Here is a 57,671-nt window from a genome sequence, read left to right as displayed (position 1 = left end):
AGCCGGCGGCGGTTACGCGCTCGGTAGCGCGGCTGACTTCGAGCTGACGGCGCTGTCCAAAATCAAACGCCCAGAAGCCCGTCAGTCCAACAAGAAAAAGTGCCAGAACGGTAACGGCGGCCCATCCCGCCGTACGAGGTTTAAGGTGCATCGATCCCTGTCGCTCCTTATTGGGTACGCCCCCTCTGTCCGACAGAAGGGCCAGGTGCCATCCGATGCTGCAATTAAAAGATCCAGCCGATGACCCTCAAAGTCTAGACGCAGCAACCGGGTGTCACAAGAAATCTACCCCCCATCGTCCAGTACATCGAAACCGGAAAACGGCTCATAAGGCCTAGGATCAGCAGCCACATGGGTTACATTAGCCAGCTCCGGACCCCGGTTCAGCCAGGCCTCGACATGGCGCACTGAACGCTCGTCTCCGCACAGCAACGCCTCTACCCGACCGTCGCTTAAGTTACGCACCCAGCCACTCACATTATTCGCCTGAGCTTGTTCCTGCGTGAACCGTCGAAACCAGACCCCCTGTACACGGCCGGATATAACCAGGTGCATGCAAATATCGGCCATCTAAACCTCCTCTTTCGGATCACTCGCAAACAGTGCCGCTAACGTTATATCCAGCGTATCGCGCCGGTTGCGCTGCAACGCATCGAGTTTCCGGCTAACCGCTTTCTTCCAGGCGCTATCGGGGCTGTTGTGCGCCGCGGGCAGTGGCCAGGGTAAAATTTCCTGCAGCTGTGCCAACGTAAAACTGCCCAGATCTCGACTTAAAACGTAATGCCCCTGCTCCGTCCGCCGCACCAGGCTTGCGCTAATCAGTAGTTGAACATAGTCATCCCAGCGTCCCTGATCCAGCCCCGGCACCGACTGCAACAGGGTGCTATCGGACAGCGGAACCCCTTTCTGCTGCGCCTGCCACAACCGATCCAGTACCGTGAGCAGTGTATAGAAATGAGGTTCGCGCCGGGCACGCCTGTCTGCATGGTATATCGTCAAGGCCCGGGACAGCTCCGCCCCCAGCAGGATGATGGTCCAGCAGATAAAAATCCAGACCAGAAACATGGGCACGGCCGCGAAGGCGCCATAAATCAATTCGTAGGATGGAAACTGGGTCACAAAGAAAGCAAACCCCCGTTTTGCCACCTCGAACATGATGGCAGCCGCCAGTCCGCCGAGCGCTGCGTTTTTAAGCGGTACGCGACAGTTCGGTACCGCCGCATAAAGCAGTGTAAACGCAGCGGTTGAGAGCAGCGTCGGAAAGATCGCCAGTAAACGCGCCCGGCCCACAACCTCGGTGGCACTGTAAAAAAACGGCAGCGAAGCCACATAAGAGGTCAGCAACAGCCCAAAGCCGATCAGGATTGGACCCAGGCTGAGGACTGCCCAATAGAGAAGAAAGCTGGATAGGCCACTGCGCGGCTCACTGACCCGCCAAATCCGATTCAGCGCCGCCTCGATGTTTTTCATCATCATGATTGAGGTAATCAGCAGAAAAACGATACCCACCGCGGTCAGTTTCCTGGCCTGAGAGCTGAATGTCTGCAGATACTCCTGCACCACCTCCCCGGTAGCCGGCACGAAGTTCTGAAAAATCCAGCCCTGTAACTGCTCACCAACACCCTGAAAGGAGGGAACCGCCGCCAACATGGAATAGGAGACCGTCATCAACGGGACCACGGCAAACAGCGTGGTATAGGTCAGTGCTGAAGCATTAAGAATGCCCTGGTTGGCCATGTACTGGCGAAACAGGTCCCGCATGAAAAGTACCGCCGTGGGTAACGGGCGTTTTATCATTACCACTCCTTAAGCCAGAGCCTCCACGCTCCGGCTTTGTAACCGTCTGATGAACCTATACAATAGGCCGCCGTATACAGCAATGAAAGCGTCCCAGGGAGCTCTTGATGGCGATCAGCATCTATCATAACCCACGTTGTTCCAAATCCCGTGAAACCCTCAAACTGCTGCAGGACAAGGGAATCGAACCCGAAATCCGAGAGTATCTGAAAGATGTACCCAGCGCAGACGAACTGAAAGCGGTTCTGAAGAAACTGGGGGTTTCCGCCCGCGACTTATTGCGCAAAAAGGAAGCGGAGTACAAGGAGGCCGGGCTCGATGACGAATCGCTGAGTGATGATGCCGTGATCGACTCCATGACACGTTATCCCAAGCTGATTGAGCGCCCGATTGTGATTAACGGTGACCAGGCGCGCATCGGGCGTCCCCCGGAGTCGGTGCTGGAGATCCTTGAGTGACCGATCCATTCGTACTAGTCCTCTACTATAGCCGTCACGGCGCCACACGAACCCTGGCCCGTCATATTGCCCGCGGTGTAGAAGAAGCGGGTATCGCTGCGCGCCTGCGCACGGTTCCCCCCGTCTCCACCACCTGTGAAGCAATAGATCCGGCGGTTCCTGATGACGGCGCACCCTACGTCAGCGAGGCCGATCTGTCCCAGTGCTGTGGTCTGGCGCTGGGCAGTCCAACCCGCTTCGGCAATATGGCGGCACCGATGAAGTACTTCATCGACGGCACCTCCAGCCTCTGGGTATCCGGGGCCTTGATCGACAAGCCCGCCTGTGTATTTTCCTCCAGTGCCTCTCTGCACGGAGGCCAGGAAACCACCCTGCTGAGCATGATGCTGCCACTGCTTCACCACGGCTGTGTGATCGCCGGCCTGCCTTACAGTGAGCAGGGACTGCATACCACCTCCAAGGGCGGTACCCCCTACGGAGCGACCCATGTCAGTGGCCGTGACGGTGAACACCCGGTCGATAAAATTGAGCTGGAGCTCTGTCACGCCCAAGGCCGTCGTCTGGGTGAGCTGGCACTACGTCTGAGGAGAGAGAGATGACACTTAACAGCAAGGCTCGGGCCAGCCGGTGGCTGACGCTGGCAAGTTACACCGGACTGCTTATATTGTTCACCCTGTGGTATCTGTTGATCGCGCCGGCGAAAAGTGAACACCCCTGGGTTATATGGCTGATTCATATCGTACCACTGTTGGCATTCCTGCCGGTGGTCTGGCGCGGCTACCCCCGGGGCCACGCCTGGCTCTGTTTTGTGCTACTGCTCTATTTCATGGAGGCCGTCCTGGCCGCATTTAACCCCATGACCCGATGGCTCGGGCTTGTCGAGTCGGCGTTGCTGGTGATTTTGTTCACCGGAGCGATGATGTTTGCTCGCTGGCAGAGCAAAGTTAATCGCGGACTGGCATGAGCACCCCGTTCGACCTGAAGCGACTGCGGGGGGAGTTCCCGATTCTCTCCACGCGGGTCAACGGACAGCCTCTGGCCTACCTGGATAATGCGGCCACAACACAAAAGCCCCGGCTGGTTATCGATGCCATCAGCCAGTACTACAAACGCTACAACGCCAATGTTCATCGGGCCGCACATACGCTCTCCGGTCAGGCTACTGAAGCGTTTGAGCAGGTCCGTCACACACTGGCCGCGTTTATCGGCGCGCCCCATGCCCGCGAAATCATCTGGACCCGCGGCACCACCGAATCCCTGAACCTGGTGGCTTACAGCTTCCTGGAACCGCGCCTGCAGACAGGGGACCGGGTCCTGCTGATGGACGTAAATCACCACGCCAATATCGTTCCCTGGCAACAGACCTGCCTCCGACGTGGCGCTCATATCGATGTACTCGACGCTGCCAATGGCGAGATTGACTGGCAGCAATACCGCGAGCTGCTTGCCCGCAAACCGGTTCTGGTCGCATTGACTCAGGTCTCCAATGCGACCGGCGCGCGCTACCCGATCCATCAGCTGTGCCGCGAAGCCAAATCCGCCGGCGCTGTAGTCGTCGTCGATGGGGCCCAGGCGGTACCTCACGACGAGCTGGATCTTTCCACGCTGGCCTGTGACTTTTACGCGTTCTCCGGTCACAAGCTGTTTGGTCCCACCGGCATCGGCGCGCTCTGGGGCCGGCAGTCGCTGTTATCTGAGATGGCTCCCTGGCAGACCGGGGGCGAGATGATTGAATCAGTCAGCTTCGAGACGACCCGGTTCGCCGGACTACCTTTTAAGTTCGAGGCCGGCACACCCGATATCGCCGGTGTCATCGGCTTGGGCGCGGCAATCGACTTTTTAACCGGCAAAAACCGGCAGGCACTTGCAACCCATGAAGCGGCGCTACGACAGCAAGCTATGGAGCGCTGCCAATCCATTAAAGGGTGGCGCGCGGTGGCAGCCGGTGACAACCCAGCCAGCCTGATATCCTTTGTGATCGATGGCCATCACCCCCAGGACATAGGCCTTTGGCTGGATCAGCAGGGTATCGCGGTTCGTGCAGGCCACCACTGCGCCATGCCGCTGATGAGCCGCCTTGGGCTTAACGGAACAGTCCGCGCTTCTCTGGCTTTCTATAACACAGCGGAAGAGGTTGAACGTTTCGCCCGGGCGCTTGAGACATTGGTTAGCACCGAGACAACCGCGCCGGTGGCGCTGGAGCTCACATCCCAGAACATCGCGCTTATTCATGCCGTGGAGCAGGCATCGGACTGGCATCAGCGCTATGGAGCGCTGATGAAGCTCGGCAGCATGACTCCGCGATTACCCGCAACATTGCAACAGGACAAGTTCCGCGTTCATGGCTGTGAATCAAAGGTGTGGCTCATTATGAAGCTGGACAGTGAGGGCCGCCTGGACTGCCACGCCGATGCAGATGCGCGTATACTCAGGGCCCTTCTCGCGCTTCTGTTGCATTGGTGCAACGGCCTGATGCCGCAGGAAGTACTATTGCTTGACCTGCGCGCACGGATCGCCGAGCTGGATTTGAGCCGTCACCTCAGCCCATCCAGAGGCAACGGCGTAATCGCCCTGATAGAAGCGCTGGAGCAGTTTGCACAGACCCGTGCCGAAGACTGCTGAATCCCGGCCTATCCTTGGGCCAGTAACCCACATTGCTCAAGGAGCAGCAACAGGAGTCGACCATCGATGAACCTGAATGATCTGAGCCTGTTTATTCGCGTGGTGGAGACCGGCAGTTTCACGGCCGCCGCCGACACTTTGAACGTGCAGAAATCCACCATCAGTCGACGAATCGCCCAGCTCGAGGACAGTCTCGGCGTGCGCCTGATCCAGCGAACGACGCGCAAACTCAAGCTGACCTCTGAGGGTCGAGAGTTATTCGATCGCAGCCACGAACTCATCGAGCAGCTGGAACTGGTGCGCGACGAGGTCGCTGCCGACTCCAGCGAACTGCGCGGACGCCTGCGCATGACCATGCCAACAGAGCTGGGCATCATGATGATGAGCGATGTGGTGGCCAGCTTCATCCATAATCACCCGCAACTGGAAGTGGATGTGGAGCTGAGCACCCGGACCGTGGACCTGGTTGAAGAGGGGATGGATCTGGCGCTGCGGATCGGCCCCCTGCCCGACTCGTCGATGATCGCCCGTAAAGTCGCCCGGCTTGAACGGCACCTGTACGCGAGCCCCGAATATCTGCAACGGTACGGCGAGCCGAAAACCCCTGATGAACTCTCTCAGCATCAGTGCATTACGTTGGTAAAACCCTTTGATACCTGGCGTTTTTTGGACTGGCACGGTGGAGAGCCGGCCAGTTATGGCGGGCAACTCAGAACGAACAGCATCAGCTTCGCCCGGGAAATGGCGGTTCAGGGTGTAGGGATCGCCCGAATGCCGGATGTCTTTGCCAACCCAATGGTGGACGAGGGCCGGCTGGTCAGAGTAATGGAGGCGTTTCCCATGTCCCCAACTGAAATAAACGCGATCTACACAAGCCGGCGCAATCTAACGCCGCGGGTCCGTGCTTTTATCGATCATATGATGGAAAAACTGGCCACCCACCCCTGGGTATCCGACTGCACACCTTAGGTAGTGGCCCGCTCGCTTTTTCGTTTACGTGATGTTCGGCGTTTGCCGCCCCCTTTTGCGGCAGAGCGCCGTCCACGACGGCCAGGCTCCACCTTCACACCTCTGAGCGCCTCCGGTGGCTTTGCTGCCACCTGTTCCACCAGCGCAGTAAGGCGCTCAGACAGCTGCCCCATGAACGCATCGTAGCGCCCTTCCCGACGCGCCATTGCATCCAGCGCCGACTCCCAGTGGGCAGTCATATCGGGCAGGGTGACCTGCGCCGGCAACGCATCAATCAAGCCTCGCCCAGCTTCACTCGAAGAAAGTACCTTCCCCTGTCGCCGCAAGTACCCGCGCCGAATCAATAATTCAATAATCCCAGCCCGGGTCGCTTCGGTCCCCAGCCCATCAGTCTCTCGCAACACTTTGCGCAGGGCTGTATCAGTCACAAAGCGCGCGATACCGGTCATAGCCGCTAACAAAGAGGCATCGGTGAACGCCTTGGGCGGCTGGGTCATTTTGGACAGCACCTCGCCCTCCCGACACAGCAAAGCGTCATTGACCTGAACCCTTGGTAGCCGGGCATCCTCTTCCTTTTTACCCAGTAATACCTTCCAGCCCGGCTCTAAGGTCTGCCGCGCTTTCGCCATAAACAGGCCACCTTCAATCCGGATCTCCAGTTTTACATCGGCAAACGCCCAGCGCGGGTAAAACTGCATCAGATATTGCCGGGCGATCAGTTCATAGACCTGTGCCTCCGACTTGGAGAGACCGCTGGCCGAGGCTTTCCGTGTCGGAATGATCGCGTGATGCGCACCCACTTTACTGTCGTTCCATGCGCTGCTGCGCAATCGCAGATCGGCCCCATCACAGGCGGGTTTCAATTCATCGGCACATCGTCGGATAGCAGAGACCACCTGCGTCGCCTCGCTGTGATGCTCAGCCGGCAGGTAACGGCAATCCGAGCGCGGGTAGGTAATCACGCGGTGTTTTTCATACAGTGCCTGACAGGCATCCAAAACCTGCTGTGCGCTCAGGCCAAAGCGTTTTGAGGCATCCATCTGAAGCGAAGAAAGGTTGTAGGGTAACGGCGGAGGCTGGCTACCCTCTTTGCGCTGCGCGCTCTCAACCAAACCCGTGCGCCCGCTGATACGCTGTGCCACATTCTTCGCCAATGCTTCGCTGAGCACCCGCCCTTCCTCGTCCTGCCAGTTGGCGCAGGCTTCGCTGGGCTGCCATAGCGCCGTAAAGCGCTCGCCCTGCGGAGTCTCCAGGTGAGCGGCCACCTCGTAATAGGGCTTGGGCGTGAATGCTTCGATCTCCCGGTCCCGTGCCACCACCAGACCCAACACCGGCGTCTGAACCCGGCCCACCGACAACAACCCGTCAAAACCGACACGGCGTCCCTGCAAAGTCAACGCGCGCGTCAGGTTGATGCCGAATAGCCAATCAGCACGAGACCGGGCCAGCGCTGATACAGACAGCGGCAGGAATTCGCGATTCTCCCTTAAGCGGGCAAGAGACTGGCGCACGGCAGACGGATTCAGGTCGGCAATTAAAAGCCGCTTCATGGTTTGGCGCTTTTCGACACCGACCCCGAGATAGTCAATGACCTCATCAACCAGCAGTTGACCTTCGCGGTCAGGGTCACCGGCATGAACCAGCTCCGTCGCCTGCTTGCTTAATCGACGCAGGACCCCGAGCTGGGTCTTCATTTTAGGACGGGGAACAAGCTGCCACTGTTCAGGGATAATAGGCAGATGCTCCAAGCGCCACTGCTTATAACGTGGATCATAAGCCTCGGGCTCCGCCTGCTCGAGCAGATGGCCGACACACCAACTGATCACATCGCCATTGGCACAGCGGATGAAGCCGTCATCTCGCGAGCTCTGCCCCGGCATGGCGGCGGCAATAGCCCGGGCCAGGCTCGGCTTTTCAGCGATATACAGCTTCATGAATAGCGCGCAGTCCCTGTTCGCAGCCATCCAGATAACTGCTGCCAAAGAGGTTGTAGTGGTTCAGGTAATGATAACAGTTGTAGATCTGGCACTTAAGCGGGTCGTGCCCGGGCAGAGGATTTCGCTTGATGAAGGCTGTACGCATACTATCCGTCGTGAGAGCCCACAGCGGCACTACGCGCTTTCAGCAACGGTTCAAGTGACTCAGGTGCACCCGGTCGTCCATACAGGTACCCTTGCGCATTGTGGCAACCCAGCTCGATCAGCAACGCCTTCTGACTTTCGGTCTCGACCCCCTCGGCAATCAGATCCAGCTCAAGCTTATTGGCCAGCGCCGTGATAACTTCGATAATTGAAACATCCTCCGGATCGATAACAGCGTTGCGTACGAAGGATTGATCGATCTTCAAACGGGTGACCGGCAACCGCTTCAGGTAGGCCAGAGATGAATATCCTGTCCCAAAATCATCAATCGCCAAGCTGATTCCCTGCTCTCTCAACCGTTTAAGCGTCGGTATCGCCGCGGCAGGGTCGTGCATGATGAAGCTTTCAGTAACCTCCAGTTCGAGCCAGTGGGGCTGACAGCCGGTCTCATCGAGGATCGCCCTGACCTGGTCCGGTAGCGCCGGATTGAGAATCTGAGCGCCAGCCAAGTTAACGGACACCCGCCCCGGATCCCACCCCTGGCGGAACCAGCGCGCTTGCTGCTGGCAGGCCTCTCGAAGTACGTAATCACCGATATCGACAATCAGCCGGGTTTCCTCGGCGATCGGAATAAACGCGCCGGGCGGAATCATGCCTTTGCCCGGGTGCTGCCAACGTACCAGCGCCTCGCTACCGATCACCGCGCCGCTGAGCATATCAACCTGGGGCTGGTAGTGAACCACCAGCTCACGCCGCTCGATCGCCCGGCGCAATCCGGTCTCGACCTCCAGCCGGTCATAAGCCTGCTCGCTCATACCGGCCTCGTAGACACGATAACAGCCGCCACCGGCGCTTTTTGCGCGATACATGGCAGTATCGGCATTTCTGATCAGGGTTTCTGTCTTTTCGCCGTGTGTGGGGAAGAAAGTCACGCCAATGCTGGCACTGACATCCAGATCATGCTCGCCCATACGCACCGGCTTGGATAGCGCTTTGACAATCTGGCCCAGCAGGTGATGTACCTTTTCTTCGCCTTCTTTAAGCGAGCTGAGCAACATAAATTCGTCACCGCCATGGCGAAACAGGCGATCGCCGGTACTCTGCAGCTGCAGTTGAAGACGCTGAGAGACTGTCTTCAAAACCTGGTCTCCGACCGGGTGACCCAGGCTGTCATTAATCAGCTTGAACCGGTCCAGGTCGATATAGATCAACGCCAACGGCTCACGCTGAGTCGTACGATGAGCAACGGACTCCATCAACTGGCGTTCACAGTTAAGTCGATTGGGCAGACCCGTGAGCGCATCGTGGGTCGCTTCGTAGCGGAAGCGATCTCGCTCCGATTCCAGCTCCTGCTGAGCCTGCTGCAGATCGCGCGTGCGTTGATCAAAAGCGACGGCCAGGGACTCAAGCTCATCACCCGTACCCAACGGACTGCATTCACGCACCGGAATCGCCCGCACCCGCCGGTACAGTTCCAATACAGGTTTTGCGATCCCCTGACCGATAGCCGCAGCCAGCAGCGCCGATGCCAGCGTCAAAATCAGTCCGATGCCGATAAACCGGGATAACGTGTTACCGATCACCGCGTCAAACTGTTCCTGAGGAATACCCGATTCGATATACAGATCCAGCTGTTGCAGAAACGGGGTTCTTTCGAAGGGATGGAGTTCAGTGTTGATATAACTGAGTTGTCTGTCGTAGTTGAAGGACAGCAAAGGCTCACCCCCCTCCCTGACTATATTCAGGTAAGCATTGGAGTCCCGTGCCGCATGCGTACTGACCAGCGTCTGCATATCAAAGCCCGCCACCAACGCGCCCTGAGTCGTCTGGTAATAGGTAATCGGTGTAATGATGAATAGCTGTGCGCTACTCGCATCGGTGTAGATTGCCGTATTGCCCATGGCAAGGGCCGCGCGCAGCTCGGTGGACTCATTAAATCGCGGAAGCCACTGCTGGGCCTGAAACACCGCTTCGCCATCATAGTCCAGCAACGCCACCGCATTGAGCGAGGTCCCTTTGGCGAAGTTATCGATCAATTTGGGCAGGTCACGCCGTCTGGCGTTCTCGTCGATCAGCCCATTAATCATAAATGGGTTGTCAGCCAGACGCCCTGTCGCCTCAATCAAGTAGGCGATCCGGTTTTCGAGCTGGATGGCAGAGGACCGTGCCGACTCCTCAAGCAACTGGCGTGCCTGATAACTAAGCTCCTGGCGCATCACCGTCACCACTGCAAGCGTGGTAACTGCCATCGCCAAAGCAACGAAGCCCGCAACTTTCAATATCAAGCGGCGCTTCAGGCTATGCGTCTGATGTTCCACAGTACCCACCGTTCCTTGTTATCAATCCTGATCACCGGGTACGACACAACGTTTTGAAGACCAGTAGTAATCTTCGCTTGTTAGCGCCTGACGCTGCGAGGTGCTAAAAGGCGACCTGTATCTCTTTATTACTCCATTAAAGCTCAAAGCCCGGAGCATTGCCCGTGTAATCTGCTCACGGTCAAAACCCGGTTCCAATGAGGACAGCGCGTTAATGAGCAATCCTGCCCCATCATACCCCTGCGCAACGGCCGAGGGTACACGGGGTTCCTCATCATAGCGGGCCCGGTACTGCTGCATTAATAATCGGAATGCACTGTTGTCGGACCAGCTATGTAAACACTGAATATCCAGTGGCGACTCGATGTTCCCCTCGCGTATGGAATACACCTGCCGGCCGGGGTAGCGTGCTGCCAACGCCTGAATCGCGACATTTCTCTCACGTCCTCGCACGGCCAGCACCAGGGCCCCGCTTCCCGACAGTTGCGAAACTTGCTGCTGAATGGTCGCCGGCGTTTGTCCCATCGCAACTCTGACAACCTGACCCAGCAACCGCCCCTGCTTGGCCAACTGCCCGCGTAGGGCTTGCTCAAAATCCAGCCCCCAGGCACCCGCCTCAATGATTAAATGCGGATCGCCGGTACTATCCGCGTTGAGCTTGGCAGCCAGCGAGCGCGCCACGAGTGGCGTGACCTGCGTTAGCCCGAACAACTGTTCATACTCACCGCCTGCCAACAGCTCGCTTTCGGCGGCCCAGGGCGAAAGAACAGGAAAATCCAGAGTCTCAACGATGGGGAGTTGCCCTTTCAGCGCCGCACTGCCACCGCCTGCGATAACAGCCAGAACCGCCGGGTCCTCGGCCAATGTCTGTAGATTGCGCCCCGCCCGGTCCGGCTGCCCCAGATTATTGATCACCCACGGAGCGAGTCGGTAGCTGTCTACGCTGCGGTGGGCATTATACTGAGCCAAGGCCAATTCGACGCCTCGCTTGATATCACGCCCAATACCCTCCGTATCAGCCCCCAGATCCACATCGACACCGATCAACCGGCGTTTCTCGTCAGGATAATTTTGATAGAGGTAACTATCGGTCAATGCCAGCAGGTCGGAGCCGATCACGGACTCGAAACGGCTGGCTAAAGGTACCAGACGCTGACGGAAATCGGCCCGCTGCTCATCAGTCAGCCGATGGACGCGCGTGCCGGAAGCCTGGATTTCAGACAGAAATGTTTCCTCAAGGCGCCTGGTTTCGGCCCGCTGCCAATCGGTGATTTCACGTGCTTTCTCAAGCAGTAACGTCTGCATGGCGCTGGGCAGCTTTGAATAGCGTGACTCGTTGATCGATAAAACGTAAGCCAGGTAAGCGTGGCTGGACAGGGTCAGGTCCGTTTGTACCGCATGGATTCCCATGGAATGGATCGCCACCAGTGGATTTTCCTGCCCCTCAACGACCCCATCGCGCAACGCCTCTTTCACCTGATGGAAGTCAATCGGAATCGCTTCGGCACCCAGCAGCTCGAACTGCTCCTGGAGTAGCCGGCTCTTCATGACCCGGAAGCGCTCGCCGTCAAAGTCAGCGGGGCTAAGCAGGGGTTTATTGGCCGTAAAGTGCTTAAAGCCGTTGCCCCAGAAAGTAATTCCGACAAGACCAATGCGGCGTAAACGATTCAGTAACAACCGCCCGGGTTCGCCATCCAGCAGGTGATAGAGGTCCTCTTGAGCAGGAAAATAGAAAGGAAGATCGGGGTACTGCATTTCCGGGACCGCGACGCTGAGCTTTGCGCTGGGGGTCAGAATCAGATCCAGCTCTCCCCGGCGGGCCATCTCCAGCATTTGATGATCATTTCCCAGCTGCTGATTGGGAAACAACTGGATCTGCAAGCGCCCCTGACTCTCCTCCCTGACCGCATTAGCCAGCCGTACGGCCGCCGCGTGCATCGCACTGCGCTCCGGCATGTTATACCCGAGTTTCAGTACATCGGCTGACCGCACAGCCACTTCACCGGGTTCAGGCCCCCGCAGCGTAGCATCAGGCATAGGCCACACTACCAGCATCACCAGCGCCAGGGCCATCAACCCCGCGACAAGCAAAAACAAGAGACGACGTATCAGCATGGGCTCTAGGCTCCTTTGAACACCCACTACCTGAAACTATACACCCAGACAACGTGAGTGTTCCCAGTAAAGCGCTATCCTCTGAGCCAGATCAGCCCCAGTGTTCCTCTTCATCGCTGAGATCAAAATGGGTATCGCAACCATCCGCTCCCAGCTGCCATACCTCCAGCGGTTCACCATCTTCGTCAAAGCGCACCAGCCCGATTCCTGAACGATTAACCAAACGGCTGCCTGGCGAAGCACTATCGGGGCGCCGGGGCGAAACCCGCATCAAGCGGCGGCGGGTAAACCAGTTGAGTGGAGACCAGGGCGCATACAGCCAGCGATTAAGACGATCAAAGAGCTTCAACAGCCGGGCCGGGAACTCGTTTTTAAGGCCGCTGCTGGTAATCTGCCAGATTTTCGGGCCACCTTTGCGGAAGCGGATCTCGATATCGTAAACAAACGAGTAGTGCACATCACCGGAGAGAATCACAAAGTGCTCCGGTGTCCGGGTATGACGGAAAATATTGAGCATCACGTTGGCGGCGCCGGGGTGGGCCATCCAGTTTTCCGCATCCACCATCAACGGTTGCCCAAACCAGGTAAATACCTTCTGGACAGACTCGATCAACTTGACGCCGAACACCGGCGCCGGCGAGACCAGCACCACCGCTTTACAGTCGAGCAATTCCTGTTGAAGCTCGGTTAACGCCTCCCAGTCCATAAGGCCCGAAGGACTGGCCAGATTGCGCTCGGCGCGCCAGCGCCGGGTCCGTGTATCCAGGACCAGTACGCCCGGCTCTATCGGCACCCGATAATGCCAACCCTCGTAACGGAACAGCTCGTCAATCAGTGCTTTATGGTTTTCCAGCGTGCGCGTTTTCAGCCATCGCTCCAACGGCTCCGCCAGCGCCCGGCGCAACGGTTTCGGGTTATTACCCAGCCCCTGGCATAACAGGTAACCGATCAATGCGTTCCCGATAATCCGACGGGAGAACGGATGCCCGTATGCGGCGACTTCCCAGGCCGCCGACAGGTTCCAGTCATCGGTGATATCGTGATCATCAAAGATCATATAGGTGGGCAGATGGGCCATCACCCGGCGAACCCGGGGCAGCGCTGCACAAAACGCCTCAATCACCTCCCGCTCACGGTGATACAGGTCACGCTGCTCGGCAGTCAGCCCCGCCGGGGCCTCAACGGCTAAGGTTTTCCAGCTCTCGGGAGACCAGGCCAGACAATAACTGGCTACCATCTCGGCATAGCTGATCAGGTGATTATGGGCATTATCGGAGGTAAATATGGGTTTGCGTACACCGCCAAAGACCGAGCTGCGCGCCGTTTCACTGGTGGAGTCATCGGGTAAAAGCGCCTCGCGCCGGTAATAGCAATCACCGCTGTCACGCAGCTCGGCCTCGTTGGCCACGTCCGCCCCTTCAAAGCGCTCGCCCCACAGACCGAGGCGGTCGGAGAGCGCATGGCTGGCCACCAGCATGGGGCCGGCCACATCATCCGCATAGAGCTGATCGCCGCTGAGCATCAGTAACGCGGGCCAGTGCTCCGGTCGGTCAAAGTGCGCCTCGATCCATTCATCGGCTCTGGCCATGCCATCGCCACCGGGGTGATGAGGCTTACGGCAGGATCCGTGAAAAATCGCGTCAAGCCAGCTTTTGATCTGAAACCCGGGCAGATTCTCGCCCGGGTACAGCAGATCCGTTCCCCACTCGGCGATGGAAACCGGTTCCCCATCCTGCACGTAGCTGAGGTCATAGCGGATCCAGTGATCCCGGGGTAAAGGCGTATCCAGTTCGAGATGAATCAGCCGCAGCCACAGCCGCTCGCCCAGCTGCAGCGTCCACAGATCATGTGCATCGAGGGTTCTATCGAACAGACAACCGTCGTCGCCAAGCAGCGTCAGCGACAGCTCGCAGGGTGCCGTGGTCAGCAACCAGATTGTCAGGGATCCAGGTTCTATCCGGCGCAGAATGGGGCCGACCAGCACCGTCGGCAGAGAGTTATCTGTCTCACTCATGCAGCGAACTTATCTCAGGCTGAAGTCAGAGGTAAAGCGCTCAGTCCCGGTAGAACTGATCCAGCTTAAGTGGCCGGTCCTCACCGAGCCAGATCTGGCGGTCCCGGTGATCAACAAGATCATTGCCGGTATCCGGGTGAATAAAGACAATGAGCCCGTCTCGATTGAGGGTCAGCCAGCCCAGGACCTCACCTATCCGTTCTGTCGGTACCGTCAACTGACAGCTCCAGTCCGGATGCGGCCCCACCGGTTTCTGATGCATTCGTCCCATCTGGATGCCAAAGTGTTCAACCGCCCCTTCGCATAACGCTTTAGCCTGCTCCAGCGTATCCGCACTGTAATAGACATGGGCATGATAGCAACGTATATCCGTCATCTCAGATTCCCGCAAAGAGTCCCGCAAAAAGATCCATATTAACACCCATCAACGCGCGTCAGCTAAATGCCAGCGCGAGCCGGTCGCAGGCCTGAGACAGCGCCGGTTTATCGTACCAGGCGAAACACACACGCAGACTCTCTGAAAAAGCGCCGGTGGCCGAACAGGCATCGCCGGGCAGACAGGAAACACCCTGAGCCCGGCAGGCCTGCTGGAAGTCGGCGGTTCGGGTGCCATCGGTAAACGTTGCCCAGATAAAGTAGCCGCCGGCGGGACGCGTGAACGCCAATCGTTGGTCAAACGCCCGCTCCAGCCCGTCACTGAGCGTCTCCATGCGCTCAATCAGATTGCGCCGGGTTTCCGCCAGTTGCTGCTGGAAGCGCCCGCTCTCTATAAGCGGGGCCACCAATGCGGAAGATATGGGTGACAGCCCCCCGCCACTTCTGAACAGTGGTGACTCGGTAAGTCTGGGAAGCCAGCGGGCGTTGCTATGAATCCATCCCAGACGCAGGCCCGGCGCCAGAATCTTGGAGAAAGTGCCCACGGAAAAGACCGGTGCCTGCTCGTCATAGCAGGCCAGCACCGGCGGTGGCGCCTGCTCAAAATAGAGCGACTGGTAGACCTCGTCCGCCACCAGCGGGCACTGATGCGCTTTCGCCAGAGCCACCAGTTCTCGGCGCCGATCGTCGGTCTGGGTAATGCCGGTGGGATTGTGAAAGGCCGGTATCGTGTAGATAAAAGCGGGCTTGTGTTCCTCAATCGCCTGAGCCAGTGCCCCTGCGGAGAGCCCCTGCTCATCCATCGGCACTGAAATCGGGCGCAGGCCGTGCTCGGAAAACAGCTTTAACGCGACAAAATAGGAGGGATCTTCCACCAGAACCGCATCACCGGGTCTGGCGAGCCGGGCACTGATCAGATCCAGAGCGTTGGTGGAGCCCGTGGTAACCAGCAGATTCTCCGGGTCCACCTGCTGTCCATACTCAGCGCTTAACCAGCCAGCCAGGACGGAGCGGAAGAAGCTGTCGCCCTTCTCTTCACCATAGGCCAGGTCTGATCGCGCCAGCGCCATTCCCTGAAACAGGTCAACAGGTAATAAAGCGGGGTCCGGCTGCCCTACTGTCAGGTTGATCGGGTTGTCCGGTCTTGCAAATTGATAGCCCATACCGCAAGAGTGGCAGGCCAAGTAAAAGTTGGCAACAACACAGCGCTTCGGGCGCCCGGTGATCATGATAAACTGGCGGTTTTGAAACGCTAACCGGGGCAGTTTTTGTGCGGGATTTTGATGTAATTGTAATTGGTGGCGGCGCATCGGGATTGATGTGCGCGGCGACGGCCGGCTATCGGGGCAAATCGGTGCTGGTGATTGAGCATACCCGCAAGATCGGCCGTAAGATTCTGATGTCCGGTGGTGGACGCTGTAACTTTACCAATATCCATAACAGCCCTGCCAATTTCCTGTCTGAGAATCCGCACTTCTGTAAATCCGCACTAAAGCGCTACCCCGCTACCCAGTTCATTGAGCTGGTGGAGCGCCACGGTATCGAGTTTCATGAAAAGACCCTGGGCCAGCTGTTCTGCAATGAATCGAGCAAGGAGATTCTGCAGCTTCTGCTGACCGAGTGTGAGTGGGCAGGCGTTGAGCTGGTCTCGGAAACCCGGGTTGAAAAGATCGCCGCTGAAGCAAACGGCTTTCACCTTCTGACGAGCGGCGGTGAGATGCGTTGTGACTCCCTGGTGATTGCCACCGGCGGGCTGTCGATCCCCAACGGCGGCGCCACCGCTTTTGCATTCGATGTGGCGCGCCAGTTTGGCCTTAAAGTGCTGGATACGCGGGCGGCACTGGTCCCCTTTACACTGCAACCGGCGGACCTTGAGTACATCAAACCGCTCTCCGGCATCGCGCACCCGGTTTCAGTGAGTTGTAACGGCACCCGTTTTGAGGAGTCGATGCTGTTTACCCATCGCGGGCTCAGCGGCCCCGCCATTCTCCAGATCTCCTCCTACTGGAACCCGGGTGACAGTATTGAAATAGACCTCTTCCCTGACCTGAATCTCGAAGAGTGGCTCAAATCCCAGCGCGATCAGCGCCCCAAAGCGGAACTCAAAACGGTACTCTCCGGCGTAATGAGCAAACGGGTGGTACAGACCCTGTGCGATCACTGGAAATTCGATGGCACCCTGGCCGAGCTGAGTAACAAGCGTCTCGCACAGATCGCCGAGCAGTTCCACCACTGGCAACTCAAGCCCAGCGGCATGGAAGGCTACCGGACCGCCGAAGTGACCCTGGGAGGCATCGATACCGATGAGCTTTCCTCCAAAACCATGGAAGCCAAAAAACAGCCCGGACTCTTTTTTATCGGCGAATGCGTGGATGTAACCGGCCACCTGGGCGGGCATAATTTCCAGTGGGCCTGGGCCTCAGGCGTGGCGGCTGGTCAGGCTGTATAAGCGCTATTTTTCGTATTTTTCACATCGCAGCGCAGGAGCAGACACCTTGAAGGATCAACCGTTAGCGTCTCACGCCTTTGAGCCACACCAGCTTACCCCCGCGCTGGTGTGGTCCGGCTTCAAGCAGTTAACACCGCTGTCGATGTTTGTGGTTGTGTTCGGCGTTGCCTTTGGCCTGGCCGCCGCACAAGAGGGACTGAATGACTCCACCAGCCTCCTGATGAGTGCGCTGGTTTTTGCCGGGGCGTCTCAGTTTGCCGCACTGGAACTCTGGGGGGGCCAGGTCCCGCTTTTTACCCTGATGATCACCGTGTTTGCGATCAACGCCCGCCACCTGCTCATGGGCGCCACCCTCTACCCCTGGCTGTGCCATTTACCGCCGCGCAAACGCTATGCTGTGATGCTGGTCGCATCTGACGCCAATTGGGCCATGGCGATGCAGGCCTTCAGTCACCGGCAACCGGGCTTGGGTATTCTCCTTGGCGGAGGTTTGGCGCTCTGGTCGTTCTGGATACTGGGCACCTGGCTTGGCATCTATTTTGGCAGCGCTATCAGTGATCCCAAGGCGCTGGGCGTGGATATGGTGATGGGGTGTTTTCTGCTCTCCATGGTCGTTGGTGGCGAGAAAAACCTGCGCATGTTTTTCATCTGGAGCATCGCGGGACTTGCATCGCTGGTCGCCTATTGGTTTTTGCCGGAAAACAGTCATGTGATTGCCGGGGCGTTGGCAGGCGGTATCGCCGGGACGGTGTGGGGGAAACAAAACGATGAGCATTGAAACCAGCGGCCTGGGCGCTCTGATCATCGTTCTGGCCATGGCGCTGGTGACTCTGGCCACCCGCTGGGGCGGTATCTATGTGATGTCTTTCGTACCGATCAGCTACCGGGTAAAGCAGTTTATCCAGGCCATGTCCGGCTCGGTACTGGTGGCTATCATTGTGCCGATGGCCGTCAATGGAGATAGCGGGGCCCGTCTGGCCCTGCTTGCCACCGCTGTCACCATGCTACTGTTGAAAAAGCCCCTGCCCGCCATCACCGCAGGCATTGCCGTGGCGGCACTGGTTCGTCAGCTCTGACCAAACAGTAGCAAGCGGCTATTATGGGAGACTCAACGTGGAACTGGTTTATCAGGCGCAGGATTTTACCGAAGCCCATATCGTTGCCGGCATGCTCCGCGCCAACGGCATCGAAGCGCATGTAGCCGGACATTATCTGCATGGCGCACTGGGCGAAGTAGGCACCATGAATCTGGCCCAGGTCCACGTTCAGAAATCCGATTTTATCGCCGCACGTATATTGATCGAAGAATACAACGAGGAGTGATATGGATCTCAAACTGAAAGATCAGGTCGTCATGGTTGCGGCCGCAAGTAAAGGCATGGGCTACTCCACGGCACTGGCCTGCGCTCGCGAAGGTGCCATTGTTTCCATGGCCAGCCGTAATCGGGAAGCGATCGAAGCTGCTGCTGAAAAAATCCGCAACGAGACCGGCGCAACGGTTAAGGCCTATGTTTTCGACGCCGCGGATGGTGCCAGCATCAAACGCTGGGCTGAAGACACGCTAAACGATCTGGGCCCCGTCAAAGGCTTACTGGTTAATGCGGGCGGTCCTCCCACAGGCCAGTTTGAGAAATTCAGCGATGATGACTGGCAAAGCGCATTCGAACTGACACTGCTCAGCTCAATCCGGATGATCCGCGCGGTGTTACCCAGCATGCGAAAGTCAGGTGGTGGCTCAATTCTGGCGATCACCTCTTCTTCTGTTAAAGAGCCGATCGATATCCTGTTGCTGTCCAACGTCATGCGTTCAGGTGTAACGGCACTCATCAAGTCGCTGTCCCAGGAGCTGGGGCCGGATGGTATCCGCCTCAACACCCTGATTCCGGGAAAAATCGACACCGACCGACTTCGTGGCACCAACAGCATGCAGGCCCAGAAACGGGGCGTCTCGCTGGAGGAACATAATGCCCAGATGCAGGCGGGCATACCCGCTCAACGCTTTGGCGATCCGGACGAGGTGGGTAACGCCTGCGCATTCCTGCTCTCCGACGCGGCAAGCTACATTACCGGCGTGTCGTTAGCCGTCGACGGCGGGCTGATCAAAACGGTCTGGTAATCGACAATAATGTGCGGGGGCATGAAATAACTGTTGACCCCCGCCCTGTTCCCTGTAAACTGAACGTCGCTAGCAAGTAAGTCTCATATTTATGCATTACACGTTGACGCCCTGCCTGTAGTAGTTCGTCCTCACACATAAGTATTGGCACCACTTCCAAGCACGACCCGCCGACCGGATGACCGGAAGGCAAAACTCTATACCAATACGGAATAATTATTATGTCCACCACTACCGGCACTGTTAAATGGTTCAACGAAACTAAAGGCTTCGGCTTCATCGCTCAGGAAAACGGCCCGGACGTTTTCGCACACTTCAGCGCTATTCAGGGTTCTGGTTTCAAGACTCTGGCCGAAGGTCAGCGCGTTGAATTCACAGTTACTCAGGGCCAGAAAGGTCCTCAGGCTGAGAACATCGTTGCTCTGTAAGCCCTAAGGCTTCAGCAACCGAAGAAAGAGCGGCTCGCCGCTCTTTTTTTATGCCTGCAACTTAGACTGGATGAATAATTTGCATCCACGCATACAGACAAAAACAGCCGTTATGTCGTATGCTGGCGACATAGCCATATAGAGATTGGATTTGCAAAGGAGCCAATACCGATGGATATTGCAGGCCTGAGCACGGCCATGAGCCAGATGCAGACTCAAACCGAACATGCGACCAAGGTTCACTCCATGGTCAAAGATCAAACCGAAGCGATGGGCGAACAGGCACTTGCGTTAATCGAGAGCGCCGCACCACGGCCGGTGGACCCTGCCAGCTCGCTTGGACAGAACATCGATATCCGCGCCTGAGAGATCAAGCCAGGCACCTGAAGCTCGGTTCATCCACTGTTGCGGAGCAGACTCAACTGCTACAGACACTGCGGGTCCTTCTGCTGTTTGTGCAGAACAGTCAGGATCCAGATCCCCTGTGATAATGTCTGTAAGACCGATAAGGCCGGACACTTCCGTCCTCCCGCCATCCCGAGGCGTCTTTCGAAAAGCTTTTAGCCTGAACCGGCTGAAACAGGGCCGAAGCGCTATCCAGATCCCAGCGTTCCGCCAGAATCGTCTGCTGATCGGCATCGAGTTCCAGGTACTGAAAGGAGTTAGGAGCGCCGAGGCGGGTCCGCTCAGAGACACAGGTTCCGGCAAGACCGATGATCACCCGCGGCGACAGCGCTGGATAAAGGTGCTCACTGGTTCGAGTCATCGGATCATGAATATGGCCGCTGAGTACTAAATCCACCTGCTTGTCTGCCAACACCGGGAGGATCTGCTGCGCCCCCTTAAGCACATTTTCCCGATCCTGATGACGACGGCAATCCAGCGGATGGTGGAAAACAGCGACCCGAAGCCCCGGGCTTGGCGGAAGAACGGCAAGACGCTCGGTTAAACGACTCCGACTCAGCTGACCATGCCTGTGTCGCCAACGGGGCGCCGAATTAAAACCGACAAGCTGCACACTCCCCAAAGTGATGGTCGGCTCCAGACCACAGCCCAGCATACGTTCAAAGCGCTCATAAGGCCGCACTAGACGACGCCAGAGGTTAAACAGGGGAATATCATGATTCCCGGGCACAACCAGCTTCGGAACTTTGGGTAACCGCGCCATAAAATGCGCAGCGCGCCAGAACTGCTCTTCCGTGGCGCGCTGAGTCACGTCACCGGACAGTACAATTAACTCCGGCGCCAAGGTTTCAACACTGACCAGCAACAGCTCCAAAACATCAGCCCGCTCAGTACCAAAGTGAGGATCGGACAACTGAACAATACGCATTAGGCCACCCCGTCAGGCTGAATAACCTGCAGCGCATTGGGAAGGATCGAGAACTTTAGCGGACCACGAAGACGCATCCGTTCACCATCAAGCACCACCGAGGTACTGCGCCGATCGAGCCTGATGCGAAGATCTTCGGCGCAGAAACGCTCCAGGCTTTCCTCATCCCGCAGTCGTCGTAGCAGCCCGCGCAGGCTGAGCCTGAACAGTGCCCACTGCGTAACCGGTTTCATCACCACGACGGCCAACTTGCGCTCATGGATGCAGTCCGCCACATCCAGATCAATCCCCCGAAGCTGTAGCGAGTTGATCCCCACAAACACCATCGGGCTCTTAACTTCCCGCTGCTGCCGATGATCATTAAGTGTCAGCGCCATGGCACGATACCTCCTCAGTAACGTCAGCAGTGTCGAAGCGATCGCGACAAGCCGATGACGACCGAAAAGGCGTGTATGCTGCTCGCGGGCGCGGATCAGCCGTGCATATAAACCAAAGCTTGCGTTGATCAGGAAAACCCGTTGATTAACGCACCCCAGATCGACCGGCGAAGCCTGCCCGGATATCGCCAGCTCAATAGCAGGCTCCAGCGGTTCGGGTATGTTCAGGTTGCGGGCAAAAAAGTTGAATGTCCCGGTGGGGACCACCGCCATGGGAATCTGCGTACCTGCCAGTTTCTGGGCCACCGAACGCAGCGTCCCATCACCGCCAACAGCCAGAACGCGCCCACCATCCAGTAGCGCTTGCCGATGCGCGCGAGCAATCTGCCTGGGCAGACCTCGCGGGCGCTGAGCAATGTACTCACACAACACAATACCCTGCTCCCGACAGCGCTGCCTGACCAAAGCCACAACCTCACGCGCACGCCCCTGGCCGGAGCCGCTGTTCGCCACAAGGTGAAGGGTGTTAACTGAGGTCATTGGCGAGCACTCCACTGCCTGTTTACATTCCGTCCCTTTAAAATGACTCTCATTTCATTTATTTTCAAATATTTAGCGAGCAGGATTGAGAATGAGCAAACGGACGACGCTGACCGACAACCTGTATCAGAAGCTGATCAACGAAGAAGACGCCCGCGCCTGCAAGGCGATTGATGACAACGCATGCCGCGAAGTTCCGGGGAATTTCTTTCTGACCATCATCAGTCAGTTCCTGACGCAACTTGGCGATGCCGTCTCTAACCCCAAGATCGTTCTGCCCTGGGTTATGGAGAGCGTGGCAGCGCCTCTCTACCTGATGGGCCTGCTGGTTCCGATTCGGGAATCCGGCTCAATGATGCCGCAACTGATTATCGCGAGTTATATCCGAGGGTTGCCGATCCGCAAATGGACCTGGGTAATGGGCAGCCTGATGCAGGCCGTCTCGATATTTGGGATCGCAGCGGTCGCCTGGTTAATGGACGGTGCTGCCGCCGGCTGGTCGATCATCGCCCTGCTGACTCTGTTTTCACTGTCGCGCGGGCTGTGCTCGGTGGCATCCAAAGATGTCATCGGTAAAACCATTCCCAAGAAGCAGCGCGGACGACTGTCGGGCTGGTCATCCAGCGCGGCCGGGTTGATTACACTGTCACTGGGCGCGCTCCTGCTACTCAATAACGCCGAGTCCTTGCGTCCGGCCCATTACGGTATCCTGCTGGCAGGTGCTGGGTTACTCTGGATCGTCGCAGCACTGATCTACGCCCGGGTTCGCGAGTTCCCGGGTGAAACCGCAGGCGGTGCCAACGGATTTCTGGGGGCGATCAAACGTCTCGACATTCTGCGTACCGACAAACCCTTTCGGCGCTTCGTGATCGCTCGCGCTTTGATGCTCTGCTCCGCGCTGACAGCTCCCTACTATGTAGTCCTGGCACAACAGAACCTCGGGTCTCCCGCTTATCTACTGGGCCTTTTCATACTTGCCAGCGGCCTGGCAAGCCTGCTCTCGGGGCCCTTTTGGGGCCAGTTCGCCGACGTATCCAGCCGCCGCGTACTGATCGTATCAGCAACGCTGACCGCACTGCTCGGTTTTGCGATCTACGCGATCGCCTCTCTCAGTGAAAGCTGGCTGACCCTATCCTGGGTACTACCTCTGTTCTACTTCGTTTTGAGTGTCGCTCATCAGGGCGTCAGGATCGGCCGAAAAACCTATGTCATCGACTTGGCCGAGGGTAATAAGCGAACCGACTACGTTTCGGTGAGCAATACCGTCATTGGCATCATCCTGCTCCTGATGGGCCTGACCGGTGCATTAAGCGCCGTATTGAGTATTAGCGAGATTATTTTGCTGCTCTCGGCACTCTGCCTCGGCGGGGCCGCACTGGCGACCACTTTGCCCGAAACCGACTAACCGAACCGGCGCAGTTGCATCTCCTTCAGACGGCTGTAGGTGCGCTGAAACGAAAACGCGAGGTACCCATCCTGCGGATATAATGCGTCGAGTTCGACAGCGGCCTCAATGTAAAGCGGAACGCCACGGTCGTAACATTCATCAACCAGTGCAATAAAACGCCGCACACCGTTATCGCGACGGGAGCGCTGCGGCATTTTCCGATCGCCGGTCTCCACCTGCCGGGGCGCATCTTCGGTGCCACGCGCAATGTCAGGAACCGGCGCTTCATCATCGTTCATACAGGGCACATCACTCACCAGGATCGCGTCGAACCGATCACACAGCTCAATGTAATCGTTCGCCCACAATGGTGCCTCACACAGCTGATCATAAGTGCACCAGAGCAGCATTTTAGAGCGTCGTTTCAGGGTCAATGAGCGGCTGCCAACCCGCAAAGGCTCATCACTGAACGGCTCGCTCCCATTGATACCGTCAAAAACCTCAGCCATCCGGCCCTCAGCCGATTCCGGCCGAACCCAATAGCGCTGCTGATGTTCTCCGGGGTGCAAGCGATGATCAACCGGACCGCTGATATCGATCACCTTCATGTTTGCCTTTATGGCCTCGATAGCGGGTAACAGCCGATCACGATGATGGCCCCCGGCATAGAGTTCATCGGGTGGTGAGTTGGAGGTCAAAACCAGAACAATGCCCCGATCAAACAAGACCTGGAACAGGCGACCGAGGATCATCGCGTCACCGATATCATTGATAAACAGCTCATCCAGACACAATACCCGAAGCTCAGCCGCCAGCTCGTCCGCCACCTGGCCCAACGGCTCCCTCTGCCCGGTAAGTTCAAACAAACGCTTATGGACCCAGCGCATAAAGTGATGAAAGTGCTGACGCCGGACCGGCACTGAAAGGCTTTCCTGAAAGCGGTTCATCATCCAAGTCTTACCCCGGCCAACCGGCCCCCAAAGGTAAAGGCCCGGAATTCCGGAACGACCCGCTGAGAGCGCCTCATAGCAGACTTGAAGCTGCTCTATCGCCTTAAGCTGAGCCAGGTCTTCAACAAACCCGCGCTGTAACGCCTGACGATAGGCATCAATAGGAGTTGGATTCACAGGTGTCTCCAGAGAAAGTGTGCATATGATCCAGAGAAGCCGTCGGTGATGCAAGAAAGGCATCGGGGAAGCCGGATTGCAGTGAGTCGTCATTTTTCGTTAGACGCTATTCATTTGCGCCTAAACATATAGCACTACCCAATAGGGAAAACTCAAAATTGAATATTAACATATCTTCCCTAAAAAATGGCATCTCAGTGATGTTCAGCCCTTTAACCGACCGGCTTAAACTCAGACACGACCTTCCAACTGACGCTCCAGATAATGTACGGTCATTGAGGTCAGAAACATGGTTAATAACACGCCGGCTGCAAACAGATACAAGCCGTAGTGCACGTCGATACTGACGATCACACCCAATTTAACGGTCACGATCAGCATCGCTACGACCATGACATCCAGCATCGCCCAACGACCATAGCTGTGAACCCAACCCAGTAACCGGGCTAATCCCGGACCGCGTTTGCGTGTTTCAAGCAGATAAAACAGCAGCATTAACTTGGCCAGTGGTAACGCGATACTGAATATCGCGATCAGCGCGGCCAATCCAAACTGCTGCTGTTCCCATAGTGCGGCAATCCCGGAAAAAATCGACATCTGCTCATCAAACACCCAAAGCCGCGTCAAGGTCATTAGCGGGGTGACCATACCGGTTAACAGAAGAAGCAGCGATATAGCAGACATTAGTTGCAAAAGGCGACGTTTCATTTCGAAATCGTTCAACTCCGTACCTGTAAATTCACACACTATACTCGAGTTAGATCATCTAATTTTTGCGGATAATACAAAAAAGTCACAACTGTCATGTGAATTTGAGCTAATCTATAATTAAAAGAAATCAAAAAACGGCGGGATTCCAATGAAACGGTTCTACTTCGCCCTGACACTGCCTGTAACGCTCCTTATTCTGGCTGGCTGCCAGGAAAAGAAAGCGGACCCCAATACACTCGATGGCAAGACCCTCTACAACACCTACTGTGCTGACTGTCACCACCGTGATGGCGGCGGCTCCTTTCTCGAGGGCATCCCCGCCAACCGATACACGTCACTGTCCGAGAAGGAGCTGATTACGCTTATCCGACACGGCAAGGCACAGATGGCCGACATGCCTAATTTTACAAACCTGAGCCAGCAGCAGGCACGAAGTATTGCGAAATACCTGCGCGAAGAGCTTAAGTAATCAGTGGCGCCAGCTGACGACCGAGTCCGATCAGGCTTACGAATATCAAGACAGCCCCCAGTATTCGGAAGAACAGCGGCGTCTCCCGGGTGAGGATATATTGATGAAATCGCTCGCCAATCAGATGACCGAGCAGCGCACATGGCAGCAACCACAGTTGGTGAACCAGCTGCAGATCGACACCGGCGACCAGAAACGAGGTCATTTTGATGGCAACCAACACAAACCAAAGTACGAACAGAGTGTCCCGTAATTGGTGTTTCGCCACATGCGTTGCGTAAACAGCCACAATTAACGGCGCGCCAATCAATGAAGTACCACTGACATAGCCCCCCAGGGCAAGAAACAGCTTATCCATCCAGGGCCGGTTGCTGCGAAAGGGTTTATTGATGACATATCCGACCGCGTACGTGATAACAATCATGAAAATGATGCCGCTCATGATTTCGCCTGGCAGAGTCAGCAACCCGAACACCCCCACCAGTTTGGGGATGATCATCACTTTCATGGAGTCACCGAGATAATGCCAGTCGATATTGCCGCCGGCCTCCCCGCGGGCACGCTGACGCCGCCATCCTTTGGCCGCAATCCAGGACGAGAAGATCAACAGATGAATGGAGATGATCGGTAGAAAGACCAGTGGCTCATTGACCACGAGCAGAAGAAACGGCAGCGCAAGAACCGCACCACCGAATCCAAGCCCGGAGCGGACGAAACCGCTCCAGATAAACGTTAACCCAATAACGAGGTATTGCCAGGGTAAAAGATCAGCCATCCCACTCCTTTAAACGCTTTTGCATTCCCGGAAAAGGAGGGAGCATACAGCTGCCGGCAACCCTGTTACCAGTCAGCGATGAGTCAGCACGCTCTGCGAGGCAGGTCGACTTTGTATCCGCTGGATATAACGGCGCAGCCCCGAGTCAGCGCTAAGAACCCGATCCGCAACCGGTAAGCGCACCAGATAATCAAGTATCGGGATCAGCAACGCATCAGCGATCGTATAGCTATTACCCGCGATAAACGCGTTACCACCCAGAACGTCTTCAAGCCGCTCAATGATTCGAACCGCTTCGGGCAGCGCCTGCTCGACCTTATCCAGCCGCACAGCCCCGCCCTCCCCTTTGGGGAACGCGAACTCAAGCAACAAGCCCACGACGAGCGCCTGATAGACGTAGCCCGACACTTCGGCGCAAAGCTGATCGACCCGTGCCCGCTGCCAAGGGTCTGAAGGCTGTAGATCAGCACCGGGAAAAATTTCATCCAGGTAGCGGCAGATACTCGCGCTCTCAAACAAACGATGCTCTCCCAGCACCAACACCGGCACCTTGCCATATGGATGCAACCCGAAGTGCCCCTCGCTTTTAAAAGGCACCTCTTCTCCATTCAGCGTCAAACCGACACTGTAATCGATTCCCTTCTCCTCGCAACAGAGCATGACCGAGCGCACGAAGGTACTGAATGTCGGGCCAAAAATATGTGGTTGTTCCATTGTATCCCCCTGTCTTTCCGTTTCACCTCTGGCTATCCTTACAGACACCAAAATATGTTCAAGAACATATTTCTATTCACGTTAAATGGGGACATCGATAATGGCGTGGGACCCTCAGCACAAGGCGCGCAGCCGCCAGCGGATATTACGTACCGCCGCTCAGCTTTTCGCCCTGCACGGCTACGAGAAAGTCAGCATCGATCAGGTCATGCAGGAAGCCGGAATGACACGAGGTGCCTTCTATGCTCACTTCAAAGCCAAGAATGAGCTCTACGCAGAAGCAATCCTTGAGGCGGCCTCGGCGGCTGGAGGAAAGCGCCCCCAAGACCCTTGTTCCCGGGATCAGCTGATCGCGCGTTACCTGAGCAAAGAACATTTGGAAGGTGAGCAACTGCACTGCCCACTGGCTTTTCTGGTCAGCGACATAGCACAGCGGGATGACCAGGTCAGAGACACTTGGACGCGTGTCTTTCGCGGCCTAGTTAATTTGGTCCGCCGCGAAGACGAGCAGGATGAAACGGGACTCAACAGTGCCCTGCAACGGGTCGCACTGATGGTAGGAGGCGTCGCCATTGCCCGCGCCCTAAACGATGACGCCCTGGCTCAAAAGCTATTGGAAAGCTGTCGTGACGGAGCGATGCCCGCAACCGATCGTCGCGAAACCGGCGACTCACGGCCAAACCTGTCTAGGCGACAATAACGCAGATCGCCCCAACGACGATCAGCGCCAACCCGGAGATATCTCTCACCCCGAGTTTTTCGCGGAACCAGCGTGCAGAGATAGCCAGCGTAAACAACACCTCGATCTGGCCTAGGGTTTTGACCAGGGCGACGGTCTCCAGGCTCATGGCAGTGAACCAGCCCAACGACCCCAGACAGCTGAATACGCTGGTGGCCACAACCAGCTTCGGGCGCCGCCATAGCACTCGCAGCGTAGCTCTGTCCCGAACCAGCAGCCACCCCAGCAAAATAAGGGTCTGTGTCGAGATTACCCAGAGCAGTACCCAGGCCGCACTGTGGGGGAAAGTTAACTCCAGCATCAGCGAAGCTTCTCGGACCCACAAAGTTGTGAGTGCAAACGCAAGCCCACTCCCCAGGCCCGTCAGCACGGTTTTAAGGGGTAACTCGCGGATAGGCCCGGTGTTGCCCATCAACCAGACCGCCAGCGCGCCAATAAATACCCCTGCCCAGGCCAGCCAGGTCAGTGGCGCACTGAAGAAAAACGCTCCGAGTATCGCCGCGATCACAGCCTCACTTTTCGCCAGCCCCACCCCAATGGCGTAGTTTCGCAGCCGGAACAACATCACCATTAAAGCCGTCGCGATTATCTGCGAAATAGACGCGGCCAGCACCGTGAACACAAACGTACCGTCAAACCGCGGGATCTCCACCGGCTTAACCGCATAGAGAACACCGAGGTAACAGGCTGCAAGCGGGCTCGCCCAGAGAAAGCGGGCTAATGTGACCCCGGCCGTGTTCACATCCTTGCTTAATTTGTTCTGGAAGGCATTCCGCCAGGACTGCATAAATGCAGCAAAAATCGTGAAAGGTATCCAGAGGCCCATTGATTAGCGTCCATTAAGCGAGCGGGAGAGAGGGTAGGCCAGCAAGGACTACCTGTCGGCGGTGTTTAAGGTCAGCCATTCTATACGCTTGATCAACACGGATGAACATAACGAGAACAGTTGAGCAGTTATAACAGTATCAATTAAATTGATACGCGCCCTATTCTGACACCGCCGGCCAGGCGCGATTGAGCTCCGATTGCAACCAGTCGATCAGTTGGGATACCGACGAACTGCGACTGCCACCGGGCAACCAGAGCCCCAGACGTGCCGGGGTCTCGATAAATCCCCAGGGCGCCACCAGTCGACCGGTGCGCAGATCCTCCTCAACCAGATAGGCCGGAGCAATTGCGACCCCCAGCCCAACCAGCGCGGCCTCCAGCATATAGTTCAGATGCTCGAAGGATTTATCGCGCCGGATCCGGCGGGTATCCAGCCCCACCGCACGGAACCAGAGCGGCCAGGCCTGAGCTCTGGACTCGGTATGCAGTAACGGGAGTTCCAGCAACCGTTCCGGCGTCGTTGTGCGATCGAGCTCAACCAGACCGGGTTTTATGACCGGCCCGATCAGTTCGGGGGCCAGATCGATCACATCCGCACCGGCCGGCCAGGGCGGCTCGGCAAACCGGAGGGCGGCATCGACACCGGTCTTAAGTGGCCACTGGGCATCTTCGCTGGCGGTCAGGTGAATATTCAGGTCGGGATACTGCTGCTGCATTCGGTCCAGCCGCGGGATAAACCATCGGGCGAGAAAGCTGCCGGAACATCCAAGTACCAAAGGCGCATCCACCGCCTGACGCTTCAGATCGGAGCAAACCTGTAACAGTTGATCAAATACCTGTGAGGTTGTCGCACGCAACTGCTCGCCTTCAGCGGTTAGTACCAGCCCCCGCCCCTCGCGGCGAAACAGCACCACGCCCAGCTGCTCTTCAAGCTGACGGAGCTGACGGCTAACCGCACCATGCGTTACGTGGAGCTGCTCTGCCGCACGTGAAACACTCTGCGTTCTGGCTGCCTCATCAAAGGCTCGCAGCGCATTCAGAGAAGGAAGCGTTGAACTCATTGCACTTTAACCTGTGATATTTTCTCACAGACTAGCGCAAATTAATCGATTTTCACAAGCACGGCTTTAGCCTACCCTACTGAGCATACCAATACGCAGATACAGCGCTACGGAGTTATCACCATGACTACCCCGACACAGAATGCAGCCCCGGAGATCGGACCCGATATCAACGGCTTTTTCGGCCGTTTCGGTGGCCGTTTTGTGGCAGAGACACTGATGCCTCTGATCCTCGAACTCCAGGCCGAATACAACAGAGCGAAGGATGATCCGGCGTTCCATGCCGAACTCGAAGCCCTTCGCAAAGATTACGTAGGCCGTCAGAGCCCGCTCTACTTCGCAGAACGCCTGACTGAGAAATTGGGCGGCGCCAAGATCTTCCTCAAGCGGGAAGATCTGATGCATACCGGGGCCCACAAGATCAACAACTGCCTGGGTCAGATCCTGCTGGCCAAACGTATGGGCAAGAAGCGCATCATCGCCGAAACCGGCGCTGGCATGCACGGGGTAGCCACAGCCACCGTGGCCGCTCGTTTCGGTATGGATTGCGTAATCTACATGGGCAGTACCGATATCGACCGCCAGCAGCCCAACGTACATCGTATGAAACTGCTGGGCGCCGAGGTTATCCCGGTAACCAGTGGTACCGGCACGCTGAAAGATGCCATGAACGACGCGCTGCGCGACTGGGTCACCAACGTGGATAGCACCTTCTACATCATCGGTACCGTAGCAGGCCCCCACCCCTACCCGGAGATGGTCCGGGATTTTCAGTCCATTATCGGTCAGGAAGTCCGCGAGCAGATTCTGGAGAAAGAGGGGCGCCTGCCTGACTCTCTGGTCGCCTGTATCGGCGGTGGCTCCAATGCCATGGGCCTGTTTCACCCCTTTATCAAAGACACCTCCGTTCGTTTGATCGGTGTGGAAGCCGCCGGTCATGGTATCGAAACCGGCAAGCACGCGGCCAGCTTGAAAGGCGGTACACCGGGCGTCCTGCACGGTAACCGGACCTTCCTGCTGCAGTCGGAAGATGGTCAGATTCAGGACGCTCACTCCATTTCGGCCGGTCTCGATTATCCCGGTATCGGACCCGAGCATGCATGGCTACACGAAGTCGGTCGCGGTGAGTATGTAGCGATCACGGATGACGAAGCTCTGGACGCGTTCAAACTGCTCTGTCGTCTTGAGGGCATTATTCCGGCACTGGAGTCATCTCATGCCATCGCCCACGCGATCAAGATCGCACCAAGCCTGCCCAAAGACCATCTGATGGTGATTAACCTGAGTGGCCGGGGTGATAAAGACATGGCGACAGTAACAGCCCATCTGGCTGATGAGCTGGCGGACTAAGGAGCGAATCGATGAGTGAACAGACAATGAATCAAAGCCGTATCGAACGTTGCTTTGCCGAGCTGAAAGCAGCTAACCGCGCAGGCCTGGTCACCTTTATCAGTGCTGGCGATCCTGACTACGACAACAGCCTCAACACCCTGCTGGCACTGCCAGACGCAGGGGCCGACATCATTGAGCTGGGGATGCCGTTCACGGATCCCATGGCTGATGGCAGCTCAATTCAAAAATCGTCTCTGCGCGCGCTGACTGCCGGACAGAACATGCAGAAGACCCTGGCGATGGTCCGCGCGCTGCGGGAGAAGGACCAGGATACACCGCTGGTGCTGATGGGCTACTACAACCCGATCTACTGCATGGGTGTGGAGACGTTTCTTAAACAGGCGTCCGAAGCCGGCGTTGATGGACTGATCGTGGTGGACCTTCCACCGGAACACGACGATGAGTTGTGTATGCCGGCACGTGAATACAACATCCACTTTATTCGCCTGGCCACCCCCACCACCGATGCCAAACGTCTGCCATTGGTGCTGGAAAATACCTCGGGCTTTCTCTACTACGTTTCCAGTACCGGGGTCACCGGTGCTGCAGCACCGACACCGGAGAAAGTGCAGGCAGAAGTGGAAGCGATCCGTGCACACACCGATATTCCCATCGGTGTTGGCTTCGGCATCCGTACACCAGAGCAGGCCGCGCGCATCGCACGATTCGCCGATGGCGTGGTGGTCGGCTCTGCGCTGACTGACTGCATTGAAAACGCCGCCTCACCGGCGGAGGGCACCCAGGCAGTTGCCGATCTGGTCAGCGCGTTGTCCGGCGCTATCAAAAAAGCACGCGATTAAACACCGCTTAATGCGCAGGTGTCTGCCGGTTCATCAGCAGCACCTGCAGCTCCTTACCAAGCCTCCTTTTTGTGCTCTCTGGACTTCCCCCGGTGCTAATGCAACTTAGCAACCTCTGTTCAGCCAGAGCGTTCCCGCGTTCTTGGCTCCGCCTGTGACTTCCCGGGCTCGGCGACGTCAGCTTTGATCTACACGGTTTAAATAGCCACTCAATGCAGGCAAAACTTAACACGTCTGTCACCTACTTGCCTTACCGTTGCCGCTTTCCCGGATTCTAGACAAGGAGTTACATCGGATGCACAAGTCCCTTCTTCGCCACTCGCTACTGGCAGTTGCTATCGCCGCCGGCAGCGCTCACGCGGCCAGCTTCGACCGTATAGCCAGCTTCCCTGTTTCCAAAAACCTGCCCCAGGGCGGCGATATGGCGCAGGAAACCTCAGCGGAGATCATTACCGCCTCCGATGATGGCCAGACAATCATCTACTCAGACAGCCCCCGCGGCGGCGTTGGCTTCATCAATCTGGCCGACCCGTACAGCCCCCAAGCGGATGGATTTGTCGACTTGGGAGGCGAACCCACTTCGGTCGTCGCGCTTGCCGATCAAGTGTTTGCCGGCGTCAATACATCAGAGAGCTACGTTAAGCCTTCCGGTTATCTGGCTACCCTGTCACTGAGCAGCCGCACCGTTACCGGTCGCTGCGAACTGGGTGGGCAACCGGATTCTGTCGCCATCTCCAAGGATGGCCGTTTTGTGGCTGTTGCCATTGAAAACGAACGCGATGAAGACCTGAACGACGGTGTGATTCCCCAGCAACCCGCTGGCTATGTGGTCCTGCTCCCCACACAGGATGGCAAGGTCAACTGCGCAGCTCAGAATCGTATCGATCTGACAGGGCTTGCGGATATAGCCCCGTCCGACCCGGAACCTGAATTCGTGGCGTTTAACGAGGCCAACGAGCTGGTTGTCACCCTGCAGGAGAACAACCATCTGGTGATCATCGATGTTGAAAATAATCGCGTGATCAACGATTTCCCTGCGGGCACCGTGGACCTGACTCAGATCGATACTAAAAAAGATGGCGCCCTGCTCTTTACAGACAGCCAGTCCGACCGCCTGCGTGAGCCGGATGCCGTCAAGTGGCTGGATAACGACCGTTTCGTCATCGCCAACGAAGGCGACTATGAGGGCGGCGCTCGTGGTTTCACCATCTTCCATAAAGATGGGCGCTTGCTGTTTGAAGCAGGCTCATCGTTCGAACATCAGGTCGTTATGACCGGTCATTACCCGGAGAAGCGCTCGGGCAAGAAAGGTAGCGAGCCGGAAGGCCTGGAAGTCGCTCGTTTCAATGGTGAGACCTATATCTTCGTCATGTCCGAGCGTGGTTCGGTCATCGGTGTATACCGTGATACCGGTGGTGAGCCTGAATTTGTACAGATGCTGCCCTCCGGTATCGCGCCCGAATCGGCAATCGTTATTCCCTCACGCAACCTGCTGGTCACCGCTAACGAAAAAGACCTGATCGAGGACGGCGGCGTACGCGCCCATGTGATGGTGTATCGCCTGGGCGACGAAGCGCCTAACTATCCGCAGATCGTATCCGGCCGTGATCAGGACGGCTTGCCGATCGGTTGGGGCGCACTGTCTGGCCTGGCGGCGGATCCCACCAAACCGTCACAGCTTTACGCGGTCAACGACAGCTTCTACAAAATGCAGCCGACCATCTTCAGCGTCGATGCCAGCACGCAGCCTGCGCGCATCACTAAGGCGCTGCGTGTAACCCGCAACGGCCAGCCCGCTGAAAAGCTCGATCTGGAAGGCATCGCAGTGGATCCGAAGGGCGGCTTCTGGCTGGCTTCAGAGGGCCGCACGGACCGCGAAATTCCACATGCCATCTATCACGTCGATACCAACGGCGAGATCGATCGTACCATTGATTTCCCGGCGGAGCTGCTCAAGCACGAAAAGCGTTTTGGTGCCGAAGGTATTACCCTGATTGGCAACCGCCTGTGGATCGCCATCCAGCGCGAATGGAAAGATGATCCGGCGCAGAGCGTCAAGCTGGTCAGCTATGACCTGAACTCGGGCGAATGGGGCGCGGTCCACTACCCCACCGAGAAGCCGGACACTGGTTGGGTTGGCCTCTCCGAGATCAGTGCTTATGGCGATTCGGTTTACATCATCGAGCGTGACAACCAGATCGGTGAAGCTGCGAAAATCAAGCGCCTGTACAAGGTTGCGATCAGCGAGCTCAAGCCCGCGCCCCTGGGCGGAAAGCTGCCTACCGTTCGCAAGCAACAGGTACGTGATTTTATTCCTGACCTGAAAGCCGCCAACGGCTATGTGGTAGACAAGATTGAAGGGTTTACCGTCGATGCCAATGGAATCGGTTACGCGGTCACCGATAACGACGGTGTCGATGACAGCTCCGGCGAGACTTACTTTTTCTCCACCGGAAAGATGTAACGCTCTGAAAAAGAGACTCAAGGGCCGGTTGATCCGGCCCTTTTTATGCCCGCGTTGGTTTAAATCAGAACGGGAACAATCAGTCCGCCAATCAGCCAGACGACGGCGACAACCACCAGCGTGTTGAGAATCCGGTCGCCTATACTTCCTCCGCCATGGTGATGGTGGTGATGGTGATGGCCACCACCACCGGAATGATCGTGATGATCGTGATGATCGTGATGATCGTGATGATCGTGATCAGCAGTCTGAATTTGCCTGCGTGCGCACCAAATCAGCAGCCCCGAAACAATCAGAAAGATCAGGTTCAGCCAGAACCCGTAATCGAGCTTGAACAGATCCCGCTCCATGATCGACTGACTCAGTGACGCATCAGGCAGCACACCGGCCAGAGCAAAACCGTAGTGCATCAACAGGGATACACAAACCAGCCCGGCCAGCAGCATCAACAGGATATAGAGGGCCATTTTCCAACCGTAGTAGGCGGCATTGATACGCAGTACCGGCAGGACCACCAGGTCAGAAAAAATAAACGCCATGACACCGGCAAAGCTCACCCCATGGTCATACAGGAGCGCCGCCAGGGGAATGTTACCCATGGAGCCGATAAAGGTGAAAAATGCAGCGACGGGGCCGATGACAGTCTGCATCAGCACTTCCCAGAAACTGGCCTGACCACCCGATCCCGACCCGATAAACAGCGCTTCGAAAAACGCATCCGGCACAAAGGCGGATATAACCCCGGCAACGGTAAAGCCGACCAACACATCCCGCCATACCATCTGCCACTCCATGACATAGGTCTGGCCGATCTGTTGCCACCCCTCAGCGGATGTCACTTTCTCCTGCCAGCTTTGCGAGCCACCCTCTTCTTCATCATCGTCACTGCCCGCCTTATCACGCGCTTGTTTAATCAGTCGCTCGGGCTTGGTCAAACGGATAAACAGCCAGGCAAACAGAATCAGCAGGATGCCGCCTAAATACTCACCCACCACAAATTGCCAGCTGAGAAAGATCGCAATCACGATCCCCAGTTCTATAACAAGGTTGGTTGAGGCCAGAAGAAAAGCCATTGCGGGTACCAGGCCCGCCCCCTTTTGGAAGAGTGCCCGGGTTGTAGAGAGTGCCGCAAAACTACAGGAGCTGGAGATAAAACCGAAGAAGGTACCCAACGCGACGCTGCGAGGGCCGGTTTGTCCCATCGCCTTTTGCATCCGATGCTCTGTCACCAGCACCTGAATCAGGCTACTGATCAGATAACCCAGCACAAAGGCCCAGAGCGCACTCCAAAAAAAACCGGCACTGGTCTGTGCCGCCTGTTGCCAACTTTCCAGAAAAGTGGTCATTAATCCTCCGAGTAGCCAAACACACCTTTAAAGGTGGTAGCCACCGGAGAAAATTTCAACCAAGGGGCGGGATCAGAGGTACAGCGTCTCTGAAACTTCTCCCGCACCTTCGTAGATGGGTTTAGAGAAGTAGAAGCCCTGAATCAGCTCGACACCTTCGTCCTGCAGAACTTTAAGCTCCTCTGCGGTTTCGACCCCCTCTGCGATCAGGGTCGTCCCCAGCTCCGCACAGATCCGGGAAACACCGCGTAAAATCGCCTGACGCGTCCGGTCCTTGTCGATATCACGGATCAGAGCCATATCGAGTTTAACGATGTCTACCGGCGTATCTGCCAGCATATTGAGTCCGGAGTACCCGGCCCCAAAATCATCGATGGCGGTCTTGAATCCGAGGTGACGATAGTAGTTAACAATGGATTGCAGATGGTCTGCATCATCCACCCGATCCACTTCGGTAAACTCGAAAATAATTCGCTCTGCCGGAAACCCGAAACGCTCGGCGGCTTCCAGTGTTGTGCGTATACAGAGCTCCGGCCGGTAGACGGCGGTGGGCAGAAAGTTGATATTGAGAAAGGTATCCAGATTCAGCCGGCTGGCGAGTTCGATCGCTTTCACTCGGCATGTCTGATCAAACTGATACCGGTTTTCGTCATTGACGTGCTCGAACACCCATCCCGCAGGCTTGTTCCCGATGCCTCGCACGAGGGCCTCGTGGGAGTAAACCCGCCGTTCCCGTATGTCAACGATGGGCTGGAGCGCCATGGTGAAATCAAAATCCAATGCGCAACCCTGCGCACATTCCGCACACCCTAAGCGGCGAAAGTTTTTCTGTTCCCGCACGAATTCCCCCTTCGCATCTCCGGCAGCCAGGCAGCGCCGAGCCTGTTTCAGCATAACACAGGGCTTTTATATTCAAACAGCGACAATAGTCAGGATAGCGGAAAAACAACCCGGATATAAAAACACCGCCTCACATCCCTGTGAGGCGGTGCCGATGCACCTTAACTCAGGCGCGTGGACCTCCTGCCCGCCCCGAGGGGCGGTGGAGTCTCAGGCTTACTGGCGAACGCCTTCAACCTCAAGCTGCATGTACACGGTTTCTGCAGCCGGACCCAAATTATAGTCGATACCGAAATCCTTCAACTTGAACTCGGTGGTACCGGTAAAACCGGCACGGTAACCACCCCAGGGATCTTCACCTTCACCCACCTTGCTCATTTCGATGGTAATCGGCTTGGTGACACCGCGCAGCGTCAAGTCACCGGTGATTACGCCACTGCCATCGGCTTTGGGCTCAAAGCCAGTGCTGACGAACGTCGCGGTCGGATAGGTGTCGGCATCCAGAAAATCACCGCTGCGCAAGTGCTTATCGCGCTCCGCGTGGTTTGTATCCAGGCTCGTCGTATCCACCTCAACCTGCACAGAGGATGCAGAGGGATTCTCGGCATCGTAGCTGAAGCTGCCGCTGAAATCGTTAAAACGGCCCACCACCCAGCTGTAGCCCAGGTGGTTGATCTTAAAATGGACCGATGCGTGCTGCCCCTTGGTATCGATCGCATAGTCTGCAGCCATCGCCAGAGGGGCCGTGGAGATAAGACCCGCCAGGGCCAGACCTTTAATCAGTTGCTTCTTCATACTCACTCCTAGTTAATAGCCGTCATACGTTTAAGGGTGTTATCACGGTCGATAAAATGGTGCTTCAGAGCCGCCAGGGCATGGATACCCGCCAGCACAATCAACAGGGTTGCGCTCCAATAGTGGATATCACCGGCCACATCCTCCTGATTCTCGACCACAGCCGGCAACGCGGGCACTGAGATCCAGTTAAACAGTTGGATCGGATCGCCATCGGCGGTAGAAATCATGTACCCGGATATAAGCGTGATCGCCATCAACAGGTACAGGGACAGGTGCCCGATTACCGTGGCCAGCCTGACCACGGCACCATGGCTGGAGATCGGTCCGGGCTGTGGGGTTACCAGCTTCCAGATAACGCGTACGATCAGAGCAGCCAGCACCATCAGGCCTATACTTTTATGCCAATGAGGCACCGTCTGGTAAGCCGCATCATAGTAGGTCAGGCTGTCGATATAGAGTCCCAATGGGTACATACCGATAATGGCCAACGCCATCAGCCAATGAATAAAAACGGTGAAACGCCCGTAGCTCTGAACGTCGCCTCGCTGCTCCTGACTCTCTGCCATTCTCGCCCTGCACTGCATCAATAAAGTTGTAATGCAGAGCATAAAGGTCGACACTAAATGCCTCAAATGAATATTTGTGATTTCAAATATGCGCGATGTGAATATACGATCTTTAGATCTAAACCTGCTTGTCATCCTTGATGCGCTACTGGAGGAACGACAGGTAACGGCGGCCGCACAAAGGCTAGAGATGAGCCAACCCGCAGTGAGCCGGGCACTGTCACGGCTGCGGGAGATGTTTTCCGACCCGCTGCTGGTACGGGGTGATGAAGGCTATGATCTGAGCGCGCGTGCACGCTACCTGCAACCTACACTCAAAACGGTTCTGTCCGGCGTTAAGCAGATGGTCGCACCCATGAGTTTTGACCCGAGCAGCGCTTCGGAGACAGTGCGAGTGGGCGCCCTCGATATGGAAATGGCTCTCTACATGCCGGATATCATGAAACGGCTACGTGACCAGGCCCCAGGCATGAGCCTGGAGATTCTATCGAAGCCGGCGGACTACTTTGTCAGCCTCGCCAGGGGCGAACTCCACCTGGCCTTGAGCGGCCAGGAGCCGGATTTTGCAACTGACCAATTCCACCGAGCCGAGATCGATCGCACCTATTCGCTCTGCGTGATGAGCGAGCAGAACCCGTTGGCGCAGGGGGAGCTAACGTTGGAGCGTTATCTCAGCGCTGCCCATGGGTTTGTCTCAATCAGCGGCAAGGGACCCGCCATTGTCGATATGCATCTGAAACAGATGGGCTATCAGCGCCGAGTTGCAGCACGCCTATCCAGTTTTTTCAATATCCCGGAGTTTTGTGAGCACACCGATCTTATATTCGCGGTTCCTGCCCGCCTGGCTGAACGGCTATGCCAAAGCCATAAGCTGGTGACCCGTCCTCTGCCTTCAGAAATCCCACAGCCTATCATCCAGTTTTATCTCTACTGGCACGCGCGCTTTCATCAGGATCCTATGCACAGGTGGTTCCGCCAGCTCGTACTCGAAAACCGGGCAGAACAGCTGCCCCCAGACAGCTGTTCCTGACCGTCGTCACTCGCTCACAGCCTGGTTTTTCAACGCCGGCTAAACTCGAACTGGCCCGTAATCTTATGGCCATCCGCGCCCATCGCCATCCAGTCGACCCGGTACTGACCGGGCTGAAGTGGAGGAACGCCCACTTCAAAGTCAGTGCCCGGGCCGATCGAAGGAAGAAAATCCAGATCGACTGCGCCCGCATCCACGCTGATCATTTCGACTTTAACCAGCCGGACCGGCCCCGTGAACGAGAGTGTAATTTCGCCCACCGGCTCGGTAACCACGGCGCCCTGCCCCGGCGAACTCTCTTTCAGGCCGGTATGGGCAAATACCGACGCAGACACTGAGAAAGTCAACGATAGGGCCAAGGCCTTAAAAGCGGTTGCTAAAGACATCAGTACTGCTCCTCCTGCTCGTTGATCTCCTGATAGAGGGAGAAGGTGCCATCCTTATTCATCAGGACAACAGGATAGGGATCAAAGCGGTCCCCCATCTCCATCCCAGGGCTGCCTGCTGGCATACCCGGCACCGACAAACCGATTGCACCGGCTGGCGGATTATTCAAAAACTGTGTAACGAGCTTCGCCGGGACGTGCCCTTCGAAAACATACCCAGCCTCGGAGACAGCGGTATGGCAGGAGCGGAGCCGAGCGGCAACACCATACTGATCTTTCACAGCATTCAGGTCATCCGGGTGATGCACGGTAGATGCAAAACCATGTTTGTCCGCATGTTCAATCCAGCTGGTGCAGCAACCACAGGTCGGGCTTTTGTAAACATCCAACTCGACCACCTCGGCCGCTTTTGCAGCATGTGCCGTCGCATTACTATCGGTCGCGGAGCTCTCAGAGCAGGCTGCCAAAAACACAGGGGCACCAAGCAGCAAAAGGGTTTTGGTTGTAGTAGAAACAAAAGACATGACACTTCCTCAAAGTTAAATCCGAAATCAAACGCAGTAAACGCGAAATATGCTGCGCGACGCCCAGGCCTCAACGGCACTCAGGCGGCACTTGTTCGGCTAACTTTTGGTGGTTGCCAGGGCAGGGTTTTGTGGCCCTCAGAAGGAACCGAGCGGATATCGATAACAGAAACCTCACCCAACACAGGCGGCTCAAACAGTGTCGTAACAAACAGTGCCGTACCGGGCGCACAATGACCACCCGCGCAATGCGCCGCCTGCTCTATTTCACAGCAGGGCTGCTCTGTGGAATGGCTGAACTGACTGGAGGGTATTCGGCAGTGTACCTGGGACTTCGCGGCACCCTCACAGGAGGACAGGTGCGCGTCCCCCTCACCCATGTTACCCGTCATATCCATTGACTGCAGGGTGACCAGCGCCGCCCCGGAAGCTGCCTGAGTAGCACTCTGATAGAACGCGATGGCCTGTCCCAACAGTAATACCAGCGCAAGCACGAAGAGACTCACGCTGGAAGCAGGCTTTATGCGCGATTGAGAAGCCTTAAGCAACCCGCTTTCTCCCAATGGAATACTTCAAAAACAGTAACCTGCCAAAAACCAACCTGCAAGCTCTACTCTCTGACCAGGATCACGCGAAGTGCATCCAGTTTTAATTCGGCACGCTGCAGTGCATCCGCCATCGTCTGCCGACGCACCTCCAGTGCTTCGAGCTCCTGCGGGTGAATACCGGGATTAACCTCGGCAAGCGCCTGCAAACGCTCATACTCGGCAGCCTGCTCGCTGTGCATCCGCTCCAGTGCCTGCTCAACCAGTGCCGGCAGCTCTTTCTGTGCCAGCGTATTAGCTTGTTTTACCTGAGATACTATCTGGTCCCTGGCCAGACGAACCATGTTTTGCGATGCCCCTTTGGACACGGTTTCAGCCAGTTTGTTCAGCGGCGCATGGCCCAGCGCTCCCGCCAGGTTCTGACCATTGGCATCAACCAATACCCGAACCAGCCCCTTTGGCAGATACCGTTGCAACTGCAGCGCTTTCGGGGCGGTGGTGCGCAACTGGAAGATCGCCTCCAGCAACAGTGTACCGGCCGGCAACGGTGGCAGTTTGAGTGTACAGAGCGCATTGTTGCCAAACTCGCCAGCCAGAATCAGCTCCATGGTCCCGGCCAGCAGCGGATGCTCCCAGCTCATATACTCGATATCTTCCCGTGACAGGGCTCGCTCCCGGTCAAACGTCAGTGTCAGCCCGTCATCTCCAAGGCCGGGTAGCTGACAGAGCATATGTTCGCCCATATGCAGTACCAGTCCATCTTCACCGTGAGGTTGGGTATCCACACCAAAACGGTCAAAGACCTTCTCCGCGTACGCCTGGAGCTCTGCACGCGCTTCTGCCGCTTCAACCGCCTCAGTCAACGCCGTGGCGCGCTCGCGGTCACAGCTTCCCAGCTCCAGCAGACGATCTCTACCCGCCGACAGCCGAGACTCAAGTTCGATACGCGCATTACGGGTATCCTCAATCAACTGATCCAACGCGTCGGCATTAAGGGGATCGGCAAGACAATCATGTAACTCACCGGCAAACTGATGGTAGAGCGCTTCGCCGGTGGCACAAACCCGGGAGAACGCTTCCAGACCGCTGTCATACCAGTCGAGAAGCACGCCAACGGCGCTGTCCTGGTAGTAGGGCACATGGATTTCGATATCGGCGCGCTGACCAATACGGTCCAGCCGCCCGATACGCTGTTCCAGCAGGTCCGGGCTCAACGGCAGATCAAACAGCACCAGATGGCTGGCGAACTGGAAGTTTCGACCTTCCGAGCCTATCTCGGAGCAGATGAGCACCTGTGCGCCCAGCTCGGTATCGGCAAAATAAGCGGCCGCCCGATCACGATTAATCAGCGACATCCCTTCGTGAAATGCGGCGGTTCTTAACCCCTGGCGCAGATTGAGATACTCCTCCAATGCCACCGCCGTCTCGGCCCGTGCACAGATTACCAGGGCTTTCTCCCGTTTGTGGTCGCGTAGAAAATCCACCAACCATTCTACGCGGGGGTCTACTTCAACCCACTCATCACCGAGCAGTACTTCCGGATGCAACACATCAGACAGCGCTGCGGTGACCGCTTCATCTTCATAGACAACGGGCATCTCCAGCGGGATGGCATCTAACTGCCGCTCAGGAAACCCTTTAACGCTGGCGCGGGTATTACGAAACAGCACCCGGCCCGTGCCGTGACGATCAACCAGTTGAGCTATCAGGTGATCCAGGCCCGCCTGACGCTCCTCCAGTGGCAGAGCCAACCACTCTCCCAGCGCTTTATCGCCCAACCATTCGCTCACTGCATGCTGCAGTCGCGTATCGGCCGCCAGGCGATCAGGCCCCTCCTCGTCCAGCAGCGGCGCGATCATTTGGCTGAGGTGATGGAAACGCTCGCTCTCGGCCATAAAGGTATCGAGATCGTGATAGCGTTCCGGGTCTAACAACCGCAAACGGGCGAAATGCCCTTCGGGGCCCAGTTGTTCGGGCGTCGCCGTTAGCAGCAATACTCCCGGCACAGCTTGAGAAAGCGCCTCGATACACCGGTAACCATGGCTGGCCCCGGCTGGGGACCAGCCCAGATGATGAGCTTCATCCACCACCAGCAGGTCCCAGGATGCACGCAGCGCCTGAGTGAGGCGCGCCTCGCGCTGGGTAAGCAACGACAGGGGGCACAGCACCAGTTGCGCTGTTTCGAATGGATTGCCGCCCTCTTCGGCATCAAGCAACGCTTCGCAGCGCGCTTCGTCGAGCAACGTGAAACGCAGATTAAAACGGCGCAGCAACTCAACCAACCACTGGTGCGTCAGGTTGTCCGGAACCACAACCAAGACACGGCTGGCACGCCCGGAGATCAGACGCTGATGCAGTACCAGGCCCGCCTCGATGGTTTTACCCAGGCCCACTTCATCAGCCAGCAGCGCCCTCGGATGCTCACGGGATGACAGTTCACAGGCGATATGGAACTGGTGTGGCAACAATTGAACACGCGCCCCCAGCAAGCCGTACACCGGCGAACTCATCAGCCGATGGTGGTGTTCAAGCGTACGTACACGCAGCTTGAAGAGCCCATGGCGGTCGATCTGCCCTACCAGCATGCGCTGCTCAGGCCGGGCGAAATGCACCGCGCTATTCAGTTCAGGCTCCGGCAGGATCACTTCCCCGCCCTGCTCATCTTCGCAGCGGTAGATATAACAGCCGCGGTTCTCCATCCGCTCGATGATGGTCAGAGAGTCACCGACATGGTTCTGGACAACTTCTCCCGGCTCGTAGATCACCCGACTCAGCGGCGCGTTATCAATCGCATAGGTGCGTTGTTCGACAACCGCGGGGAAGCCTATTTCCACCCGTCGGTTGACGCATTCGATAACGATGCCGAGGCCAAGATCGGCTTCGGTGTTGCTGATCCAGCGTTGACCCGGAACAAATTGCTCGTTGGACAAAACCTGAACTCCATCCGTGTTAAACAAGGGCGCACATGATAGGGCGCTCGCCGACAAGACTCAAAGCGTAATTGTAGCCATCCAGCCAAGAACGGCGAATATAAGCACTCTACACAGAACGGGATACCTAAACGAAAAAGGCCGACGACCCTCAGAAGAGAGCCGTCGGCCAAGGTGCTCGAAAGGCCGGTTACGAGACGGGATCAGACCGTGGCTGGAACCGCCTTAGTCTGATCGAACCGCCGACTGTAAAGGAACAGTGCGACAAACGCGGCGGCGGCCAACAGGTCGTAGAACAGATTGCCGTGGGGCCAAAGCAGGCCCAGCGCGCACACCCCGCTGGCCAGGCGCAGGAAAATATTGAGACGCCCTTCCAAATACCCCTCCATGAAACCGACAAAGGCGTACATCCCCAGGATGCCAAATGTGAATATCGTCAATACCTCCTCCCAGCTACCGCCGATAAAGGGCGTGTAGGCAAAGAGCAGAGGCACGACATAAAGCCCCTTGGAGATCTTCCACGCGGTAAAGCCAGTCGCCATGGGCGGCGTACGGGCAATAGCCGCTGCAGCAAAGGCCGTCAGACACACCGGCGGCGTCACGTTGGAGTCCTGCGACAGCCAAAAGATAATCATATGCGCAGAGAGCAGCAGCATAGAAAGCATGGCCGGATCCAGCGCCTGCTGCAGCAGCTGACTCTTGAAGTCCGCCGGTACCTGCGCCACCAGCGCCGCGGCATCAGCCGGTGGCATGGGCTGGCTCAGCGCTGTCATCGCATTGGGGTCGATCAGCATGAAAATGGTCCGCGCCGCTTCCGGCAGCTGTCCGGATGCGATCAGGTCGATCAGTTCACGCTCAGCCATCAGGTTATACAATGCCGGCGCGGATAAGGTCGCCAACACGATATAGGCGGCAGTCACGGGCAGTCCCATACCCAGCACCAAGGAGGCCAAAGCAACCAAGACAATGGTAATCAGCAAACTGCCACCGGCCCAGTCGGTGACCATCAGCGAGAAGGTATTACCGATACCGGTCATCGCCACCACGTTCACCACAATACCGACGGCGATTAACAGCATGGCGGTTGTTGCCATGTTTTTTGACCCTTGCGCCAGCGCATCCAGGACGTCACGCACCCCCATCTTGCGCGGCGACAGCCAGGACGCCACAACGACAGAGATAATCGAAATACCCGCCGCATAGGTGGGCGTGAACCCCTTGATCAGCAGTACGACCAGGACAACGATGGGCAACAGGCAGTGCCAGCCCTCTTTAAATACTTCTTTGAGGGGGCGAGCGTTCATCTCCACGGCCTCAGCATGAGAGCGCTTAGCCTCAACACGCACGTAGAAACCCACCGACAGGAAGTAAAGCAACGCCGGCAGTGCGGCGACCGCAATAATAGTTACATAGGAGATCTGGGTGTAAGACGCCATGATAAAGGCACCCGCCCCCATGACCGGCGGCATCAACTGCCCGCCCGTGGATGCGGCGGCTTCGACACCGGCCGCGAAACGCGCCGGGAAGCCGGCTTTCTGCATCATCGGGATCGTAATAACACCGGTGGAAACCGTGTTGGCAACGGACGATCCAGAAACCGAGCCCATCAGACCGGAACCGAAAACGGCGACCAGGCCCGGACCGCCGACAAATCGCCCCGCCACACAGCGGGAGAGCTCGATAATAAAATCTCCGGCACCGGATTTAACCAGGAAGGCACCGAACAGGATGAACATGAACACATAGGTCCAGGAGATCTGGGCGATAGCACCAAACATCCCCTCGGACGAAAAGTAGCTGCGGAAAAGAACAGTCTCCAGCGTCAGTCCCGGAAAATGGAACATGCCTGGAACGTACTGCCCCCACCAAAATACATAGGTCAGTGCAAAAACGATCAGTGACGGGATAAACCAGCCGGTGGTGCGGCGGGTCATCTCCAGCGCAATCGCGATGGCGATAATCGCCACAAACCAATCCGACGTAATGAAATGCACACCCCGATCATAGAGTGCGTCTTCAAACACCATCAGGTAAATCGTTGTTGCAACGGCAATCAGCCCGATTGCCAGATCGATCCCAAGCAACAGTTTGGCTTTGCCCGGTGACTGCGTCTTGGCGATCGGTACCATCAGCGCCGTAATCAATGCGAATCCGGCAAAGTGAATCGCCGAAACCCAGAGCTCGGACATTGTGCCAAGGGTATTGAAATAGATATGCGCCAGCGCGAACAGTACGCCGGCCCAGTAGATGAATCGACCGGCCAACGAATTATCGTCCCGCCGCGTCAGCTCCAGGCTTTTAAGGCGGTCAGCTGTTTGCTGATCATCCAAAGGCGTTGCCGTCATGGGTTCGGTCCTCTTATTTACCAACGAGCCGACCCCGCTGCGTGCGGGGTCGGACCGACTTCAGGAAGGTAACTCCCGACTGCTCGCCTTACTGGGCGATCAGGTGCTCAGGAATTTCGAGGCCGACTTCCTGGTAGTAACGGGCGGCACCGGGGTGCAGCGGTGCCGGCAGACCCGCAATCGCTTTCTCTACCGCCATCGCCTTGGTGGCTGCATGGATGCCGTTGAGGAAGGTCAGGTTTTCGTAGATGGTTTTGGTCAGCTGGTAAACATCCTCTTCGGACACGTCATGACGCACCGCCAGGAAGTTGGGCTGAGCAATCGTATTGATCGCCTTTGTCTGACCCGGGTAGGTATTCTCGGCAATGGTGTAGCGAGTCCAGAGCTTGTAGCGACCATTCGCCTGAGCCATCTGCTCGTCGGTGAAATCCAGAATCTGGATATCAGAGCCCATGGCCGCATAGGCACGGGTAATGGCTGAAGTAGGCACACCGGACGGGATGTTCATACCATCGATGGCACCGTTCTGCATGGCGTCCGCAGACGGACCATAGCCCATGTAGGCCAGGTTAAAGTTATCCGGGTTAATGCCCAGGTTACCGAGGATGGTGCGGCCCGAGCCCTCAGTACCGGAATTCTTCTTACCGATGGAGAATTTGCGGCCTTCAAACCCTTTAAGGTCCATGATAGTGCCGGTATCGGCGTATTCGGAGCGAACCACGAACTGCTCGACGTTCTGCCACAACATGGAGACGGAGCGCAGGTACTCCTGCTTTCCGGACTCCTGCAGCTGGCCCTCACCTTCCCAGGCCCAGGCGCCGTAAAGGCCCTGCAGAATCGCGAACTGCGCTTCGTTCTCACGCAGCAGCTTCACGTTTTCGCCGGAGCCGGCCGAGTTGATCGCGGAGATCGACAGGCCGGTGGTCGGTTCCAGCTTAACCTTGGCCAGCGTCGCCAGCGCCACACCCACCGGGTAGAACGTGCCGCCGGTGGACGCGGTTGCCAGGATATAGGAGCGGCCATCCTCGGCAGCCTGAGCGATACCGGTCGCACCGGTCGCCACGCCCACAGCCAGAGCCAAGCCCATACCTTTAACGAAATTACGCTTGTTGATTTTCATTCCTGCATCCTTCTTGTGTTTGTAAGCGGATTTGAGCAAACGGTTAACCGGGGTACGGGTTCATACCGTTATCTGCTTCAGCAATCCTTATTTCTATAGCAAGCCTTGGACCAGGTCTGAAAATAAATTTAATTCGTTGATTTTTAAGGATTTAACACAAAAACATACAGTCAACTCGTGAGAGATAGGCAAAATCTCGCTCATCAATCACGGATCGGATAAGCAAAAATTCGCCTACCTTTGCTCTGAGCCGATAAACGACTCTCGCGCTAACCCATAGCGCTGCATCTTCTGATTCAGTGTTCGCCGGGGCAAGTCCAGCTCTTCCATCACGGCTTTAATATTGCCTTGGTGGTTTTGCAGCGCACGGCGAATCGCCTGAGCTTCGAACTCCGCAACCTGCACGGCCAGTGGTAAATGGCGCTGATTGATCCGTGCCGTTACCAGCGGCGGAGCGCCCCGTGACAGCAGTTCGGCTGCCGTTACCCGGTGATCCAGCGCAAAGCGTACCGCCACATTTTTGAGTTCACGGACATTGCCGGGCCAGGCGTAGGCTTGCAACGCATCAATATCATGATCACTGAGCGGCCGCGGGGAACGTTGGTGATCGGTTGCAGCCCTGCTCACATAATGAGCAAACAGCAGCGGTATGTCGTCAGCACGGTCCCGCAATGCGGCCAGGTGCAGCTCCGACACACATAGCCGATAGAACAGGTCCTCGCGAAACCCTTCATCCTCCCGCAGATCCACTTTGGCCGCTGCCACGACACGCAGATCGACCGTAATCGGTTGATTTGAGCCCAACCGTTCTATGACCCCCTCTTGAAGCGCACGCAGCAGTTTTATCTGCAGGTTCTGCGGCATACTCTCGATCTCGTCGAGAAACAGCGTACCACCGCTGGCATATTCGAATTTACCGATGCGCCGTTTGCTGGCACCGGTGAAGGCACCGGCCTCATGCCCAAACAACTCACTTTCGATCAGATTTTCGGGAATCGCGCCGCAGTTGATCGGTACAAAGGGTTGCGCCGCGCGTGTGCTGAACTCGTGCAGGCATTGCGCGACCAACTCCTTACCGGTGCCGGTCTCCCCGTAGATAATCACATTGGTATCCAACTGGCCGAGCATCAGGATCTCCTCCCGGACACGCTGGATTGCCGGTGAGATGCCGATCAGCTTTGCGTCCAACCCGGAACGGCTGGCCAGGTCCTGCTGGAGACGCCGGTTTTCCAGGGTCAGACGACGTTTATCACAGGCTCGCTGGATCGTTTCGGCCAGGCGTTCCGGCACATACGGCTTCTCGATAAAGTCGTAGGCACCCTCATGCATGGCACCAATCGCCATATCCACATCACCGTGAGCGGTCAGCAGAATAACCGGCAAAGCCGGTACCACCTTTTGCGCTTCACGCATCAACGTCATGCCATCCATGCCGGGCATCCGGACATCGGAGAGCAATACGCCCGGCCAGTCCTCATGCAGTTGCGCCAGGGCCTTTTCGCCGTCAGAAAAGGTCTCTACATGGAAGCCACACATCGTCAGCCATTGAGAGGTCGACTCACGCACCATCGCTTCGTCATCGACCAGCATTACACAGCGGCATTCAGCGCTGGCATCGGCGGGTAATTCTGGGCTCATAGTTCCTCATCATTGGATGGATCGGTGTAACGTTTCATGCGCAGGCGGAAACAGGCCCCGCCCTCGGGCCGATTAAATGCATCGATATCGCCACCCAGGTCTCGTACGATCGATTTTACAATAGCCAAGCCGAGCCCCAGCCCCGACCCCACCTCCTTGGTGGTAAAAAAGGGCTCAAAGAGCTGGTCAAAAGACTCGGGATCAATCCCGGGACCGTTATCTGACAGCTCTATACAGACCCCATCGTCCCGCTCTTTCACGCCTATTTCCAATCGGTGCGGCTCTGGTTCATGCTGCATGGCGTCACAGGCGTTTTTGATCAGATTAATCAACACCTGCTCGAAACGGGCCTGGTCACCGGCCAGATAGATAGCACCTGACGGCGATCGATACTCAAGCTGGAGCTGCATTTCATCAAAGCGCCCCTTGAACAAAGCGAGTACTTGGTCAATGGACTGATCCAGGGCCACCGGCTCGAGCTTTTCGGGCTTGCGATAGGCAAAGGTCTTCAGCTGCCCGGTGATCAGCGCCATGCGATCAACCAGCCCCTCCAGCTGATCCATATTGTCAGCCAGCATCGCCGGATTCTCGATCTGCCGACGCGCGATCGCCAGGTAGGTACGAATCGCGGTCAACGGCTGGTTGAGTTCATGCACCACGGAAGCGGACATCCGCCCCAATGCGGCCAGCTTACCCGCCTGAACTAACTCCGATTGAGCTTCTTCCAACGCCCGGGTTCGCTCGGTGACCTTCTGTTCCAGTGATTCGTTCGCCTCGCGCAACGCCTGCTCCAGACGCTTGCGCCGGCTGATGTCGATCACTGTCACGAGGTAGCCCAGCTCCGGGTGATGTGCCATGCCTCGCACCGAAACCATCATCGGGAATAGCGTTCCATCCGAGCGGCGCCCAACCAATTCTGCATTGGTCAGCGGCCTGAAATTAGCGGTTCCCAGCTTGGCCAGCGTTTCTCTCAGCAACCCTGTTGCCTCACCACTACCAAGTAGGGTTTCAACCGGGCGATTTTTCATCAGCTCCACCGACACACCGAACTGCTGCATCGCCATGGGATTAATAAACTGAATATGCCCGGTACGATCAATATTGATCAGACCCACCTGCGCCGTACTGATCATATCCTGCTGACGCTCCTGGATCAGCGCCCTCTCCCGTGCCTGAGCCCGCTGCAGTGCCCGCTTCTGGCGGGACTCCCGGACATAAAGCAGCAACAACCCCAGCGCGATGCCCCCACCGGCAATACCGCCGGCGGCCAGCTGCTGTTGCTGACGGACCGCGCGCGCATCCAGTAAAATACTGATCTCCCAGGACAGGTCGTCCAGGGTCACACTAAAGCGCATATGGGGCGTACGCTCGATTCTAACCAGTTCTACACCCGTACCATCCGCCAGCAGCTCAGGCTCTACCGGTGGCAGAGTTTCAGGCGCGAATAGACTGAAAAGCCTGTTCCCCGCCAGATCCTTGATCATAAAGGGGTGTTCAAAGGGCAGATGCTCCCGCAGCTGGTCCAGCTCGAGCCGCATGGCGGCAACACCGATCAACTGCTGGCGATCATAAATAGGCGCTGAGAGATAAAGCGAGGTCCTGCCGGAACGCCCCTCATGAATGAACTGACGCCCCTCGTTACCGGCCATTGCCTGCTTAAAATAGCGCATCTGGGCCTGAGGCATTGCCAGGACCGCTTTTTGATCCCGCCAGTTACTGGAGGCGCGCAGCACACCCTCAGTATCCAGAACCAACAGCGCGCTGGAGCCAGCCACCAGGTTGATCTGCTCCAGATAGCGGTTAACGGAATCGCTCTCCACGTTTCGCCCGGAACCCAACAGGTTGCGCACTTCGCGGCTTTGGGTAAGTACAAAAGGCAGATAGCGGTATTGATCAAGCGCGGTACGCAGCTGCGTAATATTACCCAGTAATCGGTCGGTACCCTCGGCATGCAACCGCGCCAACGACCAGCCCCGCACATATGAGGCGCCCTCGAAAGCCAGTAAAATGACCGTCGCTGCATAAACGAGCATGAGAACGAGGGGGCGGAAAGACAGCATCGGTGACCGTGGCTTAAGCGCGTCGTGCTAACAATGACTGGACTTCGCCGGGGTCAACCAGCTCGCCGAGTTCATCATAGGCAGGATAATCCAGTCCGGCGGTCAAGCAGTGAGCCACTATTTTAGGGTAGCGCGATTCAAACATATGTCGGGCTGTCTCCTCTGCAGGCATTCGATCCAGATCGTAAAGCCCGGCTTCCATCCTCTGGCGCTGCGCCTCAATCAGGATAACGCCGGCGGCAGTGGACACATTTAACGATTCCACCATTCCCATCATCGGTACCGTGATATGCGCATCCGCCTCAAGCGCAGCCTGAGCACTGATACCCGCCTTCTCGGCTCCCATCAGTATGGCGCAGGGCCGGGTGTAATCCACCTTTCGAAAATCCACCGCAGACTCCGACAGATGTGCCGCATAGATATTCATGCCTTGGGCCCGCACCGCACCGATCGCATCGTCCAGCGACTCATGCAGCACTGAATCGACCCAGCGATCACTACCGCGCGATGTGCCCCGGTAACGACGATACTCATGGTCCGGTTTGACGACATGCATGCGCGGGATGCCAACAGCATCACAATTACGCACCAACGCCGCGATATTTCTGGGTTTATGCACCTTATCGGTGATCAAGGTCAGATCCGGCTGCCGACGCCGGAGAATCGCCAGCAGTCGCTGTTCACGTTCAGGGGTCATGGTTACTCCTTTCAGTCGACAGCGAATATTACAGGCTGAACGCAGGCCAAGTACACTTAACGGCCTGTTTTGCGGGGGTTGTTGCTATGCGATAATGAGTCTCTGTATTCACCTTGATGGATCGATGAAACGATGAGCACCGCCGATAACATTATCGCTTACCAGGGCTGCCCCGGCGCCTATTCACACCTCTCCTGCACCCGCGTTTATCCGGAGATGGAGGCCCATGCCTGCGAAAACTTTATCGACGCCATGTTCATGGTCGACAACGGCGAAGCACGTCTGGCAATGATTCCCCTGGAGAACTCCACCGCTGGTCGTGTGGAAGAGATCTATCGTTTAATGCCAAAGACTCAGTTGCACATTATCGGTGAGCACTTCGAGCCGGTAAATCACTGTCTACTCGCCATGCCAGGTACTCGAATCGAAGATATCCGTACCGTTTCCTCACACCCTCAGGCGCTGGCCCAGTGCGACACAAACCTGAAGCAGCTCGGGATGACACCGATAGCCGCTCTGGATACCGCCGGATCTGCTTCAGAGCTTGCCGCCACGGCGCGCCGTGACCACGCCGTGATTGCCTCCAGTCTGGCGGCAGAGCTTTATGGACTGGAGATACTGCGGGAAAACTTCCAGGACAAAACAGGCAATACGACCCGTTTTATTATTCTGGCCAAAGATAGCCAGATGCCCGCACTGGATCCCGACGAGCGCTTCATGACCACCATCATGTTCGCCGTCAAAAACCTGCCCGCTGCCCTCTATAAAGCCTTGGGTGGATTCGCCACCAACGGCATCAACATGGTCAAGCTGGAAAGCTACATGGAGTCAGACACCATGCAGGTTTCCAGTTTTCACCTGGATGTAGAAGCTCACCCTCACGAACAGGCGATGCAATACGCGCTGCAGGAGCTGCACTTCTTCGCCAAAACGGTTCGGGTTATCGGCACCTATCCGGCTCATCCATTCCGTTATACCCAGCTGGTCAGGATTGAGGACTAATGGTGCACCGCAGTAAACAAGCCTATTTTTATAACCAAATTGTTTAAAAAACAGACTCTTCTCTATTGTGCATTGCACAATACGCGCTATATTTAAGATGTCCTGAAGGATCAGGACGCGACAGGTGTCTCTCTTCACCTATCGCATCCCATCTTGCAGCTCCGGCCGTTGGAGTTGTTTGCACTTTGCCTACCCTCTTCGCCAGAAGAGGGTTTTTTTTGCTCAAAGTCAGGACTATTAGGGTCTATTATGGTGGGAGACGGTATCGGCACACCGTGATCAAGGGAGGTTTGGTAATGCAGCACGAAAAAAACAGCTTTTCGGTGGCGGAGCACCTGGCTCGGCTCGCCTCTTCGCTACAAACCGAAGCCGACCACCAGATAATTCTGGAACAAGTCGTCGATTCAGCGCTTGACCTTCTTAACAGCGATGGTGCCACACTTTACATCTATCAGGATGGCAAACTGAACTTCAGTGTACTGCGAAACCTGAGCCTCAACATAAGAGAGAACGCGCCCTCTATTGCTCCCATCCCCCTGTACAAGGAGGATGGTGAGGTATCTGACCTGGTTGTTGCCCGTGCCTACGTCGCCGGCCAAACAATCAACATACCGGATATTCGCGAAGAGACTCGCTACGATTTCTCTGGCACCCACAAATTTGACCAACATTTTGGCTATGAGTCGCGTTCCTTTCTGTGTGTACCCTTGACCAACCATGAAGACGAAGTCATCGGTGTCCTGCAGATGATCAACGCGTTGGATGACGATGATCAAGTCGTGCCATTTCAACCCCACCAGGCAATGCTGGCCGAAGCCTTGGGTGGCATCGCTGCCACCGTGCTCACCCAACGCATCCTGATTGACGCTCAACGCAAGCTTTTCGAGTCCTTTATTCGTTTGATCGCCGAGGGTATTGACTACAAATCGCCCGTTACCGGACGCCATTGCCAGCAAGTGCCCGAAATTGCCATGATGCTTGCCCAGGGAGTTCGCGAAGCCAATGAAGGAAAGTATGGTGAACTCAACTTCACCGATCAGGAGATGTATGAACTCAAGATCGCAGCCTGGATGCATGACTGTGGCAAGATAACCACACCCGAGTCGGTGATCGAAAAAGGCACCAAACTAGAAAAGATTTTCGACCGTATCGAATTGGTCGCCGGGCGCATGCGCGAATACCAACAGTCGCTGCTGATCGACACCCTGCGCCAGGATCCCGGTGAAGAGGCTGTTGAACGGTGTGAACGAAAAATAGCTGAGCTGGATGATGAGCTGGAGTTTCTCAGATCGGTAAACAAAGGCGGCGAATTTATCACTGATGAAGCCTTAGCCCGACTAGAGCAGCTCGCCGCCATCGAATGGGAGGGTGTGGATGGTGTCCAGCGTCGCCTTATAGAGCCGGATGAGTTGAAAAACCTGTCGATCGCCCGTGGCACACTGCTGCCGGAAGAGATCGAAATCATGCGTGACCATATACGGGTGACCGACCGCATGCTGCACTCGCTGATCTACCCCAAAAACCTAAGCCAAGTTGCGGATATCGCTGTCAATCACCATGAACACCTGGATGGCACCGGATACCCCAAAGGACTCAAATCCGAGGACCTGACGGTTCGCGCACGTATCATGTGTATCGCGGATATTTTCGAGGCGCTAACCGCACCCGACAGGCCCTACAAGCCCGGCATGAAACTGTCACAGGCACTGACGATTATTGGCCGTAAGGTGGAAGACGGCCATCTTGACGCAGACCTGTTCCGCATATTCGTCAAGCAGCGCATTTATCGGCAGTATGCCGACAAGTTTATGGCGGAGCACCAGATTGATGAGCCGGATTTGAACAACCTACCGGGCTACGCAGCCTGAGCGCCTGTCTCAGACGGCAACGCGATGCAGCTGCTCCAGGTCTATCTTGCCAGCGATGACTTTGCGTACGCCGTCCTGAAGCAATGTTCGCATACCCGAGTTGATCGCCGCTGCTTTGATCTCTGACACACTGGCTTTGCGATAGACCAGATCGCGCATGTCAGGACCGGAAATCAGCAGCTCGTGAATACCGATTCGGCCCCGATAACCGGTTTCATTGCACTTGGAACATCCCGAAGGCCGATACAGGTGGGGCTCGTCACCCGCATTCAGCTCCACCCAGGCGCTCTTCCCGTACAGTCGCTGAAGATACTGAACCTGCTCCGGCGTCGCCAGGTATTCCTCCTTGCAGTGCTCACAAAGCGTCCTCACCAGACGCTGCGCCAGGATACCCAGCAGCGCATCGGCAAAAGAGACCGGGTCGATCCCCAGATCGAGAAGCCGTGTAATGGTCTCTGGGGCGGAGTTTGTATGTAATGTCGAGAGCACAAGGTGACCCGTCAACGAAGCTTCGACCGCGGCATGAGCCGTCTCGGGATCTCGCATTTCGCCAATCAGTATTACGTCGGGGTCTGCCCTGAGAAATGCACGCAGCGCACTGGCGAATGTGAATCCGATCGCCGGCTTCACCTGCACCTGCTGCAGGCCGGGCTGGGTAATCTCGACCGGGTCCTCCGCCGTCCAGATCTTTCGATCCGGTGAGTTTAGCCTTGCCAGTACCGCATGAAGCGTCGTTGTTTTACCCGAACCCGTAGGCCCCACCACCAGAAAGATGCCGTGGGGGTGTCGCAAAATCTCGGTAATGCCCTCGCGGTTCACGTCGGAAAGGTTGAGGTCATCAAACTTCAGGGGTTCACCGGTTTGCAGCAGACGAAGTACGACGCCCTCCCCATGCACGGTGGGAATCGTCGCGACACGAACTTCCTGACGATGCCCTTTTAGAGAGGTGCTGAATTTCCCATCCTGTGGCAAACGGCGTTCGGCAATATCCAGTTTCGCCATCACTTTGAGACGCGCGATCACGGCACGGGAATGAGAGGCCGGAATCTGGATGATCTCCTGGCAAACCCCATCGATACGCATCCGCACCCGCGTAGGCGCCCGCGTTCCGGCCGGTTCAATATGAATATCGGATGCGCGCAGGCGACGTCCGTCTGCCAGTACCCGGTTAACCAGTTTTACAACGGTCGAGTCCTCTTCCGATACCTCGTCCGAATCGTCCTGGCCGAACTCATCGACGCTCGGCTCCTCTTCCAGCTCATCCAGTAAACTACTCAGATTGCCCTGGCTGACATCGGGCATCGCCTCCAGTCCGAGATATTGCTGGATATCCTTTCTCAGTCCGCAACACACTCTAAGCGTCAGATCCCCCAGAATATTTTCAACAAGCATGATACGTGATGTATCACTGGGGTCATCCGTCAGTAAGGTAACACCCTCATCGCCCTCGCGAGCAAGCAGCACCAGATGATTGGCTTTGAGAAAGCTTGGATTGATACGTTCGGACACCGGATGCAGTTGATACTCATCGGGATCATAGGGTAAGAACGGAACCTGATAAAAGAGCTCCAGTGAGCGCCCCAGGTCAGCTTTCGTTACATTGGGCAGTGCCAGCAGAAGCTCCCCCACCGAGCGCCCCTCGACCATCGTCTCGGTCAGCTTTTTCAGCTGTTGCTTCTGTATCACCCCGCTCCGAACCAACCCCTCATACGGAGAGCTGGTGCAGCCCAGGTCATATTTAAACTTCTGGCCGATCAACTCCGCCAACTTCCGTGCCCGCTCCTCATCTCGTTCCGTAAAGGCACCGCCGCCCTTACGATTCATCAACTGCAGTACACCGAGTAGGATCTGGCCACTGAATATCGGTACAACGAGCATCGACCGGCTGCGAAACGCCGTGCGGCGTTCAAACCGATCATCGAATTTAAGCTGAGGGTGTATCGATTTCAGTTCATTCGCATCGCGAACATCGGAAACATTCAAAGACTTGCCGGTCAGCGCTACATAACCGGCTAACGATGTATTTGAGATAGGAACTCGTATTTCAGCCAGATCGTCGCCGGACTTATAACGGGAAACGATATCACTGGTCGCTACATCGCGCTGATAGATGGTCATCCGCTCAGCATTCAGCAGGTCGAGAATGGCAGGCTCGACCTCAGGTAGCGCGCTGTCAAAATGCTCGGCAAGGTGAATGCTGCGGACAATCGCCATTAACGCGGCATAAAAGCCACTGGTTGCTTGATCACTGTTCACCTGAGGACTACTCCTTGCCTTGATAGAACGTTAGACTCACACTGGTAACACGGGAACGGACAGGAATCCCGGTACGTGCGAGGACACTGTGAAGATCGAGATACTGGGTTGTAGCGGGGGCATAGGGCCCGGACTCAAAACCACCTGTTTTCGTATTGACGAAGCGGTGTTGCTGGATGCCGGTTCCGGGATAGAGCACCTGCCTATCGATGACCTGCTCGAAATTCGTCATGTGCTTATCACTCATGCGCACCTGGATCATATTCTAGGCCTCCCTTTAATGCTGGCAACCATCTACGATAAACACAAGGAGCCAGTCACCGTTCACGCCCTGCCGGACGTGATCGAGGCTTTAAAGCGCCACATTTTTAACTGGGTGGTTTGGCCTGACTTCAGCGCATTACCGGATACGCGCCCAATTCTCAATTACCACCCCATCGACACAGGGACAACCTGCAGTATAGGCCCCTACACCGTCACTTCGCTGCCCGCAGAACACCCCAGCCCCACAAGCGGCTTTTTCATCAGTAAAGGGGGGAACAGCTTCGCCTTCACCGGTGATTCCAGCTTTCACCGCCCATTCTGGGAGGCCATCAACCGGCTGCAACCACAACTGGTGATCGCTGATATCTCATTCAGTGACGAAGCGCATTCGATTGCTGAAGACAGCGGACATATGACGGCAAGCCAACTTTCCTGGGTAGAAAACGTGCTCACCTACAAACCCGACCTGCGTGCCACCCACTTGAAGGTGGGCTTTGAAGAGGAAATAGCGGCTTCTGTTCTTAACAGCACGCGCTTAAATGTTAAGCCACTGATCCACGGTGAAACCATCAGGCTCTAAGATCTACAGGGTGTCGTCGAGCGCACTTAAACCTACTCTTTCGGAATGCTAAGGGAAATACTGCATCAATGCAGTGCATAGCCCGAAAATCCGGTTTTGGCTATCTCGACTTGAATATACTAATTCGAAATAAAGTAAGCGAACATTACCCGGAGATATAAGCCAAATCCGGATGGCCAAAAAACGATTTCAATAGTCGTGGCAATTTTTGCAAACGTCGAAGCTGCCGGTAAACAGTGCTCCGAAGTTGTTCTTTGCTGTTAATGATCTTTTTACCGACGTGATGGTATTTGATATAGCCCCAAACAGACTCGTCAGGATTCAGCTCCGGCGAGTACGGCGGCAGGAAGAACAACCTGAGCTTGCCGTCGAGACTCTCAACATAGTCTCGAACCCGACGAGCATGATGAACCGGGT

Annotated in this window: 55 protein-coding genes (1 of these 55 running past the window's edge); 22 read left to right on the top strand and 33 right to left on the bottom strand. The window is 56.5% G+C overall.

All coding sequences use genetic code 11. From position 1 onward, the window contains the following. The 3 genes from G403_RS0101820 to G403_RS0101810 form a co-directional block, all read right to left on the bottom strand. On the bottom strand, nucleotides 1-151 hold the start of the coding sequence (locus G403_RS0101820; protein ID WP_027852476.1) for a bifunctional diguanylate cyclase/phosphodiesterase. The gene continues 2,909 nt to the left of window position 1, outside the view; only the first 151 of its 3,060 coding nucleotides appear in the window; its start codon is at nucleotides 149-151; its stop codon lies off the left edge, out of view. A gap of 134 nt (nucleotides 152-285) precedes the next feature. Continuing rightward, on the bottom strand, nucleotides 286-570 hold the full coding sequence (locus tag G403_RS0101815) for an acylphosphatase (protein WP_027852475.1): 285 nt from the start codon (nucleotides 568-570) through the stop codon (nucleotides 286-288). Beyond that, entirely contained in the window at nucleotides 571-1,797 is a 1,227-nt protein-coding gene (locus G403_RS0101810; protein ID WP_027852474.1) for a virulence factor BrkB family protein, read from the bottom strand. 107 nt (nucleotides 1,798-1,904) lie between these two features. Here G403_RS0101810 and arsC point away from each other — a divergent pair, with 107 nt between their 5' ends. From arsC to G403_RS0101785, 5 genes are all read left to right on the top strand, one after another. Then, nucleotides 1,905-2,255 (top strand): arsenate reductase (glutaredoxin), encoded by a 351-nt coding sequence (gene arsC, locus G403_RS0101805; protein WP_027852473.1) that lies wholly within the window; start codon nucleotides 1,905-1,907, stop codon nucleotides 2,253-2,255. Beyond that, nucleotides 2,252-2,854, top strand: coding sequence for an NAD(P)H:quinone oxidoreductase (gene wrbA, locus G403_RS0101800; RefSeq protein ID WP_027852472.1), 603 nt, complete (start codon nucleotides 2,252-2,254; stop codon nucleotides 2,852-2,854). The genes arsC and wrbA overlap by 4 nt, the downstream gene beginning before the upstream one ends. After that, nucleotides 2,851-3,219 carry a DUF2069 domain-containing protein gene (locus G403_RS0101795; protein ID WP_027852471.1) on the top strand — a complete coding sequence of 123 codons (369 nt, stop codon included), beginning with the start codon at nucleotides 2,851-2,853 and terminating at the stop codon, nucleotides 3,217-3,219. Before wrbA ends, G403_RS0101795 begins: the two co-directional genes overlap by 4 nt. Then, a complete protein-coding gene (locus tag G403_RS0101790) occupies nucleotides 3,216-4,877 on the top strand; it encodes a SufS family cysteine desulfurase (protein WP_027852470.1) in 1,662 nt (553 codons plus the stop codon). The genes G403_RS0101795 and G403_RS0101790 overlap by 4 nt, the downstream gene beginning before the upstream one ends. 66 nt (nucleotides 4,878-4,943) lie before the next feature. After that, complete coding sequence (locus G403_RS0101785) at nucleotides 4,944-5,846, top strand: LysR family transcriptional regulator (RefSeq protein ID WP_027852469.1); 903 nt, start codon at nucleotides 4,944-4,946, stop codon at nucleotides 5,844-5,846. On the opposite strand, the gene G403_RS0101780 is transcribed toward G403_RS0101785, so the two are convergent. The 7 genes from G403_RS0101780 to G403_RS0101750 form a co-directional block, all read right to left on the bottom strand. Further along, nucleotides 5,843-7,780 (bottom strand): DNA topoisomerase III, encoded by a 1,938-nt coding sequence (locus tag G403_RS0101780; protein WP_027852468.1) that lies wholly within the window; start codon nucleotides 7,778-7,780, stop codon nucleotides 5,843-5,845. The two genes, G403_RS0101785 and G403_RS0101780, sit on opposite strands and share 4 nt — an antisense overlap. Continuing rightward, complete coding sequence (locus tag G403_RS25220) at nucleotides 7,761-7,928, bottom strand: fructosamine kinase family protein (RefSeq protein ID WP_156899624.1); 168 nt, start codon at nucleotides 7,926-7,928, stop codon at nucleotides 7,761-7,763. Before G403_RS25220 ends, G403_RS0101780 begins: the two co-directional genes overlap by 20 nt. A gap of 1 nt (nucleotide 7,929) precedes the next feature. Then, a complete protein-coding gene (locus tag G403_RS24280; RefSeq protein WP_051298392.1) occupies nucleotides 7,930-10,245 on the bottom strand; it encodes a bifunctional diguanylate cyclase/phosphodiesterase in 2,316 nt (771 codons plus the stop codon). Nucleotides 10,246-10,266: 21 nt separating this feature from the next. Further along, the gene (locus G403_RS24275) at nucleotides 10,267-12,360 is read right to left on the bottom strand and encodes a DctP family TRAP transporter solute-binding subunit (RefSeq protein WP_051298390.1); all 2,094 of its coding nucleotides are present in this window, start codon (nucleotides 12,358-12,360) and stop codon (nucleotides 10,267-10,269) included. Nucleotides 12,361-12,451: 91 nt separating this feature from the next. Continuing rightward, on the bottom strand, nucleotides 12,452-14,374 hold the full coding sequence (locus G403_RS0101760) for an alkaline phosphatase D family protein (protein ID WP_027852467.1): 1,923 nt from the start codon (nucleotides 14,372-14,374) through the stop codon (nucleotides 12,452-12,454). Nucleotides 14,375-14,414: 40 nt separating this feature from the next. After that, nucleotides 14,415-14,750, bottom strand: coding sequence for a DOPA 4,5-dioxygenase family protein (locus G403_RS0101755; protein WP_027852466.1), 336 nt, complete (start codon nucleotides 14,748-14,750; stop codon nucleotides 14,415-14,417). Nucleotides 14,751-14,808: 58 nt separating this feature from the next. Next, entirely contained in the window at nucleotides 14,809-15,978 is a 1,170-nt protein-coding gene (locus tag G403_RS0101750) for an aminotransferase-like domain-containing protein (RefSeq protein ID WP_169719874.1), read from the bottom strand. A 41-nt stretch (nucleotides 15,979-16,019) separates the two neighbouring features. Between G403_RS0101750 and G403_RS0101745 the strand changes: the two genes are divergently transcribed. The 7 genes from G403_RS0101745 (at nucleotide 16,020) to G403_RS0101715 (ending at nucleotide 20,108) form a co-directional block, all read left to right on the top strand. Further along, a complete protein-coding gene (locus G403_RS0101745) occupies nucleotides 16,020-17,198 on the top strand; it encodes a BaiN/RdsA family NAD(P)/FAD-dependent oxidoreductase (RefSeq protein WP_027852464.1) in 1,179 nt (392 codons plus the stop codon). 46 nt (nucleotides 17,199-17,244) lie between these two features. After that, a complete protein-coding gene (locus G403_RS0101740; protein WP_027852463.1) occupies nucleotides 17,245-17,976 on the top strand; it encodes an AzlC family ABC transporter permease in 732 nt (243 codons plus the stop codon). Next, on the top strand, nucleotides 17,966-18,274 hold the full coding sequence (locus G403_RS0101735) for an AzlD family protein (RefSeq protein ID WP_027852462.1): 309 nt from the start codon (nucleotides 17,966-17,968) through the stop codon (nucleotides 18,272-18,274). Before G403_RS0101740 ends, G403_RS0101735 begins: the two co-directional genes overlap by 11 nt. Nucleotides 18,275-18,311: 37 nt before the next feature. Next, nucleotides 18,312-18,521, top strand: coding sequence for a putative signal transducing protein (locus tag G403_RS0101730; RefSeq protein WP_027852461.1), 210 nt, complete (start codon nucleotides 18,312-18,314; stop codon nucleotides 18,519-18,521). 1 nt (nucleotide 18,522) lies between these two features. Further along, nucleotides 18,523-19,314, top strand: a complete 792-nt coding sequence (locus G403_RS0101725; protein WP_027852460.1) for an SDR family oxidoreductase — start codon at nucleotides 18,523-18,525, stop codon at nucleotides 19,312-19,314. Nucleotides 19,315-19,535: 221 nt separating this feature from the next. After that, the gene (gene cspE, locus G403_RS0101720) at nucleotides 19,536-19,742 is read left to right on the top strand and encodes a transcription antiterminator/RNA stability regulator CspE (protein ID WP_027852459.1); all 207 of its coding nucleotides are present in this window, start codon (nucleotides 19,536-19,538) and stop codon (nucleotides 19,740-19,742) included. Between the two features lie 171 nt (nucleotides 19,743-19,913). Continuing rightward, the gene (locus G403_RS0101715; RefSeq protein WP_027852458.1) at nucleotides 19,914-20,108 is read left to right on the top strand and encodes a YjfB family protein; all 195 of its coding nucleotides are present in this window, start codon (nucleotides 19,914-19,916) and stop codon (nucleotides 20,106-20,108) included. Between the two features lie 100 nt (nucleotides 20,109-20,208). Here the strand turns inward: G403_RS0101715 and G403_RS21810 are convergent, their stop codons facing one another. Together G403_RS21810 and G403_RS21805 are read right to left on the bottom strand one after the other, a co-directional pair. Then, nucleotides 20,209-21,075, bottom strand: coding sequence for a metallophosphoesterase family protein (locus G403_RS21810; protein WP_051298388.1), 867 nt, complete (start codon nucleotides 21,073-21,075; stop codon nucleotides 20,209-20,211). Then, nucleotides 21,075-21,992 carry a diacylglycerol/lipid kinase family protein gene (locus tag G403_RS21805; RefSeq protein WP_051298386.1) on the bottom strand — a complete coding sequence of 306 codons (918 nt, stop codon included), beginning with the start codon at nucleotides 21,990-21,992 and terminating at the stop codon, nucleotides 21,075-21,077. The genes G403_RS21810 and G403_RS21805 overlap by 1 nt, the downstream gene beginning before the upstream one ends. A 91-nt stretch (nucleotides 21,993-22,083) precedes the next feature. Here G403_RS21805 and G403_RS0101700 point away from each other — a divergent pair, with 91 nt between their 5' ends. Continuing rightward, the gene (locus G403_RS0101700; RefSeq protein WP_027852457.1) at nucleotides 22,084-23,397 is read left to right on the top strand and encodes an MFS transporter; all 1,314 of its coding nucleotides are present in this window, start codon (nucleotides 22,084-22,086) and stop codon (nucleotides 23,395-23,397) included. Here the strand turns inward: G403_RS0101700 and zapE are convergent. Both zapE and G403_RS0101690 read right to left on the bottom strand, forming a co-directional pair. Then, on the bottom strand, nucleotides 23,394-24,506 hold the full coding sequence (gene zapE / locus G403_RS0101695; protein WP_036232207.1) for a cell division protein ZapE: 1,113 nt from the start codon (nucleotides 24,504-24,506) through the stop codon (nucleotides 23,394-23,396). The genes G403_RS0101700 and zapE overlap by 4 nt on opposite strands. A 231-nt stretch (nucleotides 24,507-24,737) precedes the next feature. Further along, nucleotides 24,738-25,214 (bottom strand): paraquat-inducible protein A, encoded by a 477-nt coding sequence (locus tag G403_RS0101690; RefSeq protein ID WP_036232204.1) that lies wholly within the window; start codon nucleotides 25,212-25,214, stop codon nucleotides 24,738-24,740. Nucleotides 25,215-25,365: 151 nt separating this feature from the next. Between G403_RS0101690 and G403_RS0101685 the strand changes: the two genes are divergently transcribed. Beyond that, on the top strand, nucleotides 25,366-25,686 hold the full coding sequence (locus G403_RS0101685; protein ID WP_027852454.1) for a c-type cytochrome: 321 nt from the start codon (nucleotides 25,366-25,368) through the stop codon (nucleotides 25,684-25,686). Here G403_RS0101685 and G403_RS0101680 read toward each other — a convergent pair. Both G403_RS0101680 and G403_RS0101675 read right to left on the bottom strand, forming a co-directional pair. Further along, nucleotides 25,679-26,461 (bottom strand): TSUP family transporter, encoded by a 783-nt coding sequence (locus G403_RS0101680; RefSeq protein ID WP_027852453.1) that lies wholly within the window; start codon nucleotides 26,459-26,461, stop codon nucleotides 25,679-25,681. The genes G403_RS0101685 and G403_RS0101680 overlap by 8 nt on opposite strands. 72 nt (nucleotides 26,462-26,533) lie before the next feature. Continuing rightward, the gene (locus G403_RS0101675) at nucleotides 26,534-27,175 is read right to left on the bottom strand and encodes a glutathione S-transferase family protein (protein WP_027852452.1); all 642 of its coding nucleotides are present in this window, start codon (nucleotides 27,173-27,175) and stop codon (nucleotides 26,534-26,536) included. 100 nt (nucleotides 27,176-27,275) lie between these two features. On the opposite strand from G403_RS0101675, the gene G403_RS0101670 reads away from it, so the two are divergent. Continuing rightward, nucleotides 27,276-27,875, top strand: coding sequence for a TetR/AcrR family transcriptional regulator (locus G403_RS0101670; protein ID WP_027852451.1), 600 nt, complete (start codon nucleotides 27,276-27,278; stop codon nucleotides 27,873-27,875). Here G403_RS0101670 and G403_RS0101665 read toward each other — a convergent pair. Both G403_RS0101665 and G403_RS0101660 read right to left on the bottom strand, forming a co-directional pair. Continuing rightward, entirely contained in the window at nucleotides 27,862-28,740 is an 879-nt protein-coding gene (locus G403_RS0101665; protein WP_027852450.1) for an EamA family transporter, read from the bottom strand. The two genes, G403_RS0101670 and G403_RS0101665, sit on opposite strands and share 14 nt — an antisense overlap. 160 nt (nucleotides 28,741-28,900) lie before the next feature. After that, nucleotides 28,901-29,803, bottom strand: a complete 903-nt coding sequence (locus G403_RS0101660; RefSeq protein WP_027852449.1) for a LysR family transcriptional regulator — start codon at nucleotides 29,801-29,803, stop codon at nucleotides 28,901-28,903. Nucleotides 29,804-29,926: 123 nt separating this feature from the next. Here G403_RS0101660 and trpB point away from each other — a divergent pair, with 123 nt between their 5' ends. The 3 genes from trpB (at nucleotide 29,927) to G403_RS0101645 (ending at nucleotide 34,459) form a co-directional block, all read left to right on the top strand. Beyond that, complete coding sequence (gene trpB, locus G403_RS0101655) at nucleotides 29,927-31,153, top strand: tryptophan synthase subunit beta (protein WP_051298384.1); 1,227 nt, start codon at nucleotides 29,927-29,929, stop codon at nucleotides 31,151-31,153. Between the two features lie 11 nt (nucleotides 31,154-31,164). Continuing rightward, on the top strand, nucleotides 31,165-31,995 hold the full coding sequence (trpA, locus tag G403_RS0101650; protein ID WP_245578178.1) for a tryptophan synthase subunit alpha: 831 nt from the start codon (nucleotides 31,165-31,167) through the stop codon (nucleotides 31,993-31,995). A 295-nt stretch (nucleotides 31,996-32,290) separates the two neighbouring features. Further along, the gene (locus G403_RS0101645; protein ID WP_027852446.1) at nucleotides 32,291-34,459 is read left to right on the top strand and encodes an esterase-like activity of phytase family protein; all 2,169 of its coding nucleotides are present in this window, start codon (nucleotides 32,291-32,293) and stop codon (nucleotides 34,457-34,459) included. A gap of 59 nt (nucleotides 34,460-34,518) precedes the next feature. On the opposite strand, the gene G403_RS0101640 is transcribed toward G403_RS0101645, so the two are convergent. From G403_RS0101640 to G403_RS0101625, 4 genes are all read right to left on the bottom strand, one after another. Next, nucleotides 34,519-35,805, bottom strand: a complete 1,287-nt coding sequence (locus G403_RS0101640; protein WP_027852445.1) for a permease — start codon at nucleotides 35,803-35,805, stop codon at nucleotides 34,519-34,521. 72 nt (nucleotides 35,806-35,877) lie between these two features. Beyond that, nucleotides 35,878-36,645, bottom strand: coding sequence for an EAL domain-containing protein (locus tag G403_RS0101635; protein ID WP_027852444.1), 768 nt, complete (start codon nucleotides 36,643-36,645; stop codon nucleotides 35,878-35,880). Between the two features lie 216 nt (nucleotides 36,646-36,861). Beyond that, entirely contained in the window at nucleotides 36,862-37,440 is a 579-nt protein-coding gene (locus G403_RS0101630; protein WP_027852443.1) for a YceI family protein, read from the bottom strand. A gap of 8 nt (nucleotides 37,441-37,448) precedes the next feature. Then, complete coding sequence (locus G403_RS0101625) at nucleotides 37,449-38,009, bottom strand: cytochrome b (protein ID WP_027852442.1); 561 nt, start codon at nucleotides 38,007-38,009, stop codon at nucleotides 37,449-37,451. Nucleotides 38,010-38,097: 88 nt separating this feature from the next. Here G403_RS0101625 and G403_RS21800 point away from each other — a divergent pair, with 88 nt between their 5' ends. Beyond that, nucleotides 38,098-39,039: a LysR family transcriptional regulator gene (locus tag G403_RS21800; RefSeq protein WP_084403890.1), complete on the top strand. Its 942-nt coding sequence runs from the start codon at nucleotides 38,098-38,100 to the stop codon at nucleotides 39,037-39,039. 29 nt (nucleotides 39,040-39,068) lie between these two features. Here the strand turns inward: G403_RS21800 and G403_RS0101615 are convergent, their stop codons facing one another. From G403_RS0101615 to trmH, 9 genes are all read right to left on the bottom strand, one after another. Then, on the bottom strand, nucleotides 39,069-39,425 hold the full coding sequence (locus tag G403_RS0101615; RefSeq protein ID WP_051298380.1) for a copper resistance CopC family protein: 357 nt from the start codon (nucleotides 39,423-39,425) through the stop codon (nucleotides 39,069-39,071). After that, nucleotides 39,425-39,949: a DUF411 domain-containing protein gene (locus tag G403_RS0101610; protein WP_027852440.1), complete on the bottom strand. Its 525-nt coding sequence runs from the start codon at nucleotides 39,947-39,949 to the stop codon at nucleotides 39,425-39,427. Before G403_RS0101610 ends, G403_RS0101615 begins: the two co-directional genes overlap by 1 nt. Nucleotides 39,950-40,029: 80 nt before the next feature. After that, on the bottom strand, nucleotides 40,030-40,497 hold the full coding sequence (locus G403_RS0101605) for a hypothetical protein (RefSeq protein ID WP_156899623.1): 468 nt from the start codon (nucleotides 40,495-40,497) through the stop codon (nucleotides 40,030-40,032). 62 nt (nucleotides 40,498-40,559) lie between these two features. Beyond that, on the bottom strand, nucleotides 40,560-43,424 hold the full coding sequence (gene rapA, locus G403_RS0101600) for an RNA polymerase-associated protein RapA (RefSeq protein WP_027852438.1): 2,865 nt from the start codon (nucleotides 43,422-43,424) through the stop codon (nucleotides 40,560-40,562). Between the two features lie 203 nt (nucleotides 43,425-43,627). Then, on the bottom strand, nucleotides 43,628-45,769 hold the full coding sequence (locus G403_RS0101595; RefSeq protein ID WP_027852437.1) for a TRAP transporter permease: 2,142 nt from the start codon (nucleotides 45,767-45,769) through the stop codon (nucleotides 43,628-43,630). Nucleotides 45,770-45,857: 88 nt separating this feature from the next. Beyond that, nucleotides 45,858-46,889: a TAXI family TRAP transporter solute-binding subunit gene (locus G403_RS0101590; RefSeq protein WP_027852436.1), complete on the bottom strand. Its 1,032-nt coding sequence runs from the start codon at nucleotides 46,887-46,889 to the stop codon at nucleotides 45,858-45,860. A gap of 234 nt (nucleotides 46,890-47,123) precedes the next feature. Then, the gene (locus tag G403_RS0101585) at nucleotides 47,124-48,527 is read right to left on the bottom strand and encodes a sigma-54-dependent transcriptional regulator (RefSeq protein ID WP_051298379.1); all 1,404 of its coding nucleotides are present in this window, start codon (nucleotides 48,525-48,527) and stop codon (nucleotides 47,124-47,126) included. Then, the gene (locus tag G403_RS0101580; protein ID WP_211232627.1) at nucleotides 48,524-50,491 is read right to left on the bottom strand and encodes a sensor histidine kinase; all 1,968 of its coding nucleotides are present in this window, start codon (nucleotides 50,489-50,491) and stop codon (nucleotides 48,524-48,526) included. Before G403_RS0101580 ends, G403_RS0101585 begins: the two co-directional genes overlap by 4 nt. A gap of 109 nt (nucleotides 50,492-50,600) precedes the next feature. Further along, on the bottom strand, nucleotides 50,601-51,284 hold the full coding sequence (trmH, locus tag G403_RS0101575) for a tRNA (guanosine(18)-2'-O)-methyltransferase TrmH (protein WP_027852433.1): 684 nt from the start codon (nucleotides 51,282-51,284) through the stop codon (nucleotides 50,601-50,603). 132 nt (nucleotides 51,285-51,416) lie between these two features. On the opposite strand from trmH, the gene G403_RS0101570 reads away from it, so the two are divergent. Then, complete coding sequence (locus tag G403_RS0101570) at nucleotides 51,417-52,286, top strand: prephenate dehydratase (RefSeq protein WP_027852432.1); 870 nt, start codon at nucleotides 51,417-51,419, stop codon at nucleotides 52,284-52,286. Between the two features lie 296 nt (nucleotides 52,287-52,582). Further along, nucleotides 52,583-54,154, top strand: coding sequence for a GAF and HD-GYP domain-containing protein (locus G403_RS0101565; RefSeq protein ID WP_036232199.1), 1,572 nt, complete (start codon nucleotides 52,583-52,585; stop codon nucleotides 54,152-54,154). A 9-nt stretch (nucleotides 54,155-54,163) separates the two neighbouring features. Here the strand turns inward: G403_RS0101565 and G403_RS0101560 are convergent, their stop codons facing one another. After that, nucleotides 54,164-56,410 (bottom strand): GspE/PulE family protein, encoded by a 2,247-nt coding sequence (locus G403_RS0101560; protein WP_027852430.1) that lies wholly within the window; start codon nucleotides 56,408-56,410, stop codon nucleotides 54,164-54,166. 88 nt (nucleotides 56,411-56,498) lie between these two features. On the opposite strand from G403_RS0101560, the gene G403_RS0101555 reads away from it, so the two are divergent. Continuing rightward, nucleotides 56,499-57,254 carry a 3',5'-cyclic-nucleotide phosphodiesterase gene (locus tag G403_RS0101555; RefSeq protein ID WP_036232196.1) on the top strand — a complete coding sequence of 252 codons (756 nt, stop codon included), beginning with the start codon at nucleotides 56,499-56,501 and terminating at the stop codon, nucleotides 57,252-57,254. A 145-nt stretch (nucleotides 57,255-57,399) separates the two neighbouring features. Here the strand turns inward: G403_RS0101555 and G403_RS0101550 are convergent. After that, a partial coding sequence (locus G403_RS0101550) for a transposase (protein ID WP_027852428.1) occupies nucleotides 57,400-57,671 on the bottom strand: 272 nt, incomplete at its 5' end.

The sequence above is a fragment of the Marinobacterium litorale DSM 23545 genome (genome assembly GCF_000428985.1).
Lineage (GTDB): Bacteria > Pseudomonadota > Gammaproteobacteria > Pseudomonadales > Balneatricaceae > Marinobacterium_D > Marinobacterium_D litorale.
This window is presented reverse-complemented; position numbering and strand designations above follow the sequence as displayed.

What these genes read in the sequence shown, in the direction of transcription:
- G403_RS0101815 (WP_027852475.1), bottom strand. Translation starts at nt 570, where the DNA reads ATGGCCGATATTTGCATGCACCTGGTTATATCCGGCCGTGTACAGGGG.
- G403_RS0101810 (WP_027852474.1), bottom strand. Translation starts at nt 1,797, where the DNA reads ATGATAAAACGCCCGTTACCCACGGCGGTACTTTTCATGCGGGACCTG.
- arsC (WP_027852473.1), top strand. Translation starts at nt 1,905, where the DNA reads ATGGCGATCAGCATCTATCATAACCCACGTTGTTCCAAATCCCGTGAA.
- G403_RS0101795 (WP_027852471.1), top strand. Translation starts at nt 2,851, where the DNA reads ATGACACTTAACAGCAAGGCTCGGGCCAGCCGGTGGCTGACGCTGGCA.
- G403_RS0101790 (WP_027852470.1), top strand. Translation starts at nt 3,216, where the DNA reads ATGAGCACCCCGTTCGACCTGAAGCGACTGCGGGGGGAGTTCCCGATT.
- G403_RS0101785 (WP_027852469.1), top strand. Translation starts at nt 4,944, where the DNA reads ATGAACCTGAATGATCTGAGCCTGTTTATTCGCGTGGTGGAGACCGGC.
- G403_RS0101780 (WP_027852468.1), bottom strand. Translation starts at nt 7,780, where the DNA reads ATGAAGCTGTATATCGCTGAAAAGCCGAGCCTGGCCCGGGCTATTGCC.
- G403_RS25220 (WP_156899624.1), bottom strand. Translation starts at nt 7,928, where the DNA reads ATGCGTACAGCCTTCATCAAGCGAAATCCTCTGCCCGGGCACGACCCG.
- G403_RS24275 (WP_051298390.1), bottom strand. Translation starts at nt 12,360, where the DNA reads ATGCTGATACGTCGTCTCTTGTTTTTGCTTGTCGCGGGGTTGATGGCC.
- G403_RS0101760 (WP_027852467.1), bottom strand. Translation starts at nt 14,374, where the DNA reads ATGAGTGAGACAGATAACTCTCTGCCGACGGTGCTGGTCGGCCCCATT.
- G403_RS0101755 (WP_027852466.1), bottom strand. Translation starts at nt 14,750, where the DNA reads ATGACGGATATACGTTGCTATCATGCCCATGTCTATTACAGTGCGGAT.
- G403_RS0101750 (WP_169719874.1), bottom strand. Translation starts at nt 15,978, where the DNA reads ATGATCACCGGGCGCCCGAAGCGCTGTGTTGTTGCCAACTTTTACTTG.
- G403_RS0101735 (WP_027852462.1), top strand. Translation starts at nt 17,966, where the DNA reads ATGAGCATTGAAACCAGCGGCCTGGGCGCTCTGATCATCGTTCTGGCC.
- G403_RS0101725 (WP_027852460.1), top strand. Translation starts at nt 18,523, where the DNA reads ATGGATCTCAAACTGAAAGATCAGGTCGTCATGGTTGCGGCCGCAAGT.
- cspE (WP_027852459.1), top strand. Translation starts at nt 19,536, where the DNA reads ATGTCCACCACTACCGGCACTGTTAAATGGTTCAACGAAACTAAAGGC.
- G403_RS0101715 (WP_027852458.1), top strand. Translation starts at nt 19,914, where the DNA reads ATGGATATTGCAGGCCTGAGCACGGCCATGAGCCAGATGCAGACTCAA.
- G403_RS21810 (WP_051298388.1), bottom strand. Translation starts at nt 21,075, where the DNA reads ATGCGTATTGTTCAGTTGTCCGATCCTCACTTTGGTACTGAGCGGGCT.
- G403_RS21805 (WP_051298386.1), bottom strand. Translation starts at nt 21,992, where the DNA reads ATGACCTCAGTTAACACCCTTCACCTTGTGGCGAACAGCGGCTCCGGC.
- G403_RS0101700 (WP_027852457.1), top strand. Translation starts at nt 22,084, where the DNA reads ATGAGCAAACGGACGACGCTGACCGACAACCTGTATCAGAAGCTGATC.
- G403_RS0101690 (WP_036232204.1), bottom strand. Translation starts at nt 25,214, where the DNA reads ATGAAACGTCGCCTTTTGCAACTAATGTCTGCTATATCGCTGCTTCTT.
- G403_RS0101685 (WP_027852454.1), top strand. Translation starts at nt 25,366, where the DNA reads ATGAAACGGTTCTACTTCGCCCTGACACTGCCTGTAACGCTCCTTATT.
- G403_RS0101680 (WP_027852453.1), bottom strand. Translation starts at nt 26,461, where the DNA reads ATGGCTGATCTTTTACCCTGGCAATACCTCGTTATTGGGTTAACGTTT.
- G403_RS0101675 (WP_027852452.1), bottom strand. Translation starts at nt 27,175, where the DNA reads ATGGAACAACCACATATTTTTGGCCCGACATTCAGTACCTTCGTGCGC.
- G403_RS0101670 (WP_027852451.1), top strand. Translation starts at nt 27,276, where the DNA reads ATGGCGTGGGACCCTCAGCACAAGGCGCGCAGCCGCCAGCGGATATTA.
- G403_RS0101665 (WP_027852450.1), bottom strand. Translation starts at nt 28,740, where the DNA reads ATGGGCCTCTGGATACCTTTCACGATTTTTGCTGCATTTATGCAGTCC.
- G403_RS0101660 (WP_027852449.1), bottom strand. Translation starts at nt 29,803, where the DNA reads ATGAGTTCAACGCTTCCTTCTCTGAATGCGCTGCGAGCCTTTGATGAG.
- trpB (WP_051298384.1), top strand. Translation starts at nt 29,927, where the DNA reads ATGACTACCCCGACACAGAATGCAGCCCCGGAGATCGGACCCGATATC.
- trpA (WP_245578178.1), top strand. Translation starts at nt 31,165, where the DNA reads ATGAGTGAACAGACAATGAATCAAAGCCGTATCGAACGTTGCTTTGCC.
- G403_RS0101645 (WP_027852446.1), top strand. Translation starts at nt 32,291, where the DNA reads ATGCACAAGTCCCTTCTTCGCCACTCGCTACTGGCAGTTGCTATCGCC.
- G403_RS0101640 (WP_027852445.1), bottom strand. Translation starts at nt 35,805, where the DNA reads ATGACCACTTTTCTGGAAAGTTGGCAACAGGCGGCACAGACCAGTGCC.
- G403_RS0101630 (WP_027852443.1), bottom strand. Translation starts at nt 37,440, where the DNA reads ATGAAGAAGCAACTGATTAAAGGTCTGGCCCTGGCGGGTCTTATCTCC.
- G403_RS0101625 (WP_027852442.1), bottom strand. Translation starts at nt 38,009, where the DNA reads ATGGCAGAGAGTCAGGAGCAGCGAGGCGACGTTCAGAGCTACGGGCGT.
- G403_RS21800 (WP_084403890.1), top strand. Translation starts at nt 38,098, where the DNA reads ATGCGCGATGTGAATATACGATCTTTAGATCTAAACCTGCTTGTCATC.
- G403_RS0101615 (WP_051298380.1), bottom strand. Translation starts at nt 39,425, where the DNA reads ATGTCTTTAGCAACCGCTTTTAAGGCCTTGGCCCTATCGTTGACTTTC.
- G403_RS0101610 (WP_027852440.1), bottom strand. Translation starts at nt 39,949, where the DNA reads ATGTCTTTTGTTTCTACTACAACCAAAACCCTTTTGCTGCTTGGTGCC.
- G403_RS0101595 (WP_027852437.1), bottom strand. Translation starts at nt 45,769, where the DNA reads ATGACGGCAACGCCTTTGGATGATCAGCAAACAGCTGACCGCCTTAAA.
- G403_RS0101590 (WP_027852436.1), bottom strand. Translation starts at nt 46,889, where the DNA reads ATGAAAATCAACAAGCGTAATTTCGTTAAAGGTATGGGCTTGGCTCTG.
- G403_RS0101585 (WP_051298379.1), bottom strand. Translation starts at nt 48,527, where the DNA reads ATGAGCCCAGAATTACCCGCCGATGCCAGCGCTGAATGCCGCTGTGTA.
- trmH (WP_027852433.1), bottom strand. Translation starts at nt 51,284, where the DNA reads ATGACCCCTGAACGTGAACAGCGACTGCTGGCGATTCTCCGGCGTCGG.
- G403_RS0101570 (WP_027852432.1), top strand. Translation starts at nt 51,417, where the DNA reads ATGAGCACCGCCGATAACATTATCGCTTACCAGGGCTGCCCCGGCGCC.
- G403_RS0101565 (WP_036232199.1), top strand. Translation starts at nt 52,583, where the DNA reads ATGCAGCACGAAAAAAACAGCTTTTCGGTGGCGGAGCACCTGGCTCGG.